The 48,355-nt window shown below is 54.4% G+C and carries 45 protein-coding genes and 1 pseudogene; 13 read left to right on the top strand and 33 right to left on the bottom strand.

Annotation, left to right across the window (positions count from 1 at the left end; all coding sequences use genetic code 11):
- Positions 1 to 14: 14 nt before the first annotated feature.
- Both INT19_RS03120 and INT19_RS03125 read right to left on the bottom strand, forming a co-directional pair.
- Positions 15 to 1,058 carry an AbgT family transporter gene (locus INT19_RS03120; protein ID WP_226924461.1) on the bottom strand — a complete coding sequence of 348 codons (1,044 nt, stop codon included), beginning with the start codon at positions 1,056 to 1,058 and terminating at the stop codon, positions 15 to 17.
- Between the two features lie 63 nt (positions 1,059 to 1,121).
- Entirely contained in the window at positions 1,122 to 2,276 is a 1,155-nt protein-coding gene (locus INT19_RS03125) for a M20 metallopeptidase family protein (protein ID WP_193059685.1), read from the bottom strand.
- 365 nt (positions 2,277 to 2,641) lie between these two features.
- On the opposite strand from INT19_RS03125, the gene INT19_RS03130 reads away from it, so the two are divergent.
- On the top strand, positions 2,642 to 3,958 hold the full coding sequence (locus tag INT19_RS03130) for an MFS transporter (protein WP_193059686.1): 1,317 nt from the start codon (positions 2,642 to 2,644) through the stop codon (positions 3,956 to 3,958).
- A 199-nt stretch (positions 3,959 to 4,157) separates the two neighbouring features.
- Here the strand turns inward: INT19_RS03130 and INT19_RS03135 are convergent, their stop codons facing one another.
- The 8 genes and pseudogenes from INT19_RS03135 to mapR form a co-directional block, all read right to left on the bottom strand.
- Positions 4,158 to 5,150 (bottom strand): sodium/glutamate symporter, encoded by a 993-nt coding sequence (locus INT19_RS03135; protein WP_264299075.1) that lies wholly within the window; start codon positions 5,148 to 5,150, stop codon positions 4,158 to 4,160.
- Between the two features lie 22 nt (positions 5,151 to 5,172).
- Positions 5,173 to 5,364 carry a sodium/glutamate symporter gene (locus tag INT19_RS19570; protein ID WP_264298801.1) on the bottom strand — a complete coding sequence of 64 codons (192 nt, stop codon included), beginning with the start codon at positions 5,362 to 5,364 and terminating at the stop codon, positions 5,173 to 5,175.
- 78 nt (positions 5,365 to 5,442) lie between these two features.
- Positions 5,443 to 6,393, bottom strand: a complete 951-nt coding sequence (gene hutG, locus INT19_RS03140; protein ID WP_319022010.1) for a formimidoylglutamase — start codon at positions 6,391 to 6,393, stop codon at positions 5,443 to 5,445.
- The gene (locus INT19_RS03145) at positions 6,390 to 7,100 is read right to left on the bottom strand and encodes an IclR family transcriptional regulator (protein WP_146944484.1); all 711 of its coding nucleotides are present in this window, start codon (positions 7,098 to 7,100) and stop codon (positions 6,390 to 6,392) included. Before INT19_RS03145 ends, hutG begins: the two co-directional genes overlap by 4 nt.
- Before the next feature lie 282 nt (positions 7,101 to 7,382).
- Complete coding sequence (locus INT19_RS03150) at positions 7,383 to 7,505, bottom strand: DUF2474 family protein (RefSeq protein ID WP_089040505.1); 123 nt, start codon at positions 7,503 to 7,505, stop codon at positions 7,383 to 7,385.
- A 54-nt stretch (positions 7,506 to 7,559) separates the two neighbouring features.
- Entirely contained in the window at positions 7,560 to 8,567 is a 1,008-nt protein-coding gene (gene cydB, locus INT19_RS03155; RefSeq protein ID WP_146944482.1) for a cytochrome d ubiquinol oxidase subunit II, read from the bottom strand.
- 17 nt (positions 8,568 to 8,584) lie between these two features.
- Entirely contained in the window at positions 8,585 to 9,994 is a 1,410-nt protein-coding gene (locus INT19_RS03160; protein ID WP_193059687.1) for a cytochrome ubiquinol oxidase subunit I, read from the bottom strand.
- 250 nt (positions 9,995 to 10,244) lie between these two features.
- Positions 10,245 to 11,641, bottom strand: a pseudogene (mapR, locus tag INT19_RS03165) (GntR family transcriptional regulator MpaR).
- Positions 11,642 to 11,950: 309 nt separating this feature from the next.
- Here mapR and ccoG point away from each other — a divergent pair.
- Entirely contained in the window at positions 11,951 to 13,414 is a 1,464-nt protein-coding gene (gene ccoG / locus INT19_RS03170) for a cytochrome c oxidase accessory protein CcoG (RefSeq protein WP_193059688.1), read from the top strand.
- A gap of 201 nt (positions 13,415 to 13,615) precedes the next feature.
- Here the strand turns inward: ccoG and INT19_RS03175 are convergent, their stop codons facing one another.
- Positions 13,616 to 14,539, bottom strand: coding sequence for a carbon-nitrogen hydrolase family protein (locus tag INT19_RS03175; protein WP_193059689.1), 924 nt, complete (start codon positions 14,537 to 14,539; stop codon positions 13,616 to 13,618).
- A 69-nt stretch (positions 14,540 to 14,608) separates the two neighbouring features.
- Here INT19_RS03175 and INT19_RS03180 point away from each other — a divergent pair, with 69 nt between their 5' ends.
- Complete coding sequence (locus INT19_RS03180; RefSeq protein ID WP_226912355.1) at positions 14,609 to 15,544, top strand: LysR family transcriptional regulator; 936 nt, start codon at positions 14,609 to 14,611, stop codon at positions 15,542 to 15,544.
- A 291-nt stretch (positions 15,545 to 15,835) separates the two neighbouring features.
- Here INT19_RS03180 and INT19_RS03185 read toward each other — a convergent pair whose 3' ends face one another.
- The 3 genes from INT19_RS03185 to INT19_RS03195 all read right to left on the bottom strand — a co-directional run bounded on the left by INT19_RS03185 (position 15,836) and on the right by INT19_RS03195 (position 18,216).
- Positions 15,836 to 16,630, bottom strand: coding sequence for an IclR family transcriptional regulator domain-containing protein (locus INT19_RS03185; RefSeq protein ID WP_193059690.1), 795 nt, complete (start codon positions 16,628 to 16,630; stop codon positions 15,836 to 15,838).
- A 269-nt stretch (positions 16,631 to 16,899) separates the two neighbouring features.
- Complete coding sequence (locus INT19_RS03190) at positions 16,900 to 17,076, bottom strand: hypothetical protein (RefSeq protein ID WP_193059691.1); 177 nt, start codon at positions 17,074 to 17,076, stop codon at positions 16,900 to 16,902.
- A gap of 378 nt (positions 17,077 to 17,454) precedes the next feature.
- Complete coding sequence (locus INT19_RS03195) at positions 17,455 to 18,216, bottom strand: M48 family metalloprotease (RefSeq protein WP_193059692.1); 762 nt, start codon at positions 18,214 to 18,216, stop codon at positions 17,455 to 17,457.
- Between the two features lie 246 nt (positions 18,217 to 18,462).
- On the opposite strand from INT19_RS03195, the gene INT19_RS03200 reads away from it, so the two are divergent.
- Positions 18,463 to 19,737: an O-acetylhomoserine aminocarboxypropyltransferase/cysteine synthase family protein gene (locus INT19_RS03200; RefSeq protein WP_193059693.1), complete on the top strand. Its 1,275-nt coding sequence runs from the start codon at positions 18,463 to 18,465 to the stop codon at positions 19,735 to 19,737.
- A gap of 66 nt (positions 19,738 to 19,803) precedes the next feature.
- Here the strand turns inward: INT19_RS03200 and INT19_RS03205 are convergent, their stop codons facing one another.
- From INT19_RS03205 to INT19_RS03225, 5 genes are read right to left on the bottom strand one after another with little or no spacing between them, the layout of a single operon-like run.
- Positions 19,804 to 20,544 carry an HIRAN domain-containing protein gene (locus INT19_RS03205; protein ID WP_193059694.1) on the bottom strand — a complete coding sequence of 247 codons (741 nt, stop codon included), beginning with the start codon at positions 20,542 to 20,544 and terminating at the stop codon, positions 19,804 to 19,806.
- Between the two features lies 1 nt (position 20,545).
- On the bottom strand, positions 20,546 to 21,538 hold the full coding sequence (locus INT19_RS03210) for a hypothetical protein (protein ID WP_193059695.1): 993 nt from the start codon (positions 21,536 to 21,538) through the stop codon (positions 20,546 to 20,548).
- A gap of 18 nt (positions 21,539 to 21,556) precedes the next feature.
- Positions 21,557 to 22,618: a response regulator gene (locus INT19_RS03215; protein ID WP_193059696.1), complete on the bottom strand. Its 1,062-nt coding sequence runs from the start codon at positions 22,616 to 22,618 to the stop codon at positions 21,557 to 21,559.
- Entirely contained in the window at positions 22,615 to 24,411 is a 1,797-nt protein-coding gene (locus INT19_RS03220) for a sensor histidine kinase (protein ID WP_193059697.1), read from the bottom strand. Before INT19_RS03220 ends, INT19_RS03215 begins: the two co-directional genes overlap by 4 nt.
- Complete coding sequence (locus INT19_RS03225; RefSeq protein ID WP_193059698.1) at positions 24,408 to 24,941, bottom strand: molybdopterin-dependent oxidoreductase; 534 nt, start codon at positions 24,939 to 24,941, stop codon at positions 24,408 to 24,410. Before INT19_RS03225 ends, INT19_RS03220 begins: the two co-directional genes overlap by 4 nt.
- Positions 24,942 to 25,141: 200 nt before the next feature.
- On the opposite strand from INT19_RS03225, the gene INT19_RS03230 reads away from it, so the two are divergent.
- The 4 genes from INT19_RS03230 (at position 25,142) to INT19_RS03245 (ending at position 28,499) form a co-directional block, all read left to right on the top strand.
- The gene (locus INT19_RS03230; protein ID WP_172422634.1) at positions 25,142 to 26,131 is read left to right on the top strand and encodes a hypothetical protein; all 990 of its coding nucleotides are present in this window, start codon (positions 25,142 to 25,144) and stop codon (positions 26,129 to 26,131) included.
- A 70-nt stretch (positions 26,132 to 26,201) separates the two neighbouring features.
- Complete coding sequence (locus INT19_RS03235) at positions 26,202 to 26,849, top strand: hypothetical protein (RefSeq protein ID WP_193059699.1); 648 nt, start codon at positions 26,202 to 26,204, stop codon at positions 26,847 to 26,849.
- 36 nt (positions 26,850 to 26,885) lie between these two features.
- Entirely contained in the window at positions 26,886 to 27,857 is a 972-nt protein-coding gene (locus INT19_RS03240; RefSeq protein ID WP_193059700.1) for a hypothetical protein, read from the top strand.
- 138 nt (positions 27,858 to 27,995) lie between these two features.
- Positions 27,996 to 28,499 carry a hypothetical protein gene (locus tag INT19_RS03245; protein WP_193059701.1) on the top strand — a complete coding sequence of 168 codons (504 nt, stop codon included), beginning with the start codon at positions 27,996 to 27,998 and terminating at the stop codon, positions 28,497 to 28,499.
- A 91-nt stretch (positions 28,500 to 28,590) separates the two neighbouring features.
- Here the strand turns inward: INT19_RS03245 and speB are convergent, their stop codons facing one another.
- Complete coding sequence (gene speB / locus INT19_RS03250) at positions 28,591 to 29,508, bottom strand: agmatinase (protein WP_193059715.1); 918 nt, start codon at positions 29,506 to 29,508, stop codon at positions 28,591 to 28,593.
- A 158-nt stretch (positions 29,509 to 29,666) separates the two neighbouring features.
- On the opposite strand from speB, the gene INT19_RS03255 reads away from it, so the two are divergent.
- Positions 29,667 to 30,605 (top strand): LysR family transcriptional regulator, encoded by a 939-nt coding sequence (locus INT19_RS03255; RefSeq protein WP_193059702.1) that lies wholly within the window; start codon positions 29,667 to 29,669, stop codon positions 30,603 to 30,605.
- A 153-nt stretch (positions 30,606 to 30,758) separates the two neighbouring features.
- Complete coding sequence (locus tag INT19_RS03260) at positions 30,759 to 31,430, top strand: response regulator (protein WP_089040527.1); 672 nt, start codon at positions 30,759 to 30,761, stop codon at positions 31,428 to 31,430.
- Here INT19_RS03260 and INT19_RS03265 read toward each other — a convergent pair.
- From INT19_RS03265 to pedF, 7 genes are read right to left on the bottom strand one after another with little or no spacing between them, the layout of a single operon-like run.
- Positions 31,420 to 33,606, bottom strand: coding sequence for an insulinase family protein (locus tag INT19_RS03265; protein ID WP_193059703.1), 2,187 nt, complete (start codon positions 33,604 to 33,606; stop codon positions 31,420 to 31,422). The genes INT19_RS03260 and INT19_RS03265 overlap by 11 nt on opposite strands.
- Complete coding sequence (locus tag INT19_RS03270; RefSeq protein WP_193059704.1) at positions 33,599 to 35,296, bottom strand: PAS domain-containing hybrid sensor histidine kinase/response regulator; 1,698 nt, start codon at positions 35,294 to 35,296, stop codon at positions 33,599 to 33,601. The genes INT19_RS03265 and INT19_RS03270 overlap by 8 nt, the downstream gene beginning before the upstream one ends.
- Positions 35,293 to 36,456, bottom strand: a complete 1,164-nt coding sequence (gene ercA, locus INT19_RS03275) for an alcohol dehydrogenase-like regulatory protein ErcA (RefSeq protein ID WP_125752196.1) — start codon at positions 36,454 to 36,456, stop codon at positions 35,293 to 35,295. Before ercA ends, INT19_RS03270 begins: the two co-directional genes overlap by 4 nt.
- 59 nt (positions 36,457 to 36,515) lie before the next feature.
- Positions 36,516 to 38,336: an alpha/beta hydrolase family protein gene (locus INT19_RS03280; RefSeq protein WP_193059705.1), complete on the bottom strand. Its 1,821-nt coding sequence runs from the start codon at positions 38,334 to 38,336 to the stop codon at positions 36,516 to 36,518.
- An 11-nt stretch (positions 38,337 to 38,347) separates the two neighbouring features.
- A complete protein-coding gene (locus INT19_RS03285; protein WP_193059706.1) occupies positions 38,348 to 39,292 on the bottom strand; it encodes a quinoprotein relay system zinc metallohydrolase 1 in 945 nt (314 codons plus the stop codon).
- Complete coding sequence (locus tag INT19_RS03290) at positions 39,289 to 40,128, bottom strand: quinoprotein dehydrogenase-associated SoxYZ-like carrier (RefSeq protein WP_193059707.1); 840 nt, start codon at positions 40,126 to 40,128, stop codon at positions 39,289 to 39,291. Before INT19_RS03290 ends, INT19_RS03285 begins: the two co-directional genes overlap by 4 nt.
- A gap of 20 nt (positions 40,129 to 40,148) precedes the next feature.
- Complete coding sequence (pedF, locus tag INT19_RS03295; protein ID WP_051626379.1) at positions 40,149 to 40,640, bottom strand: cytochrome c-550 PedF; 492 nt, start codon at positions 40,638 to 40,640, stop codon at positions 40,149 to 40,151.
- A 261-nt stretch (positions 40,641 to 40,901) separates the two neighbouring features.
- On the opposite strand from pedF, the gene INT19_RS03300 reads away from it, so the two are divergent.
- The 3 genes from INT19_RS03300 (at position 40,902) to INT19_RS03310 (ending at position 44,166) form a co-directional block, all read left to right on the top strand.
- Positions 40,902 to 42,803 (top strand): methanol/ethanol family PQQ-dependent dehydrogenase, encoded by a 1,902-nt coding sequence (locus INT19_RS03300; protein WP_226912491.1) that lies wholly within the window; start codon positions 40,902 to 40,904, stop codon positions 42,801 to 42,803.
- 72 nt (positions 42,804 to 42,875) lie between these two features.
- Entirely contained in the window at positions 42,876 to 43,562 is a 687-nt protein-coding gene (locus INT19_RS03305; RefSeq protein ID WP_193059708.1) for a pentapeptide repeat-containing protein, read from the top strand.
- A gap of 7 nt (positions 43,563 to 43,569) precedes the next feature.
- On the top strand, positions 43,570 to 44,166 hold the full coding sequence (locus INT19_RS03310) for a rhodanese-like domain-containing protein (protein ID WP_193059709.1): 597 nt from the start codon (positions 43,570 to 43,572) through the stop codon (positions 44,164 to 44,166).
- 62 nt (positions 44,167 to 44,228) lie between these two features.
- On the opposite strand, the gene pqqE is transcribed toward INT19_RS03310, so the two are convergent.
- The 6 genes from pqqE to INT19_RS19340 all read right to left on the bottom strand — a co-directional run.
- Positions 44,229 to 45,437: a pyrroloquinoline quinone biosynthesis protein PqqE gene (gene pqqE / locus INT19_RS03315; RefSeq protein WP_193059710.1), complete on the bottom strand. Its 1,209-nt coding sequence runs from the start codon at positions 45,435 to 45,437 to the stop codon at positions 44,229 to 44,231.
- Positions 45,430 to 45,732, bottom strand: a complete 303-nt coding sequence (pqqD, locus tag INT19_RS03320; protein ID WP_038478876.1) for a pyrroloquinoline quinone biosynthesis peptide chaperone PqqD — start codon at positions 45,730 to 45,732, stop codon at positions 45,430 to 45,432. The genes pqqE and pqqD overlap by 8 nt, the downstream gene beginning before the upstream one ends.
- Positions 45,733 to 45,763: 31 nt before the next feature.
- Positions 45,764 to 46,552 carry a pyrroloquinoline-quinone synthase PqqC gene (gene pqqC / locus INT19_RS03325; protein WP_193059711.1) on the bottom strand — a complete coding sequence of 263 codons (789 nt, stop codon included), beginning with the start codon at positions 46,550 to 46,552 and terminating at the stop codon, positions 45,764 to 45,766.
- Positions 46,553 to 46,881: 329 nt separating this feature from the next.
- Positions 46,882 to 47,805 carry a pyrroloquinoline quinone biosynthesis protein PqqB gene (gene pqqB, locus INT19_RS03330; RefSeq protein WP_193059712.1) on the bottom strand — a complete coding sequence of 308 codons (924 nt, stop codon included), beginning with the start codon at positions 47,803 to 47,805 and terminating at the stop codon, positions 46,882 to 46,884.
- Positions 47,806 to 47,916: 111 nt separating this feature from the next.
- Entirely contained in the window at positions 47,917 to 47,988 is a 72-nt protein-coding gene (gene pqqA, locus INT19_RS03335) for a pyrroloquinoline quinone precursor peptide PqqA (RefSeq protein WP_009722990.1), read from the bottom strand.
- Between the two features lie 133 nt (positions 47,989 to 48,121).
- The coding region (locus tag INT19_RS19340; protein WP_226924462.1) for a hypothetical protein at positions 48,122 to 48,355 on the bottom strand (234 nt) is incomplete at its 5' end.

Consider the following 48,355-nt stretch of genomic DNA (forward strand, 5'->3'; position numbering starts at 1 on the left):
TCAGCCGCTTTCTTTTATACCCTGTGAGAAATCCGGGCTAGGGTAGGTGCTAAGTCACTGGCAGACTCCGCCATGCGTTGTGGTACATCACGGCTGCTGGTGATCTTGTCGGTGGTGATGCCGTATACCAAGCCAATAGTGACGAAGTAGCCAAACATCAGTGGCACGAGTGAGCGCAAAAAGGGCGAGGGGATCAAGCCGCCCTCTTCATTGCGCAGTGGTGATGCCTCGGGCACCACGGCGATTAAGATCAGCGCTAGGTAAATCAGTGTGGCAATACCTACCCGCTTTAGGCCGCGCTTTTCTGCGTCGGTTAATGCCGGTTTTATAATGTCAGTTTTAAAGTCTTTGCTTATCGGTAGGGTGCGTTGCAGCCTCGGCTCTACGATCTTATCGATGACTAACGTGCCAACAATTGCCAGCACAAACACTGAGCAGGCCACAAAGTAGTAGTTATCAACAGGTGAGACGTAGGCGTCTGGGTCTACCAAGCGTGCGGCCTCCGTGGTTATGCCAGCAAACAGCGCATCCCCGACGGTAATGAACAGGCTGGCATCAAACCCGGCGCCTGCCGCTGCGTAGGCGGCAGCTGCACCGGCGATTGGGTGACGGCCCACCGAGTAGTACACCATGGCGGCTAGCGGGATCAGGATCAGGTAGTTGGCATCGGAGGCAATACTGCCGCAAATACCCGCCATAAAAACGCAGAAAGTGAGCAGAGCGGGTGGTGCTTTCGCCACGCTCACCTGCATCAAGGTCGACATTAAGCCCACTTTATCGGCCAAACCAATGCCAAACATCACCACCAAAATAAGGCCGAGGGGAGGGAAGTTAACGAAGTTACTGACCACGCTGGTCAGCATAAACTCAATGCCATCAGCCGAGAGTAGACTGCGTACCTGCACCACTGCGTCGGTTTGCGGGTTAACCGCTGAAACGCCGAGTGCGGCAAGCAGGGCTGAGACGACCACAACTACGCCAGCCAAAATGACAAAGAGAATAAACGGGTGTGGGAGCTTATTACCCACACGCTCAATAGATGAAAGAACACCTTGCATCGTATTAATCCTTTTTACTTAACGTTATTTTTTTAATCGTAATAATGAGAGGCCTGCAGAGAATTACGCTCGTGCTAACAGCTCTTTTGCCAGCGCCACAAACATCCCGCCTGCGACCGGCAGAACAGCATCGTTAAAGTCGTAGTGCTCGTTGTGCAGATAGGCGCTATCGCCATTACCGACAAAGAAGAAACACCCCGGTACTTCCTGCAGGTAGAACGCGAAATCTTCGGCACCCATAGTGGGCATATAGTCCAGCTGCTGAATGTCGTGGCTTATTCCGTGCTTGTTGGCAACCGCTAACACACGTTCTGACCACGCAGGGTCGTTAACCAGGGGGGGCACCTGGTGTAGGTGTTCCAGATGAAACTGCGCACTGTGGGCTGCGCATACGCCAGCGGTTACCTGCTTAAGCTTGCCTGCAAGCGCTTCGCGTGAAGAGGGGCGGTCGCTGCGGATATTCACTAGCAGCTCGGCTTGGCCAGGAATCACATTTGCGGCATCGCCCGCATGGAAAGCAGCTACAGTGATCACGCCTGCTTCCAGCGGCGATTTGTGGCGGCCCACTAACCCTTGCAACTGCTGTACCAGCGATGCCCCGACATAAATAGGATCTACCGCCAAGTGCGGCATGGCGGCATGGCCGGAAATACCTTCGATAGTGATTTTATAAGTGTCGTTACCGCCCATAGCCGGCCCGGGTTTAACAAACAGTTGGCCTGTTGGGAAACCAGGGCGGTTGTGGTAGCCAAATATCGCGTCCACCTTGGGGTTTTCCAATACCCCTGCCTTGACCATGATGTCGGCACCATTGCCACCTTCCTCGCCAGGCTGAAATAGCAGTTTAATGTGTCCACACAGCTCGTCACGCAGCGCCATGATGGCCTCGGCAGCCAACAAAAGCGTGGCGGTATGCCCATCGTGACCACAGGCATGCATCAAACCTTGCCGTTGGGAGCGATGCTCAAATGTGTTGGCTTCCTTGATGGGTAACGCATCCATATCGGCGCGAAAGGCAATCACTGGGCCTTCGTGACCGGTCGCTAGCTCAGCCATAACGCCTGTAGTGGCAATACCTTCGGTAACGCGATAGCCAAGCGCTCTTAGCCGCTCCGCGACCAGCGCGGCGGTGTTATTTTCCTGGAATTTAAGCTCGGGCTGCTGGTGTAGCCGATGCCGCAAAGCAGTGGCTTCACTAACTTGTTTATCTGAAAACATTTCCTATCCCTACTGTTGTCGGTGCCTTTATTCGGCTTTTTGTAAGCTAAGCGACTTGGCGGGTAGAAAAGAGTCGTTTTAATGACAAATTTGTTGCTTTCAAAGCAACGGTGATGGGTTGATACAACCGAAGTGACTTCTTAGCGATGTTATCAACGCCCTTGGCAGCTAGCGGTGAAACTTTCAGTGTCACCTTCTTTTAATGCTTATTTTTAACTTAAGCATTCTGCGTATCGACTAAATCATACCTCTTTGCGGCAGCCACACAGCCGGAGATTGCAATCACCCAGCGAAGTAAGCTATTGGTGGCGCAGTTGATAGATCAGCTTGATGCACAAGACACACACGGCCGTGGAGTGCTCGGTATGAAAACCTTGTCGAACATGGGGTTCGCCCTATTTGGTGCAGCGCTGGTAGCGATTAGCTATGGACTTGCGCGCTTTGCGTTTGGTTTATTTGTGCCTTCCATTAGCGCCGAGCTAGAACTGACAGCGTACTTGATTGGCATTATTGGGGCGCTGCCGTTTATTAGTTTTGTCTTGGCGACGTTGTTCGCACCGCTTGCAGCCGATCGGCTCGGTGCGCGTAATTTAGCGGTGTTGTCAGGTGGATTTGGTGTGGCTGGCCTTGTCTTTATCAGCCAGTCTTCTGGCGCCTTATCGCTCGGCGTAGGTGTTTTTGTCTGCGGCATTTGTACCGGCTTGATGATGCCCGCTCTGACGGCTGCTATGCAGGCGCTGGTGATCCGAACAATGCATGGCCGCGTTAGCTCTATCATGAATGCTGGCACCAGTATTGGCATTATCGTAGCAGTGCCGACGGTCGTTTTCCTGGCCGATGCGTGGCGCTTTACCTACACTAGCTTTGCTGTTTTGGCAGGCTTAGGGGTCATTGCTGCCTGGTACTTTATTCCTTCGGTCTCTCGGGTTGTGCCAGCGAATGCGGCGCCGCCACCGCCAATCACGCGGCTACAGTGGTCGCGCCTTACCCGGCTATCACTCTTTGCTTTCGCTATGGGGTTTGTGTCTTCGCCGTTCTGGCTTTTTGCGCCTGATTTGGCCGTTACCCTTGGTGGGTTGCCTCCTAATCAAACTGGTTGGCTTTGGTTTGCCGTAGGACTTGCTGGGCTTGGAGGTGCCGTAGTGAGTGATTTGGCTGACCGTAATAACCCTCCTATTACGCAGGCATTAATGTTAATGATGTTGTCTTCAAGCTTGGTGTTGCTTGCTGCCAGTCCAGGCCAGTTAGCATTGGCGATATTTTCCGCCATGGTGTTTGGACTTGCTTACATGAGCTTAACGGGACTGTATCTGATGACGGGGATTCGGCTATTGCCGGGGCGGCTTTCCATGGGGCCAGTCTTGCCTTTTATGGCCTGTGCGCTTGGGCAGGCAGTAGGATCGCCGGTTGTTGGTATGCTGGTGGACGGCTTTGGTTATGCCTACGCATTTTCGCTATTTTCTGTCGTTGGTATTGTGGTGGCGATTATATCGCCAGCTTATCCTGGCCACATTGATTACTGGGCAGACTTGGTGGAAGAATCAGTTGAAGAAGAACCACTGCAAGAGGAGCAGTCCGCTGCTGAAGAGACGGGGCTTCAAGCAGCATATGATCACCAATTGCTGGATGAGAATGGCGAGCCCATCGAAGAGCCCGTTACTAAAGAGGATAACGTGTCCTAATGCGTTTCTGATTGGCGTTATACGGTCGAAAGCCATGGAGGAGTTGGAGCAGGTGCCTGGGGAGCGCAATTTGCCGCGAGGGTTTGCCTTCACCGGTAGCAGAGGTGTGGCTAGAGGTAATGAGTACCTTCGCGGCATCGGCGACAAAAACGACAACGCCAGCTGAATCCAGAGGCTAGCGTTGTCGGACGAACATTGATCAGGCGAAGGCGTTCAGACACCAGGTAATGGCGGGGATGGCGACAATATCGATCAGCACGGCGCCGCACAGCGGGACGATAATGAAGGCCTTATGCGACACCACACGATAGTGCTCGCACACCGCGCTCATATTCGCCACCGCATTGGGAGTAGCGCCTAGACCGTGGCCAATAAAGCCCGCGGTAAGCACTGCGGCGTCGTAGTTGCGGCCCAGCAGACGGAACAGCACCACCACGGCCAGGAAGACGATGGCCAAGGTCTGCACCAGCAGGATTAACAGCAGTGAGCCGCCCATCTCCTGGAGCTGCCAGATCTTAAGATTCATCATTGCCATGGTCAGGAAGACGCCCAAGGCTACGTCGCCCAGGGTGGCGAGGGCGTTGTCTGGCATGCTGACCCAGTGGAAGCGATCATTAAGATTGCGTAGCAGGATGGCGACAAACATGGCGCCCACATAACTCGGCAGGATGACCCCTAGGTGAGTTGACAGGGCCTCTTTGAACCACACTCCCAGTACCATGATCGGTACTACAACGGCCAGCACGCGCAGCAGGGTACGGCTGTCGATGGGCGCTTGGGTGGGGCGCTCCTCGGCTTGCAGTTTCTCCAGATCATGCACGTCCTCGGCGACAACCGGAATCTGCCGACGATCGATGATCCAGCGGGCGATGGGCGCGCCGATCACACCGCCGACAATCATGCCGAAGGTGGCAGAGGCAATGGCGGCAGTAGTGGCACCCTGGGCACCCAGGGCTTCCGCCTCAGGGCCAAAGGCCGCTGCTGCGCCAAAGCCGCCCTCTAAGGAGGTGGCTCCGGCCATCAGGCCGATCAGCGGGTCGAGGCCAAGCAGGCTGGCCATGCCAATGCCCACGCCGTTCTGCATCAGCGCCAGCAGCCAGCAGGCCACTAGATAGATGCCCAGCGCCTTACCGCCCTTCTTGAGCAGCGCCAGGCTTCCACCCAGGCCCACGGTGGTGAAGAAGGCGATCATCAATGGACTCTGCATCGCCGTGTCAAGGCTCGAAGGTAACCAAGCCAAGATCGCGCAGCAGCCAGGCCAGCAGGGCGAAGCCGAAACCGCCGATCACTGGGGTAGGGACGCAGAAGTGTTCCAGCCAGTTGAGCCGGCGCTTAAGCCCGGCGCCAAATGCAAGCAATATCAGCGCCAGTGCCGTGGTGGACACGGCATCCAGAGTAAAGTGCATGTTGATGCTCCATGAGTTGTTGTGTGCCGCTCAGGGCGGTCGGGTAGGGGTGGCCGTTGACGACCGGTTAATCGTTGGTTAGCGCGCCAGGCGCTCGACCAGACGGGCCGCCACACGGGCCGTTCGCGCGTCTATATCTAGGCTTGGATTGAACTCGGCTACGTCCACTACTGGCAGCGCAACGCGTGCGGCTAGATGATCAATGACATCCTCAACCAGGGACAGCTCGATGCCCCGGGCGGAAGGGGCGCTGACGCCCGGGGCAATCCAGGCTGGTAAGGCGTCTAAGCAGATGGTGAGGTAGAGCCAGTCGACCTGTGTCAGCAGCCGCTCCAGAGCGGCTTTCATCGCGGGGCTGTCCAGCGAGCGACACTGCTCGTCGAGCACCCACTCCACTCCCAGCGACTCGGCGCGGGCGAAAAGCGCTGGTGTATTGCCGCCACGACTCACGCCAAGGCAGGTGTAGTGGAAGTCGATGCCCGCCTCTTGGCACAGCTCGGCGCACTGCCGAAAGGGCGTGCCGGAGCTGGCGCGCTCGGCCTGGCGTAGGTCAAGATGAGCATCCAGGTTGAGAATGCCTAGGCGCGGCATCGTCGCCTGACGTTGGGCGTGAGCTAGCAGCCCCGAAAAGCTAGCGAAGGCGATCTCGTGGCCGCCGCCTAAGCCGATAACCCGATGCCCCTGTTCGAGCAGTTCGGACACCTGCCCGGCGAAGGCTTGCTGGGCGCTCTCTAGGTTGTCGCCTTGGCAGACCACATCGCCGGCATCATACAGCGGTGCCGTTAGGTGATAAGCCTGGTTAGCTAGCTGGCGACGCAGCGCCAGGGGGCCTTCACTGGCCCCCGTCCGTCCTTGGTTGCGGGCGACGCCAGCATCAGAGCAAAAACCTAACAAAGCGCGCCCCGGCGCCTTGGCCTGAGAAACCGGACGCATCACCTGATGCCAGCGCCGTGCGTCACCTGTCTCCGTGTTATCGACCCGGCCTTGCCAGGGCGCCATCAGCGCCGCCTCATTATCTGCTTGTGTCACTGCAGGAGTTCTCCTAATCGTTGTGCACTGAGGCGCGTGGCCTCGCTCAGGGCCTCGGCTCGGTCTTGAGCCCGGGCGCTGGGGGCCATCACACTGATCACAGCCTTAAGGCGACTGCGGCCGTTGAACACTGGCGCGCTGGCGCCCCACACCCCTTGATCTATTTCGCCCAGACTGATCGCTACGCCCTGCTGGCGAATAGCCTCAAGGCCGATCAGGGCATCGTCCCGCTCCGCCGCCGAGCGAAGCATCAGTGCCATTTGACGCTCTTCTTCGCTCATCCAGGCCAACAGCGCCCGAGCGCTGGCACCCTTGAGTAACGGTTGCACTTGGCCCCGGTGGTAGCAGCAGCGCAGCGGCTGTGGGCTATCGATCATCTCTACGCAGAGGGCGTGGTCACGTACTGCTATCAGCAGCGCTGAGCTCTCCTGGGTGGTCTCAGTCAACTCGATCAGCACCGGGCGAGCCCAGCGAAGCAGTTCGTTGTGGTGTTCGAAACCTTGGTGCAGACGCACCGCCTGAGGGCCTGGCGCATAGGTGCCACCCTCGCGCTCGCTGACTAGGCCCCAGGCCAAAAGTTGGCGCAGGTGGCGGTATGCAGTCGAGACTGGCTGAGCGGTTAGCTCGGCCAGCGACTTCACCGTCATTGCTTCTCCTTGATTGGCTAGGCAGCACAGCAGCGCCAGCATGCGGTCGGATGGCCCCATCGAAATTACCTCAAATTTTGATAAACGATACGCAGTAAAATAAGCAAAGGAAAAAAAAGTTATCAATTTTTGATAATTGTAATTCTTATACTTTGGTCTTGATGAAGGCGAGTGGGGAGTTGGAGGCGTGAAAGAGTAAGGGAGCTGCGCGATTTTTCGGCGGCATCAACAACGTCGGATTTTGTACAGCGGTGAATATTGTTCAGTGGCAGGCACGTTGCCATAGAGCATTCATAACCTATGACCCCATGCCTAATACGTTGACCAGACAAAGTCAGTCGTTTAGCTGGTTAAGCCCACTAGCCCCATCATGAGCTTAATTCCCAGTGAAAGCAGTAACAGAACACCAACACTCGACAACCAAAGGGTCATTAACCAGCCTAAACGCTTAGCGAGTGATTTCATTGCATTGCTCCTGTACGTTCCTTAATACCAGTACGTTGATCAACATCAGCTTGTTCAATGGTAGGCATCACCCGGCTTCACCTTGCCGCGGAAGACGTAGTAGCTCCATGCGGTGTACATCAAAATAATTGGTAAAATAAACAGTGTTCCCACTAAGGCAAAGCCTTGACTTTGGGGCGGAGCGGCAACCTGCCAGATAGATGCATTCGGCGGAATAATGGTTGGCCACAAGCTAATGCCCAAACCGCTATAGCCTAGAAAAACCAGCCCCAGTACCAAAATAAAGGGAAGCGCGTTGCGCTGATAAGTAATGGCACGCCACAGCCACCAGCCGGTGATAGCTACTAATAGCGGCACCGGTAAGAACCACAGTAGGTTGGGTAACGAAAACCAGCGTGACGCAATGTTTGGATAGGCCAGCGGTGTCCATACGCTTATCAGGGCGATCATAATGAGTAGCCCGATGATTAACGGTTTGGTGATCTGGTACATCCGTTGTTGCAAGAGCCCTTCAGTTTTCATAATCAGCCAAGTGCTGCCAAGCAGAGCATAAGCAAACAGCAAGCCGATACCGCAAAATAGCGAGAATGGCGTTAGCCAATCCAGCGCTCCTCCGCTGTAGTGAGTGCCGTCGAAAGCGATACCTTGAATATAAGCACCCAATGCAATGCCCTGGGCTGCCGTTGCCAGCAGCGAGCCGCCAATGAAAGCTTTATCCCATACATGCCGTCGCTCGGGGGAGGCCTTGAAGCGAAACTCAAAGGCGACGCCGCGAAAAATCAGCCCTAGCAGCATCACGATCAGCGGAATAGCCAGCGCTTCCAACACGACTGCGTAGGCGAGGGGGAACGCAGCAAACAACCCTGCTCCGCCTAGCACCAACCACGTTTCGTTACCGTCCCACACCGGCGCAACGGTGTTCATCATAATGTCTCGGTCTTGCTCGTTATGAACATGCAGAAAGAGCAAGCCAATGCCCAAGTCAAACCCATCCATGACTACATACATCATCAACCCAAACAGAATGATAATGGCCCAGGCGAGTGATAGATCAATTCCCATAGTGCACCCCGTTCTAATTAGTGAGTTGTGCTCAGCGTTTCATTGGCCGCCGAGAGAGGGCGAGCTGGCGTGCGATGATGGCCCGGGCCGCCTAGCGTAGGTGTGGAGGGCTCGCTTGGGCCTTTGTTTACCAAGTGCATCATGTACACAACGCCGGTGCCAAAAACCGCCAGATACACCACCACAAAAATAGTTAAGCTAATGCTGAGGTGAACAGCACTGTGCGCTGATGCTGCATCGGTGGTTCTTAATAACCCGTAAACTACCCAGGGTTGTCGGCCTACTTCTGTGGTAAACCAGCCCGCTAGCAGTGCCACCAGACCTGCTGGCCCCATGCATAGGGTGCAGATAAGAAATTTATGGGAGCCATAAAGTTGACCTTTGAGGCGCAGGATGTTGCCCACGATGGCAAGCAAAATCATTAATACGCCCAACCCCACCATCAAGCGAAAGCTCCAAAACACGATGGTCGAATTGGGTCTGTCTTGTGGGGCGAACTCTTTAAGGGCGGGCACCTGCTCGGTCAAACTATGTTTTAACAGCAGGCTTCCCAGCACAGGGATCTCCAGTTTGAAACGGGTTTCTTCGCGCGCCATATCGGGCCAGCCGAATAGAATGAGTGGGGTGGGCTCGCCGCTGCTGTTATCCCAATGCCCTTCGATAGCGGCGATTTTGGCAGGCTGATGTTTAAGCGTATTGAGGCCATGAAAGTCTCCCACCACAGCCTGTAGCGGAGCGGTGATTGCCAGCATAATGAGTGCCATGGAAAGCATCGTCCGTACCTCGGCAGACTGCTTACCCCGTAGCAGCAGCCAAGCGCTGGAGGCAGCGACGAATAAGGCTGTACTCAAAAAGGCGGCTAGGGCCATATGGGCAAGTCGATAGGGGAACGAGGGGTTAAAGACAATCTTCATCCAGTCAACTGGAATCACCGCGCCATTAACAATTTCGTGCCCTTGAGGTGTCTGCATCCAACTATTGGAGGAGAGAATCCAAAACATCGACACGATGGTGCCGAGTGCAACCATACAGGTAGCGAAAAAGTGTAAGCCTCGGCCGACACGTTCCCAGCCAAATAGCATTACGCCTAAAAACCCGGCTTCAAGGAAGAAGGCGGTAAGCACTTCATAGGTGAGCAAGGGCCCTGTGATGCTGCCTGAAAAGGCGGAAAATCCGCTCCAGTGGGTCCCAAACTGGTACGCCATCACAATGCCGGATACCACCCCCATCGCAAAATTAACGGCGAATATTTTTGACCAGAAATGGTAAAGAAGGCGATAGGTATCCCGTTGGGTTTTAAGCCAGAGACCCTCTAATACCGCTAAGTAGCTGGCTAGCCCGATGGTGATGGCAGGAAAGATAATGTGAAAGGAAATCGTAAAGGCAAACTGAATTCTGGCCAGGTCAACGGCCTCAATTCCGAACATGGTGCTTCCTCCGGTGACAGCCACCCTCTTTAACTCAATAGCGGGCCGGTATAGCCGCTGTGTGGCTTCATCGGAGTAGTCTATTGTCTGCTGTATTTCATAACAGACTCAGATTTTTATTAAACAACCATATCAGTTGATTGAGAGCGCCACGAGGTAAGCAACATGGCGGCAATAAGTTGTGACCGGTCTACTAGAATCGAGTTGTTAAAACAGGGCTGTTAAAATAGGGAGGATTAAAACAAGGGGGTTAAAAAAGAGTTAATAACTGCCCCAGGGTCATGCCCCGCTCGCTGCGTGCTGTCCACGGGTGGCCATAGCTTAAGCGTACACAGTGTCGGAACTGCTGGGTTGCAGAAAAAATGGGGCCTGGCGCTAAGCTAACACCGTGGTCGAGCGCCATGTTAAATAAGCGTAGTGAGTCAACTTTTTCAGGAAACTCTACCCATAAAAAGTAGCCGCCATCAGGGCGGGTAATACGCGTTTGGGTGGGAAAGTAGCGGTCTGCAGACGCCAGCATACTACCTTGTTGGGCTTCCAGAGCGTGGCGGAGCTTACGTAAGTGACGGTCATAGCCGCCGTGCTGTAAATAGTCGGCAATGGCTGCCTGCGCGGGAATGGAGGGCGAAATAGTCGTCATTAACTTCAGTCTTGAAATAGCTTCGGCGTAGCGCCCCCCGGCTACCCAGCCAACGCGATAGCCAGGCGCCAAACATTTCGAGAAAGAGCTGCAGTGAATCACTAACCCCTCATCATCAAACGCCTTCACTGGGGCAGGTGGCGTGCTGCCAAAGTAAAGCTCGGCATACACGTCATCCTCTAGCATAGGGACTTGGTGCTGCTTTAATAGTTGATAAAGGGTCTGCTTACGCTCATTGCTTAGGCTGGCGCCGAGCGGGTTTTGCAGATGACTCATAAACCAGCAGGCTTTGATAGGTAACGATGCTAGCCGCTCCGCTAACACATCAAGGTCGATACCCTCGCGCGGATGCACTGTGCACGCAGTTTTAGCCGCTCCAATACTTGCAGGCTGGCATAAAACGCCGGGGACTCAACCGCCACCAAATCGCCAGGTTGGGTCACGCACTGCAGGGCTAAGTTGAGCGCTTCCATCGCGCCATTGGTAATCACCAGCTCTTCCATTGGAAGCTGAATTCCCCCCAGCATGTAGCGCAGGGCGATTTGTCGGCACAGGTCGACATGCCCGGTGGTCATGTCGGCCACTACCTGCTGAGGAGAAAGCTCGCGCAGACCACGTGTCATGCTGGTGCTCAGCCGAGAAAGCGGGAAAAGCTCAGGGCTTGGGAAAGCTGACCCAAAAGGCACCGTTCGATCATCCTGCAGTGAGTCGAGCACCGAGAACACTAGCTCACTGACTTCTACTTCCGCGGGGTCAGTGGGCTGCAACGTCACACGTGGCTCGCCCAGCAAGCGCCGAGCATGTTCACGAACAAAATAGCCTGAGCGTGCTCGTGCCGTGATGAGACCGCGGTTTTCGAGTAAGTAGTACGCCTGAAACACCGTGGATGGGCTGATCCCATGGTGACGACTGGCCTAGCGAACCGAGGGAATTCGCTCCCCAGGGCCAAGCACGCCCTGACGAATCAACGTGGCGATCTCATCGGCAAATTGTTCGTAACGTTTCATGGGATAAACCGTCGGTGCGTTGAGGATAGCCCCAGGATACTCCATCACAGTTTTAAGTGGCACAAGTGAAACTCTCTGCTAGAGGGAAATGCCACTGTGACGCATGTGGGAAATTTAAAACAGGCTCAAATTCATTAATAAAAAGCATATCAGAAGGTGAATTTATAAGCTGTTTCGACGCAACTGATACGCAATATTTATCTAAAACTGCGCCTGTTTGTTAGTCAGCGTAGTGGGGATAGTGGTGGTTAATAATCGGCGACGCCCCTCGACCGTATGACCTCCACTCCCTCTATTCTGGATATCGGTATGACGCAACGCATTCCATTGCAAAACCTAACCACTGAGGCAGCGGTTGAATACCACTCGCCTTCTGCTAATGATTCCCGTCATCAGCCTGCTAGTAACAAGCCACCCAGTAATAAGCCATCCAAGCTTGGGCATATTTATGTGCGAGAAATTGGCGGCTTCTTTCAACGCATCCGGCGTTACTCAAACTGGTTGTTAATGGCGCTGTATTTTGGCTTGCCATGGGTTAATTGGGGGGACCGGCCTCTGGTATGGTTTGACCTTGCTGCCCAAGAGTTCCATATTTTTGCGGCGACGTTTTATCCACAAGACTTTATCTTGCTCACCTGGATCTTGGTGCTGTGCGCCTTTGGCTTGTTTTTGATCACGGTAGCGGCGGGGCGCGTGTGGTGTGGCTATAGCTGTCCGCAAAGCGTTTGGACCTTTCTGTTTATCTGGTTTGAGCATCGCTTGGAAGGGCCACGGCACCGTCGCATACGTCGTGATAACGCATCACGTACCTTTGACACGCTGTGGCGCAAAACCGCTAAACATGCGGCTTGGTTGCTGATCGCGCTGGCAACGGGGATCGCCTTTGTCGGTTACTTCACGCCGATTAGAGCGTTGGTGGTGGACTTTGTCAGCTTGAATGCGCACCCCTGGGCGCTATTTTGGATCGGCTTCTTCACGGTTTTTACATACCTGAATGCGGGTTGGCTACGCCACCAAGTCTGCCTCCATATGTGTCCTTACGCGCGTTTTCAGTCGGCAATGTTCGACGCTAATACACTGATTGTTTCTTATGATGCTGCGCGTGGTGAGCCTCGCCGTAATCATCATCAAAAAGCTGCTAAGACATCCAGTGTTGGTGACTGCATCGATTGTGAGCTGTGTGTTCAGGTATGCCCAACAGGGATCGATATTCGTGATGGGCTGCAGTACGAATGCATTGGCTGCGCCGCGTGTATTGATGCCTGTGACAGCGTCATGGCACGGCTTAATAAACCGCTTGGCCTCGTACGCTATACCACGGAGCGCGCGTTGGAGGGAAAAGGCACCCGTTTCTGGCGCCCTCAACTGATCGCTTATGCTGTGGCGTTGCTCTCTATGGTGGCGCTACTCGTTGGCTTCTTGAATACCCGAGTACCCATTGATGTTGATATTGCGCGAGATCGCCAAGCGTTGTTTGAAGGCACCGAAAGTGGACGCATCGTCAACTACTACAACGTAACGCTGCGCAATCAAGATACCGATCCTCACCGCTATGTGTTAACGGCATCCGGCTTGCCAGGGCTGCGCTTACAAGGCATGGAAACCATTGACGTAGAGGCTAACGAGACTCGCCGCTTACGGGTTGCTCTCAGCGCCGATGAGGGTGTTTTGACTCAACCCAGCCACCCCATTGAGCTGCGCTTTACATCGCTGGAAGAACCATCGGTAACGCGTGTTAGTGAAACGCGTTTCCTGGGGCCGTCGAGCAAATAGTAACAAAGCATAGAGTTCTGAGTGACTACTTACTCAGAACTCTATAAAACTTACTCTGCGAACTATTTGTTAAGTATCACTAGGCAGTCAGTTGCTGAGCGTCACTACGCATATGTCCTGGCGGTGCGTTTAATGGCTAACGCTACCTGGGATAGGTGCAGTTCATCTTACCCACGTAACGTCTGCCAGTGGCACAGACCGTTAGCAATTAAAGACGACCCCCTGCTTTGGCCGCTCATCGACGGTTAGCTCGAATACATCAGGGCGGGAGTAATGCCCAACAACATCAAAGTCATAGCGTGCCTGAATGAGTTGGGCGGTATCTACCTGCGCTGTTAGCAAGCCTGCCTGTTCGCGCATCGGTCCTGCAAGCACGTCTCCTAACGGGCCAACGATCAGACTGCCGCCGCGAATCAGCGGGCGATTGCTGTCCCAATCTGCTACTTCAATGCCAAGCTCGGCGGGAGAGGGTTGGATCTGACAGGCGCTAACGACGAAACAGCGCCCTTCGTGGGCGATATGGCGCATGGATGCTTGCCAGACATCGCGTTCATCCACTGTGGGGGCGCACCATATTTCAACCCCCTTGGCGTACATAGCGGTGCGCAGCAACGGCATATGATTTTCCCAGCAGATAGCGGCACCTGCAGTCCCTGCTTGGGTATTCACAGTGGTTAGGGTGGAGCCATCACCTTGAGCCCAAATCAATCGTTCTGTGCCTGTTGGCATCAGCTTGCGATGCTTGCCGATAAGCCCCTGTTCAGGGTCGAAGAATAGCGCTGAGCAGTAGAGCGAGCTGCCATCACGCTCAATAATGCCTACCACGAGGGTTGCCCCGGTACGCGCCGAGAGATCAGCAAGAGCTTCTGTTTCAGGGCCAGGAACATCAATTGCGTTAGCAAAGTAAGCGGCGAAAGCGTCACGGCCCTCGGGCAGCCGGTAGCCAAGCCGAGTGCCGAAAATCTCCCCTTTGGGATAGCCACCGAGTACGGCTTCGGGCAACACCACTAAGGTGGCACCCGCTTCAATAATGGCAGACTCATAGGAGAGGATGAGATCGAGTGTAGCGGCTTTGCCTGAGGGGAGTGAGCCGATTTGGAGAGCGGCAACGGTCGTTTGCGTCATGCTGGGTACCTTTGGGAAAAACGCGTCAAAAGTTGATAACAAAAAATGCTATAAGCTATAGCGATATTAATGAAGATAGGCTTGTTTCTGTTTGTTATGAATAAAGTTGATATCGCAAAAACGGACCTGAACTTACTCAAGGTATTTGAAGCTCTCTATGAAGAGGGCGGTGCGAGTCGCGCAGCAACGCGGCTAGGGTTGACCCAATCGGCGGTGAGTGCGGCATTAAAGCGCTTGAGAGACGTTTATGGTGATCCGTTGTTTCTGCGCACCGGGCGCGGGCTGGCGCCGACCCTGCTTGCTCAACAGTTGAAGCTCGTTGTTTCAGAGGCGCTGCAAAAAATCCGCCAAAGCCTTGCCATGGTGTCGCCATTAGGACGCAGTTTCGAGGGGCGGTCTGTGACAGTTGGTCTTTCCGATGACTTTGAAATCGCCATTGGATCACGTCTGATCGAGCGTGCGGCGCACGCAATGCCCGGCTTACGCCTGGTTTTCCGGCAAGCTCACAGCCAAGTGGTCGCTGATGCCCTGGCAGGACGAAACTTGGACTTGGCGATTAGCTCAGGAGGATTGGCAAGAAGTGGCTTGAGCCGATGTCTACTCGGTGAGGCGAGTTACGCCTGTGTAGTGGATCCTGAACACTGGGCGACAGCAGTGCTAGATATCGAAGGCTTCGTTTCCGCTGAGCATATCCTGGTGTCATCGGGTGGTTTTGTGGGTATCGTCGACGAAGTATTGGCAGAACGGGGACTGTCGCGCCGCGTCGTCGCTGCCACAACGCATTTTGCTGCCTTGCCCTACTTACTGAAAGGGACGTCGGCGATTGCCACCATACCGGCGCATGCTGCCACTTCAATTGCTGCCATGACAGGGCTGAAGGTGCTGCCCTGTCCGCTACCGTTGGGCCATTTTTCGGTTGAGCTAGGGTGGAGAACGGCTGATGGGAATGATGTGTTACTAAAGGCAATACGCCCGTTGGTAGAGGAGTGTTTTCATTCTATTTAGTCAATGTGGCGAGATGGAGAGGGAGACCGGTTAGCTGTGCCGGCTTCCAAGGTGGCGTTGGCGTCACTCATGCGTGGATATTGGTGGTTCAGGAGAGGCGCCGGCTAAGTAGTGGGGACTACTTGATCGAGTCACAATTGAGAGCGTGTAGCGACGTTTAGCATATTGATGTCGTGGTCTCTTCTGCAACCGTCTTGATGTCAACAGGCAATAGACAAGCCCTCCCAGACATCCAAAGACGAGGACTTGCCGTTTGACCATAGCCTGAACCATCTTAAGCATTCATTTTGGCTACACACTCACCGATTGGCGAATGAGCTGTGCTTTTTCCATCAATAACGGCCGGTAAGTTTCTAGCAGCGTAGGCATATCCACGCGGGCGGCATTGGTACTGATATTCATCGCGCCGACCAGTTTCCCATGGGTATCAAATACGGGTACAGCAATCGAGCGCAGACCGGAATCCAACTCTTGATCGGTAATCGCATAACCCTGTTCCCGCGCTTGCTGAATCGCCGCTTTTAGTGATGCGCTATCGGTAATAGTTTTGTCGGTATAGCGCGTTAAGGTGAGCTGGCTCAGGTAGTTATCCAGCTCGCTATCCGGCAACTGGGCAAGGAGCACTCTACCCATGGATGTGTATGCCGCTGGTAGGCGGGTGCCGACGGAAAGCGTGATTGCCATTAAGCGGTGTGGAGCAGCTGAGCGGGCCAGATAGATAACGTCGTCACCATCGAGCACTCCAAGCGATGAAGACTCACCACACTGGCGGGTAATATCCTCCAGGTACTGCTGAATGACGCCTCGGTAATTATTAGACGCTAAATAGGAGTAGCCCAGCTGTAGCACTTTGGGGGTTAGCTCGAAGTAGCGTTGCTGTTTGCGTACATAGCCAAGGGCGTGGAGCGTCAGTAAAAATCGCCGTGCTTTCGCGCGGTTCATTCCTGTGCGCTCGGCGACTTCGCTGAGCGTCATCCGCGTGTGCGTCTCATCAAACGCCATCACGACTTCCAGCCCGCTAGCCAGAGCGGCAACAAAATCACGATCCGTCGGCTTTAAAGCATCTTCTGGTAGGGTATTACTCATGAGTGTCTCGGCTGCGTCGATGTGGATACGAGGCGAGAAAATAACATTTTGTTCGAATGGCGAACAACAAGAGACGTTTCTTCGTGGTGAATTGGAGTTAACTTACGGGGGCTTAATAAAGACCTAACAGCAAGTCTCTAGAGATTACTAGCGAGCATTTGCATCTATGCGGGGGGCATCGGTGCTCATATACCGCTCTTTCCATCGATGAAAAAGGTGGACCAAAAGGCCCACCCATTAGCAAATTCCTGATTTAGGAAGGTTGCTGATTACTTCGAATTTCTAATTGGTAACTCAGCAGCACTGAACGTGCTCGCGTCGGTTTGGTGTTGCGCTGATGAATCAGGGTAGGAGATCTTATTGGCTTCACCAGAGCCGCGCTCGGCAAGTGCTGCACCAGAGAATAAAATTAGAGCGGCGGCGGCTACTGTATTGATTAACTTCATAACTTTTAACCTCACGTTAAATAAAACGTCGCTACATTTGCGATGACTGTTCATCGCTATAGGACGACGAGAGATATTGTAAGCAGGCTAACATAATTATAAAATTGATTAAAAATACTCGAACCATTCTATTATTTAGAATGTTTTTTGAGAGGGCTAGGATTGGCCACTAACGCACAAAAACGAGGTGCGACGGGTGAAACGTCACGCGGCTCCCGTGAGGGCAAACGGCTGCTTTGTGTTGGGTAGTGGGTGGTAGGGGGCAAATGGTCGCGAACAGGCTAATGCCGTTGCCAAGCAAGACCGAGAGGCGCTTACTTGGCAAGGCAATGGAGTAGCGAGCGTTGAAGTAATACGTGGTGAAGCAGTAGGCTGCGCTTAGTTTAGCGTAGCTTCAAGGCGCTCGGCCCGTTCACCCGGGGCGGGGTGGCTGGAGAAAAAGCTGCTGTTGTTGCCGTATGCTGCTTCCAATTTGCGTAGCGCAGTCAGGGAGGCTTCTGTATTCAGGTTGTACTGCTGCATCAGCTCAACAGCGTAGTCATCAGCTTCATTTTCCTGACGTTGAGAGAACTGGGCATTCACCAGTTTTTCGCCCAGCTCACCAAGTTGAGAGCTTGACAGTGCCGCTGCAGTAGCACTTCCGCTGGCAGCGGCGGCTTCACGCGCAGCCGATGCTGCGTAAGCAACTTGGAAAGCACGCTTGGAGTGTCCTAGCGCCACGTGGCCAATTTCATGAGCGATAACGTAACGCACTTCGTCGTCTGTCATTGCGTCCATTAGGCCGGTATGTAACCGGATAGAGCCGTTGGGTACCGCAAAAGCGTTGATGTCATCCAACTGATAGACATTGTACTCAAGATCGTTTCCGTCGATATTTTCCCAACCCTGGGTCAGGCTTGCCAGCCGCTCGGCATATTGACTGTCACTGGCGACAAGCTGGTTTTCGGCATCAAGCTGGGCAATCGTTTGATCGCCTAGTTGTTGCATCTGTTCGTCACTCATGGTGACAGCGCCTGCTAGGCCGGTGCCAGCGGAGAGCATACCGCCCATGTCTGCACCTGATTGACAGCCGCTGAGAGTGAGTACGGCAGCTAAACCTAAGGTGCAGGACGTTTTGCGTACTAGAGGCGTTGTTTGCATCGCCAGTTCCTTTGTCGATAGGTATGAATAAATGATGGAAGTCGTGAGTCTAACATGAGGCTTATTTTAACAGGCTAATTATACTGTACATCAATAGGTGGCTCTATACTTCTAGCAATATATGGGGAGAGATAAGTGCAATATCTGACATATCAGGATTATTACCTCGACTAAACGACGTTGGCCTTCAGAGTGGCGCTTGTTTAGGATCAAGGGTGACTCTTCATCAACTAGCGAGCCGTTCTTATGAAGCCTGAAACCATTGCCCTCCACCATGGCTATGCGCCTGATTCACAAAACGCTGTTGCTGTGCCGATCCACCAGACCACGTCGTTTTCATTTGATAGCGCCCAGCACGCGGCGGATCTGTTTGATCTGAAAGTGGAAGGAAATATTTACTCGCGCATTATGAACCCAACCTGCGCCGTGCTGGAGCAGCGGGTGGCCGCGCTAGAAGGTGGCATTGCAGGGTTGGCAGTGGCGTCTGGTATGGCGGCGATTACCTATGCGATCCAAACCATCGCTGAAGCGGGCGATAATATCGTCTCGATTAGTGAGCTGTATGGCGGCACTTACAACTTGTTTGCCCACACTTTGCCACGCCAAGGCATCCAAGTACGGTTTGCCGATAAAGATGATATCGACGGCATCGAAGCGTTAATTGATGAGCGTACCAAAGCGGTGTTTTGCGAGAGCATCGGTAACCCATCCGGTGGCGTGGTGGACCTGAAAAAGCTAGCTGACGCGGCACATCGCCATGGGGTGCCGGTGATTGTTGATAACACCACCGCTACGCCGTTTTTATGTCGTCCCATTGAGCACGGAGCGGATATTGTCGTTCACTCGGCCACGAAATATATCGGTGGCCACGGCACCACGGTGGGTGGTGTGATTGTCGATTCAGGCACATTCCCCTGGGCGGAAAATGCCAGCCGTTTCCCGCTACTAAACGAGCCAGACATCTCCTATCACGGTGTTAGCTATACCCGCGATGTAGGCGATGCTGCCTTTATTGCCCGTGCCCGCGTGGTGCCGCTGCGCAACATGGGCGCGGCGCTTTCTGCCCAGGCGGCCTGGAACCTGCTTCAGGGGCTGGAAACGCTGTCACTGCGTATTGAACGCATTTGTGCCAATGCGTTAGCCGTTGCCAAGCATTTGGAAAACCATCCGCTGGTGAAATGGGTGCACTACGCGGGCTTGGAAAATCACCCTGACCATGCGCTGGCCAAGCATTATATGAACGGCCATGCCTCGGGAATTCTTAGCTTTGGTATTGAGGGGGGCCAGGCAGCCGGTGAGCGTTTCTACGATGCCCTGGCGCTGATTCTGCGTTTGGTTAATATCGGTGATGCTAAAAGCTGCTCTTCGATTCCAGCATCTACCACGCACCGCCAGTTAAATGAGCAGGAGTTAAAGGCCGCAGGCGTTACGCCGGATATGGTGCGCTTGTCGATTGGCATTGAGCATATCGACGACCTGTTAGCAGATATTGATCAAGCACTGGCGGCTTCTCAAGGGTAGTTCTGTTTGCCCCCACCGCTTCATAAGCCAAGAGGTGGGGGCCTTAGGTAGAACAGATGAGTTGAACTAAGCCTGCATTTTTAGTGCTTGGATAGGTAGGTCGCCCTTTAAAATACGCGTCAAAACATAGACAAGCGGGCGTTCTGATGTTCCGTTGGTACGGAATACTTCCCCTTCAAGGATTGCGCCCTCTGCTAACATACGGTGAAGCATGTCGAGGTGTCCTCTGGGCACATAGCCCAGCTTGTGCCCGGCGCTTGCGATGCAAATGGCACCAGTGTCTACAGGGTTTTCAGGTTCGGGAAGAAATTGGATACTGCCACCTACCTGTAAATCAGTTATCTCAAGCTGTGACTCATGACGGAACCCAGCGATTTCGATTAATACCTCGAAGGCCTCAGGTGGGTTGTCGAAAGGGTGAACAACTTCAAAACCGTCATTGGGTAGTTTTGCGCCACTGTAGCCCAGCAAGGCGAAGTCGCTAATAGTAGCATTCGCTGGAATGGCGCGTAGCTCGAGATAGCGCCCAAAGTCACGGCGACTGCGTGGCGGCAAGCGGCGAGTGAATGCTTCCAGCACTTGGTTGCTGTACTCAGTTTTCTTTAGAGGAAATGCCGGGTAGCCTCTAAAGCCCATACGTTTTGCTTCGACCATCTCAGAACTATTTAGGTCGTACAGGAGAACCACTTTACCGTCCCGCTTGATCAGTTCCCCCACTAAATAGCGAGAGCGGCTTGTGCTCTCACGCGCCTGCCAATAAAGCAGCAGCCGGTGTGGTTCCACTAGATGTTCGATTAAGCGGGTCATACTATTTCTCCAGGGCCTGCAGCAGGCGCTCTCTCCTTGTCAGAGTCAAAAACGCTACGAAGTCAGCACGCTGTTGGGTAAAGGGGTGTGGGAGGTCAAAGCAAGTTAGGTAATTCAGAATTTTTCTAAGGTCATCATCGCACCAACGCTGCAATCGTTCTATCAGTATTGGACGCGCGATAGGGAACTGTTGGCAATATTGTGCAACACCCTGGATTAGCGGTAGACGGTTTTGGTCTTCTTTAGCCCATCGCATGTGGTGTCGGCCTCTTCTAAGGTAAGCATTTAGCTGGTGGGAATCATGCATCATGCTTTGCATTTTACGCGACTGTAATTCATGTCCCAAGCTAGTGCCATTATCAAAGTAAGGCGTATAGCGTGCGGATGGGCCATTTTCTCCCCAAATGACTCCCCAGTTCTCCTGATGGCGATCAGTATTGCCAATTAACGCATCGAAACATAGGCAAAGTCCCCAGTACTCTCTCCAGTCATCAGCCAGCCACCCGCCTCTCTCTAACAAGCGACTTAACTCAATAATAGTGGTTAAGTTGTGCTGTCTACCTTTATCTCTATCGAACCCTGATATGCGACGTTGCAAGTAATCTCCGCCTGGAAAGTAGCGAGCCTCCTTACTATCTGCATAGCCAATAAACCACTCGTTAACGGTGCCTGGTTCGTTTCGAACAGAGTCAATTGCAATAAAAACGGGTGGCAGTGTAAGACCCATTAATCGACCGATATGAAAAGCGATCACTTCAGCCCAGTATTGATTTGGATAACGGGGCTTGTCTGAATTTTTCGCACTTTTTATAGCTTCTTTGAATAAATATCGATGCCCAGGCAGGCAGAAATCATATGGGGGGGAGGCAGGGCAGACGCGGAGCGATTTATCACGAGCGCCGACTGGGAAAACTTCATAATCTCTGTGAACATCCCAACCCGTGATGTCGATCACTTGGTCTGGTCTTTGGAAAATGCCTTCACGATTAATCATGGTTTCAATACGCTGACCTTAACGTTGAATAGATAGACTCATTGAGCCGGCCAGAATCACCGCGATCAATTCCGCCTGCCGCCGAGTGTCGGTTTTTTGGAACAGGTTGCGTAAGTGGAAGGCCACCGTTGTCGAGGAAACGCCCAACAGCTCGGCAATATCTTCCTTGCGTTGCCCCTCGGCTAAGTGTGTGGCGATAGTCGCTTCGGTGGGGGTGAACCCGAATAGCTCGGCAAGCAGTGGCTCCGGTAGTTGGACGCGCTGATTCGGGTCAATCAGCATGACAGCTACCGCGGGGCTATCAGCGTTTGCCGCACCGTTGGCGAGTGAGCAGATAAACAGCATCAGGTCGCTGTGCCCGCCCAAGCGGGAAAGGCGTAGGCAATCAGTGCTTTCAGCACTAAGCCGATTGGCGGCTAGGCTTCTGCGCACGGCTTGATGTAGTTGTTGGCTGGACGTGTCGCTAATGCCTTCCAGGCTAGGAATGCCGCTTAATGGCGGCTTGTCGAGGTTTAGCCTTAAGGCCGCTCGGTTGGTCAACAGTGGCTGGCCGCGGTTATCCAACAGCACCACACCGGCGGCCATCAGGTCGAGTGCACTCTTGGCTGCAGCAAAGGCGTGCTCACTGATTTCACTGCGTAAGTGGTGGATACCTTGGCGCAAATGGTCGAGCTCTCGCGTGCTTTTGGCGCGCATACGGCTTACCTGTCGCAGTCGCGCTTCTAGCGTGGCCAGCAGCAGATCGTAGTCAATCGGTTTAACCAGATAATCGTCGGCACCCAGGCGTTTGCCTTCGATAATGTCAAAACGGTCTGAAAGCGCGGTCAAAAAGATAAACGGTGTATCCGCAAGTTCTGGGAATTCATTTCGCACCTGCTGTAGCAGGTTATAGCCGTTCAGGCGCGGCATGGTGATATCGCACAGAATTACATCGGGCATCGCCTTCAAATGTGCCAGCGCTTCCTCTCCGTCGCTAGCTTCCACAACGCGGTAGCCCGCCTCGCGCAGCTCGTCGCATAAATCGCGGCGCAGCTCTTCATGATCTTCAGCACATAGCACCAACGGCGCACGTTCATTCATCGTGCTAACTCCTTATCAACTTGAGTACCGCATTGATCTGCCTGTGTCTGTACTTGGGGCAGGGTGAGTTGGAAGGTAGTCGTCTCAGATGTTGAACGGAGCAATGTCAGCTCGCCCTGTTGAATATGTGCCAGCGTGCGGGCAATGTTGAGTCCTAGCCCAAGCCCTTGCTGGCCGGTGCTATTGGCACCACGATAGAAACGTTCAAAGATATGCGACTGCTCGGCATCAGGAATGGCATCTCCCTGATTACTGACACGACAGTAAGCCCCGTTTGCATCACGTGATAGTTCGACATTGATGGGGCTTCCCAGGCGTGAATATTTGCAGGCGTTGGTCAGCAAGTTATCAATAATGTGTTCGGTTAGCGCTTTGTCACAGCTTACCTGCAACGTTTTTAATCCCGGCGGAATCTCCACGTTAATGAGTAGCCGAGTAGTGCCGAGCGCTTCCTGATGTAAGTGGCATGCCTTTCTGACCAGCTTAATCAGGTCGTGGGGCTGTTGATGGCTACTTACCTGCCCCGCGTCTAGCTGTGCAGTCAGCAGCGAGGCATCAACCAATTCAGTCATATGGGCGACGGTATCACGCAAGCGTTGATAGCGGGCAGCCCGCTCTTCTGCCGAGTAGCCCGAGTGGTGGCGCATCAAGCGCTGCAGGCCTGAATCAATCACTGCCAGTGAGGTGCGAAACTGATGGGACACCATGGCAGCGAAGCTACGGTAGAAATCACTTATGCCTCGCTCACGCTCCAGGGCGTTTTCCAAGGCAATCGCTGTTGCTTTATAAGAGGTAATGTCAGCAAGGCGCATGACGTGTCCACCGGATTGCGTTCTGCGCAACGTCAACTGTCGCCACTCGCCGCCAGCAAGTTCGATATCGCATTGTGCGCTGGCTTGGTGAAGAGGCAGTACTGCCGACGTGCTAACGCAGGTTTGGCAGAGCTTCGTTACAACATCATGTAAGGGAGAGCCAGGAGAGAAGATGCATTCTGTCTCAGGGAGTAACTGCGCTAAACGCGCGTTGATTAACTGTAACTGCCCGGTGGCATCAAAGGCCGCAAAGCCATCAGGCGCTGTGTTTATTGAATCTGCCAGCCTGCGACGCTGATCTTCCAGATCCTGAGTGCGAGCGCTGACGACGTCTTCCAAGTGATCAAGGTGCTGGGTAAGCGCTTCTTGTGCCTGCCGGCGTTTGCTAAGCGCCCATAGCAATAACAGGGCTAACAGTAGGCCAGTGACCAGTATGCCCACGGCTGAGTAAATCACCTGCATTAGGCTATCGCGATAGTCGTCCAGCCGCTCACCGGTAGCTTCCCACTCTTCCATCATGACCGCATTGGCCATGCGGTTTAATGTGGTAAGCAGCGGCTGAATATTGCGGTACATATCGTCAGAGGGTAGTTCGTCCAGCAAGAATAGCGGTAGCAGGCTGTCAATGTGCGCTAACTGCTCAAGGGTGTCATCCAGTAGCGGTTCAAAGCCTAAGGCTTGAATATAACGACGCTGGGGGCCTTGATCCATAAGGATTAGGCGGCTGTAGAGCACATCTAGGCGTTGTTCTGGCTGAGCATCAGTATGCCCCATGGCATGGCGATGTACCGCTTCCTGCAGGCGATGGCTTGCTAACTGGGACTGAGTGATCACCCACAGCATGTTCTCATCAACGTTGCTGCGCATATCTTTCTCGACCCCAGACAGGCGTAGCAGAGAGAAAAATAAAAGAGTGATGAACAGGCCAATGGCCACCAGCGGCAACCAGTAAATACGTGCCCGAGCCGGAAAACGGATCATTCCACGGTCAGCCCGTTAAGTTGCCACACCCAGCGGTAGTCGTAGCGGATATCTTGCAGCTCTGGATGATCGTTGCGCGGATAGACAATCCATAGCGGTCCCTTATCGCGAGGGGTTAGTGCTTCGCCATTCATATGGGTGGCAGCCAGCACATCATATTGATAGAAGTCGTTCAGTGGAATTTCAACAATATAGTCATTCAGCGCGGTAGCAATGACCTGTTCACCGTCGGCGCCTACCCATTCCAGCAGGTCGCGCAATAGAAAGCCCTCAAAGTAGCTAACGCCGTCGGAGACCGACGTCTCTGTGGCGAGCGTATAGGAATTTAGCGAGCTAAGCATTAGTGCGTCGAACTGGGCGCTATTGTCGATATTGGTGTGGCTGATTGCTCCGTCAATGGTCAGCAGCACTGGCCCAGAGGGGGGAGGCAGCAGGCGTTCTATCGCCGCTGAATGATGGCTATCGGCGTACAGCATTGAAGGAGCGAGTATGGCAGCCAGCAAACTTGATAAAAAATAGAGTAGGGGCATGGGAGCACTCGCCATCGCTTGGTTAATGTTTCTTATTAGAGAGCTGCTTTATTCATTCACCTTAGCAAAGTGTTGACGCAATAACATGCCGTCACCACGTTAACCCTCTTCAAACGAAGGGGGCGCCACTGCTGTGCATGTTTTAACGTTATTGATGACGACACGTTATTTAACGTCTTCACTAATAGAGATACATGCTTATGTGGGATTTTCGGCTTGGTCAGGCCATTGGCCTGATGCTCAGAACGTTACCTTTTATTATCTTTCGCTTAGTGGTCTATTTTGGCGTTGCGCTGGCCTATGTACTGATGACGGGCGTTGGCGCTGGTGTCGGCTGGGGCGTTGGCGGCTTTGGTGACGAAGGTTTTCGCGCGGCTTCAACTTTTTGGGGTGGTGCCATTGGTTTTGGGATTGTTGGTGCGGTGATGTATGTGCTGCGTGAGTACCTCTTGTATGTCGTTAAAGCAGGGCATATTGCGGTATTGGTCGAGTTGTTGGCGGGGCAGTCGCTACCCGAAGGACGTGGACAAATTCAGCATGCCAGCCAGGTGGTTAAGCAGCGGTTCGGCCAGGCTAGTGCCCTGTTTGTGGTGGATCAATTGATCAAGGGAGTACTCAGGTCACTGGTTGGCATCGTCAGGACAGTGTTTCGGATTCTGCCAATTCCAGGGGCGCAGCAGTTTTTACGCATTGTGCAAGCCTTTTTACGTGTTGCCATAGGCTTTATCGATGAAGTGATTCTGGCGTATTGCATCCGGACGCGGTCAACCAATACATGGGCAAGCTCGCGAGATGCGTTAGTACTTTATGGGCAGAACCTAAAGCCAATGATGAAGAATGCCGCCTGGCTAACATTAATCATCTATCTGCTGTCGTTCTTGGTCTTTCTGGTAATGCTGGCACCGGCTGCGCTGGTAGCGTATCTGATTCCTGGAGGCTGGTCAGCGACGGGCCTATTGATTGCTCTGTTGTTTGCCTGGAGCGTTAAAGCGGCGGTATTCGAGCCGCTGGCTGTGACCTGCATGATGCAGGTCTACTTCAACGTCATCGAAGGCCAAACCCCAGACCCTGAATGGGAAGCTAAACTGGATGGTATGTCAAAAAAATTCCGTGAGTTAAAACAGAAAGTTGCCTCTGAGCAAACAACACAAACAAATGAAGCGAGCGCATTCGATAGGGGGCAGGCATAAGAAAGTAGCGTCAGATAAATCGTAAAACGGCTTCGAAATAACCAACAATATCTACTAAGAGGGAAGAGGCATGAAATCTAATATTATCTTGTCGACACATCGTCTCAAGGCTGTTGCACTGGCTAGCGTCCTAATGCTTCCAGCCGCACAAAGCGTATTAGCGGATGAGGTCGTTGAACAGATCGAGCTAGGTCTTGAGCTCTATCAAGAGCAAGAGTACGGCGCGGCAATTACCGAGTTGGAATTTGCTATTGAAGACATGCGCAAGATGATGTCAGGCCTGATTGCCCAAACGTTCCCTGATGCACCAGATGGTTGGACGGCACATGAAGCGTCCTCCGGTAGCGCAGGAGGGGGAGCCGCTGCCATGTTTGGCGCTGGTGGTACGTCGCTTGAGCGCACTTATCAACAAGATGACGGCGATGGTCAGATAACCGCGAGCATGATGCTTGATAGCCCGCTGATACAAAGCATGGGGGCAATGTTTAATAATCCGGCAATGATCGCCGCGCAGCCTAATATGGAGCGTGTTCGTTTAGGGCGTGAAGCGGCAGTGGTGAAGTGGGAGCCTGAACGCTCCCGTGCAGAAGTGACGCTATTACTCGATGGTCGAATTATGATGCAGGTGAAGGGTGAAAACCTGGAATCCCAGGATGTCGCCGTCGACTTAATGCGTGACTGGGATCTTGCCGCTGTGCGTGAGCAAAGTGCTCGTTAACGTCGCCGCTCTGAGCGATTGAGTGAGGAGAGCTGAATGTTGAGTCTGCGTCCTTTGGCTTTTTGTGCTGCATTTGGTGCCTGTGGTGTTGTCTATGGCGGTGAAATGGCGGCAGATCAACGGCTGGAAAAAGCCGCCTCGCTGGAGGATGTCGCGGCGGTTTTTATTCCAGAAGACACATGGCAGCGCCAGAAGGCGGCGGCGTTAGAGGAGCAACTGCGTGAGGCGCTAACCGATAATGGCGGCAGCGACAGTGTGTTCTTGGCCGACGCTGATATTGGCCCATTGGGTAAGGCGCTGCTGGTAGTGCTCAACGAAGAGCCTGTGCTTCCACACGTCCGCTATCGGCTACGCTATGCTCAGGCCAATGTGACCCCTGAGTTGAGTTCGCCACTGATAGCTGAACTGGTCGAGATTTCGCGTTTTAACCTTGGGCCGTCGCGTCGCGCCGAGCTTATCGAGATATATGGCGAGAAGCAGGTGGCTCCTGCTGCAGAATTTGGTCAGACGCCGGACGTTGCTTGGCGGCTGGTTACTCGACCTATTATGGGGCAGGTTGCAGGTCTCGTTCATGTGGCCCGACGCGAGCTGTCACAACAGCACGATGCTGACTGCTTCGAGTTTTCTTGTCGTGACGTCGACTCGCTCAACGAAGCAGTGCGTGATTGGCCAGAATTCGAGCCGATCGAGCCTCTGTTCGACCAGGGGCCGCTGGAGCTATCGGTGCTACAGGTAGGCCTAGAGAAGCTGAGCCTACGCGATGAGCAGGGTCACGCTGGCTGGCGTATCCCAGAGTGGCCGGAAAGTGTTGCAGCAGGGGAACCCTTTATTGAGGTTTATATAGAAAGGGGGCTGGGGCAGGACGACGCATTAGACCTCGTCATTCACCACGACCAGTTGATGGATGATCATACCCGTGCGCTCTGGGAGCGGCTGATTGTCCTCGGTGCAGGCGATACTGCGCTAATGTTCTCTACCAGTGATCAACAGCCCTGGCCGAGACAGTAATCTGCTGAATTTTATAATAAAAGAAGCAGTGCGCTAGCTGTGCACTAAGGCGAACTCACCCCGTTTCAGCCAGCATAATAACCAGCAATAAAATCAGTGGCGCCGAATTAGACAAGTGATTAAACAGGAGAAAAATAAATGATAAATCCACAGCGATACGTGAGCGGTGCACTGTTACTGGGTGGGCTTATGTGGGTGGGCGGGCACGCCGTTGCCGATGAGATCAGCGGCACGCTAGATGGAGAGTCTAAGGAGTGGCATGTCGTTACGCACTCGGAAGGTTCTACGGCTAATTTTTCTGAGCTGATGCCGGGCATGATGAATGTCACTGTCCAAGGGCATCGAGAACCGCGATTTGAAACCCAGGGCACGCTTAGCATTAGCTTTATAGTGATGAATGGCAACGCGGGTGCTGCCTCAGTGAGCTATTTTCCTGAAAGTGGAATGTTGCCCCATTACGGCACAGAACAAGATGTGCCCATTGATATAGAGCTGCTGGATGTCGATGGTGACACTGGCCGAGTAAAAGGGCGTGTTGCAACGTCGCTTGCCTATTTGGCGTCTATGTCAGACGACTATGATCACAGCAATACCATGGATATTGATGTGTCTTTTGATGCGACGTTGGTGCGTGAAGAGTAATGATCAGCAGGAGCCGTCTACTGCTCAACTACTTCTCAACCTTGTTCCGCCTCAACACTGTGAGTGAAGAGGCGGCAACGTGAAGCGAGATTTACACGCTTAACCTTTCAACACGCTTAGACGCGGCCAGCGTATATAAAAACTCTAGCCCTAACGTGGCTGCGGCGAGTGATGTGATATCGCCATGGTCGTAAGCGGGGTTTACTTCAACAACATCCATGCCTATTAACGGCATGCCGACCATGCCACGGATCACTTTTAGCATCAGGTCGGTAGACATACCGCCACATACCGGTGTCCCGGTGCCTGGCGCGTAGGCAGGGTCTAAGCCATCAATGTCCAGGCTGATATAAGCTGGATGATGGCCAACACGGGCACGAATGCGTTCCAGTACGGCGGCAGGGCCGTGATCATTTACCCAGTCTGCATCCAGCACTTCATAAGGGTGGTTATGACGATCATAGCTGGTGCGAATACCAATTTGCAGCGAGTGCTCAGGCACTACCAAGCCCTCTTTTAGGGCATGGTGGAAAATAGTGCCATGGTCAAAGCGCGTGCCTTGCTCGTAGGTGTCGGTGTGGGCATCAAAATGAATCAGTGCCAGTGGGCCATGCACCCGAGCATGAGCGCGTAGCAGGGGCAGGCTGATATAGTGGTCGCCGCCCAGTGTCAGCATTTTTTTATCGGCTTTTAGCCACCGCAATGCGTGGGTCTCAAGGTTATCGACTAGGCTTTCCGGCTCACCGTAGGCGTAGTCCAGATTGCCCGCGTCACATACCCGCAGCCGCTCTTCCAGGGCGAAGTCCCAAGGCCAGCGTTTGCCTTCCCAGATCAGGTTAGCAGTGCTTTGACGAATGGCGTTTGGCCCCATGCGGGTGCCTGATCGTCCTGAACACGCTAGATCAAAGGGCACACCGCTGACCACGACCTCAGCATCGGTCGTTTTAGGATCCGTGGCCTTCGGCACGCCCATAAAGGTAGAGATAACATCACCAAACAGGCTTGGCATGATCTGAGATGGGGTCACCGAGCGTGTACTCCTATGGCGTGCAGTAGAAATAAAACAGGGGGATAGGGCTTGAAGTAGCGCGACGATAAGGAATTTTTAGCGATGAATGAAATGAATGTTTAGAATGAAACCATTCGTTGGATAAATAGTGAGGCGCTATGCGTTCGCTTCGTCATTTTGATTTGAATCTTCTGCTGGTATTTGAAGCGCTAATGCGTGAGCGTCACGTGACACGAGCAGCGGAAAAGCTACATTTAAGCCAGCCCGCCCTTAGTCATGCCTTAAAACGGCTGCGGGACGCGTTGGATGACCCATTATTAATACGTACCAACAATGGTCTACAGCCAACGCCTCGTGCGCTGGCGCTGTTGCCAGTCGTGCAGCAGGCACTGGCCATGTTGCAGGAAGGCCTCGCCCCGCCGATCAACTTCTTACCCTCCACCAGCGAGCGGCATTTCACCCTGGCCACCACGGATTATTTTGAAGAGGTGATGTATCCGGCGTTTCTTAGCCAATTGCTGGCTTACGCGCCGGATATCAGCTTTTCCATTGAGCTGATCACCCCCAACGTACTGAGTGAAGGGCTGGAACAGCGCCAAGTGGATATGGTGGTCGGGCTGGATAGCCAAAGTGTGCTGCCCAGTGGTGTCATACAGCATCTTTGGATGGATGAGGAGTTGGTTTGCTTGGCTGCGACTGACAATGAGCGCGTAGGTGATGCACTGAATATTCAGCAGTTTGCCTGTGAGTCCCATGTGGCACTGTCTGATATCAGCGGTTTAAGACCCAGTAATATCGATAATTGTTTAGTGCAGCACGACTTAAACCGCCGAGTGATTTCAAAGAACTTAAATTATATTGCGGCAGCGCGGGTCGTTGCGCTCACTGATGCGATCATGACGTTGCCACGCCAAATGGCCGAGCGATTTATCACCATGCTGCCGGTGCGGATCGTCGCGCCGCCTAAAGAGTTACCTGCCCTTAATATGACGCTGATTCAGCATGGGCTGCATGCCAACGATCCTGCCCTCATTTGGTTGACGCAATCGCTGATCGAATTCGCTAGCACCTTTAAGCAGAAAGCCGCTGAGCAGTAGCCGGGCTCCGCTTGGTGGTGGGAAGTTGCTTCACTAAAGGCGGATGACTCCGTAGTGGTGATTTAGTCGAGGTGACTTAGTCGAGATGACTTAGTAGAGTGTTATAAAAGACACAGTAAGCGGGATTTAGCTAAACTACAGGCAACCATAATAATGACAGCGACATATAAACTCCTGATTGCCGACGATCATCCCCTGGTGCGCGATGCCATGGCGCGAGTGATCCGTGAAGCTTACGCAGATGCTGAGGTTATCGAAGTAGAAGACTTTGATTCGGCCCTCGCCCATGCCCAGCAAGATCCTGATCTTGATTTGATATTGCTAGATTTAAATATGCCCGGCATGAACGGGTTAACAGGGCTTTTGCAGTTGCGTAATGAGCAGCCTACGATTCCGGTGGTGATCGTGTCTGCGGAAGAGGATAAGCAGATTATTCTGCAGGCAGTCTCTTGTGGTGCGGCGGGGTTTATCACCAAGTCACTGCCCCGTGATCAAATGCGCCACGCCATTGCCCAGGTGTTGGAAGGCAATATCTTTCTACCTGCCGATGCCATGCGCGCACCGGACAGTATCCGCAAGCGTCGCCATCAGGACCAAGGGTTTACCGCGGAACAACTGCGCCTGCTGACCCGCAAGCAGCTACAAGTGTTGGAGCATATGACGCGCGGTGAATCTAACAAGATGATTGCCTATCACCTTAATATTGCAGAAACCACGGTGAAAGCCCACGTGTCAGCGATCTTGCGCAAGCTGGGTGTGACTAGCCGAGTACAGGCGATTTTATCAGCCAACGATATCGATTTTTCCCAGTTCCTCAATCGCTGACAAAATAGTGGCCAGCGCTATCCAGCCAGTGGGTTTGCCAGTGGCCCAAGGTGTTTATCTGAGAAAGTAAATTGGTAAGTGCCTGTGAATCGATGCGTTGTTGTCCAAGGCGATGCAGTGGCTGATGGGTACCTGCCAAGAGACTTTGCCACTGAAGAGTCAGCGCTGCGAGTGGCGTTTCAGGCGGTGTTAGCGTTGGCAGTTGCGCCTGCAGAACGCTATCAGACTCTTGCCAGAGGGCGTCGGTGATCGACCGTAGTTTTTCCTCTATCGGCTTCCTCCCTGCCGAGCCCGCGTCTTTGCTGACTTGCCCTGCATTGCTCGCTTGCACGACATAGCCAAGTGAGCAGGGCGCGCCGTCGCCCCTGCGAACCGCTGCTACATACCCCAAGTGATGGTCATAGCGTGCCTGCTGAAAAAAAGCCGCGCTGTGATGCTGCTCCGCAAGTGCTAAGAGTAATCGTTGGCTGGGGGTGCCCGGTAGGCTTAGTGTCCGCATGATGGCGGTACTGGTCGGTAGGCTAGCAGGGGGAGGCTGCTCCGCGCGTATTGCGACGTGGCTCGCCAGGTTTGCTAGCGCGTGGCAAACGGCAGCGGCGCCTGTGCTATGGGAAACCCACACCGCAGGCGTGGCAGGCAATGGTGTTAAGCGCTGTATCAACTGCTGAGCCTGCAGCCCTTGTTGAGCCTTAGAAACAGCCAGTACGGCATCTTCCAACAGCGCTACCATGGCGTGGTTGGCTTGACTACCCACCGTTATCACCCAACTGCCGTGGGGCGAGTTCTCTTGCTTGAAGACAATAGCCTGAAGCGCCAGCCGCTGAGCTGTGAGCGGACTGGATACGATGATCGCCTCGGGCACAAAGCAGGCCGCCCAGGCAGTGGTGACAAGTGCCGCAAAATCATCGTTAACACCGTACAGCCCGCACCAGTGCTGCACGGCGGGGTAAGCCGCTGGTTGTCTATCAAAAGCGGGTGGTGAGGGCGATGGAGACGCGTTATCTAATAGCCAACGGGCATTGTTAGCGGCAAACGGGCTTGCGTCTGGCTGATGTTCAGAGGGCTGCGCAGTAAAGCGACGAGCTAGCGCTTGGTGGCGGGCGTGTGCAAACCAAGCCGGGGCCAACTGCACCGTATCAGCGGGTGGCTGCCAACGGTTGTTATGATCGTTAGGTATTGTGCCGAGCAGGGCTGCTAAGCGCTCACTTAGGGCTGCCGCAAGGGCTTTCACCTGCTCCTGTGTCGCAGTGCCGCTTAGCGTCAAGCTAAAGGCGTCTGTCGTCCCACTAGGGGCCAGCGTTGCGCGGTAGTCGGTAATCGAGCCAGGTAACTGCTCCACTAGGAAGCCTTGATTTAACCGATCAGCAGTGTCGCCAAGGGCGGTAAGTTGATGACGAGCGACGGCCGAAGGCAGCGGCCACAGTAGCTCAATGGCGTTGCCCGTCCTGGCTATCTTCGCGTGTGGCAGGCGGCTCCAACGGGACGTAATGGCAAGCGAAGGAGCGCTGGGTGTGGGTGGGCTAAACAGCGTTGCCATGCGTTTTACCAGGCGGGTCATCGTTTCCGTGGCCCAAGGGCTAATAATGGCGATGCTAACGCGGCCGTCGTGGTAGTGATCGCGGTGAAACGCGGTGAGCGCATCAAGTAATAGTGCCGTGTCGCTGCCTAGGGTTTGCGCGTTACCGTGACGGCAGTCTGCACCAATATGCTGTGAATCGCTGAGCGTGGCGATGGCCGACAGCCGTTGCATTGCCGAACTGTGCTGGCGGGCCTGCCACTCGGCGTCGATGGCGGCGACTTCGGCACAAATGACGGATGGCGAAAACGCAGGCCTGGCGAGCTGGCTGGCAACAGTGAGCGCCGCTGCTTCTAGGGTCTCTGCTGGTATCGAGAAATGTACATCGGTGACGTAGTCATCGGTATGGGCGTTCAGGCTGCCTTGGTGTTGGGAAAACCAAGTAAGTAGGCTGATGTTAGAAAACGCTTCCAACGGCGCGGTAGTGAGCACGTGCTCGAGCAGATGAGCCAGCCCTGGCAGGGTGCGCGGCTCATCCAAATAGCCCGCCGCAATGGCGATACTAACGTGAGCGCGGGTTAAGTGGGGCGCCTGGGCCAGCACTCCCTGCGCCCCGTTAGGCAGGGAGATACAGGTTTGTTGGAAACTTAGGCTAGCCATTGAGCAGGCTACGCAGCAACGCGCGCAGTTTGCCGGGGCGAACGGGTTTGTTTAACTGCGGCACGCTGGCATGACGCAGGCGGCGCTGCCAGTGGTCAGAGCGGTCGGCGCTGAGAATAGCGGCTGGCAGATGCGGGTCGTGCCAGTGCTGGCGAAGTTGGCGAATAGCCTCCAGGCCAGTCATATTGTCATCTAAGTGCAGGTCGACCAGTAGCATATCCGGTGCTTCCTGGCAGGCTTTAGCGGTATCGATATCCAGGGCAGTATCGCAACTGATCTGCCATTCAGTTAACAGCAGCGCCATGCCTTGCAAAATTGTTGGCTCATTATCCAGGATCAGCACGCGAAGACCTTCAAACTCATCGTCAGCGGAGGGCGGCGCGCTGGGAGCGGGGGCTTGGCTAAAGGAAATACCGCCGGCACGCGGCACCGTAACAGCAAAACAGGAGCCTTGGCCGGGTGCAGAACGCACAGTGAGCGGATGCTCAAGGCGCTGGCTAATCCGTTCTACAATGGCAAGCCCCAGGCCAACGCCCTGGCGGTCCCGCGCACGGGTAGCGTTAAGTTGGTGAAACTCGCGAAAAATAAGCTGGTAGTCACTTTCGGGAATACCAATACCGCTATCGACAACCTGCACGGCTAGGCTGTCGTCGCCATGACGGCGGACACCCAGGCAGATACCGCCACGCTGGGTATAGCGGCAGGCGTTAGCAAGAAAGTTGCGCACAATGCGGCTGAGTAGATAAGGGTCGCTGGTCACCGCTTGATGAGAAGGCACGTAGCGCAGCGTTAGTCCTTTACGTTGCGCCACCGGGGAAAATTCATCAACCAGATTGCTGAGGATATCGTCGAGTTTAAAGTGGCGTAGTTGTGGCTGTACCTGGCCGTGATCCAGCCGTGAAATATCCAACAGATCGGAAAGAATCGCTTCGGCGCCTTCCAATGAGTTTTGCACACTCTCAATCAAAGCCAGGTTCTCGCTGTCGGTCAGTCGCTCCTGTAGCGAGGCCACCAATAAGCGTGCAGCGTTCATGGGTTGTAGCAGGTCATGGCTAGCGGCGGCTAGGTAGCGGTCTTTACTTTGGTTAGCAAACTCTGCGGCATCGCGAGCGCTTCTAAGCTCCTCGTTGAGCCGTTCAAGCGCTTGGGTGCGGTCAACTACCCGTGCTTCCAAGTGGGTGTTGAGGGTTTCTAAATGCTGGCGAGCGCGCTCACGCTCGGTAATATCCGCCACAAAGCCTTCGATCAGGTCTTCGTCCCCGGCAAGCTCGGCGGGCTTACGTATTAGTGTAATTGCCACGGGTACCTGATGCCCGGATGCACCTTGCAACCAGGTGGTTTGGCCCGTTACGTGGCCTTGCGCGAGCAGCAGGTCGCGCAGTTGTTGCCCTGTAGATGCATTAACAAACAGTGCGTCAAAGCGCGCGCAGCGCTCGAGTGTATGCACCACGCTACTATCATCAAGCATGGCGGCAAGCGCCGGGTTAGCGGCGCGCAGTTTGCCGGACAGCGATGCTTGAAAAATACCGTGCAGCGCGTTTTCGAACAGCCATTTGTAGCGGTTGCGCTCCACCTCAAGCTCTTCTAAGCGTACGGAAAGCTCGCGATAGTAGCTTTTACGCGCCGACTGCTGGCCAAGCCCGAGTAGGTCGCTGACCGAAAAGCCCGAGGGATCGCTGGCTTTTTTCATAGTGCCTCTTCGTAAACCACCGCCACGTCTCTTGAGCTGGAACGGCGTGGATTGGTCAGGATGCAGGGATCACCTAACGCATGGTTAGTGAGAAAAGGCACGTCGCTGCGTGAGACGCCCATCACGCCAAGGGTTCCGCCCAGGCCAACGGCATGTTTTAAGTCGACTAAGTACTGAAACAGCGCTTTTTTGATCTGCTGCTGTGACAACCCCCGACAGTCGATACCCACGGCCTCGGCAACCCGCTTAAAGCGGTCTGGGGCGGCTTCGTAGTTATAAGCCACCACGTGCTCTAGCAGCATGGCATTGCATAAGCCGTGGGGTAAATCCAGGAAGCCGCCTAAACTATGCGACATTGCGTGTACCGCGCCCAAAATGGCGTTTGAAAACGCCAGCCCCGCTTGCATACTGCCCAACATTACTTGGGCACGCAGCTCGCCGTCGGCTGGGTTCGCCACCAGTGCCTCAAGATGGCTACTGATTAAGCGCATGGCTTCTAAGGCATGAGCATCGGTAAGCGGGCCACTACCGGTTGAAACAAACGCTTCGATGGCATGCACCAGCGCGTCGACCCCGGTACACGCGGTGAGATAGGGCGACATGGTCATAGTGACTTCAGGGTCGATCAGCGACACATCAGGCACTACGGCTTTGCTGATGATTGAGAATTTCATGCGTCGCTGCTGGTCGGAAATAATCGCAAACTGGGAAATATCCGCCGAAGTACCCGCTGTTGAGGGAATAAAAATTAGCGGCGGAATGGGCACGCGAATCGTATCCACACCTTCGAAATCAAGAATGTGGCCACCGTGGGCGGTGACAATGCCAATCCCTTTGGCGCAGTCCATGGGGCTGCCGCCGCCCACTGCCACAATTGCTTTGCAGCCGGTTTCACGGTAGACCTCGGCACCGGCCATAATCTCATCGACCCGCGGGTTAGGTGATACGGCGGTAAAGCGCTCAACGGCAATATTGGCTTCCAACAGCTTGGCTTCAATATCGGCGACCCAGCCTGCTAACAGCACGCCGGGATCGGAGACCAGGAGTACCTTTTCTGCCCCGAATGTCGTGGCGTAGTTGCCCGCTGCGTGGCGTGCCCCGTCGCCAAAAATAATTTCAGGAGCGACAAACTTACGAAGTTGTGTGAGCGGCGAAGTCATGGGGCGGTCTCGTTTATCGTTGTTAACCATTATCTTAAGCACCTTCAGGGATTGTTGCGCTACGACCTTGGTGCTGTCGTTAGGTGGCTAGATTGATAAAAGGCTAGCTCGCGGGCCAGCATGGTTTGGCGAGCTTTGGGGTGGCGAATGCCGTGGTATTCGTTATCAAACAGCAGTGTTTGTGCCTCGCCACCGTGGAGTTCGATATGCCGCGCCATGGCATGAGTTTGCTCTGGCACCACGATGGCGTCTTTGCCACCCTGAATAAACAGTGCCCGTAATGGTCGCTGGCAACGGGTGACGTGGTAGCTAGGGCTGCGCTGGGCGAGCAGGGTCTCGTCTCCGATTAGCCAGCCCAGGTAGCCGGATTCAAAGCGGTGTGTTTTTGCCGCTAGCGTTAATGCATCGGTTACCCCGTACAGGCTAGTGGCCGCAGCAAACAGCGGCGTGGCCGCCAAGGCATTAAGGGCGGTAAACCCGCCAGCGCTTTGGCCACGAATAAAGCAGCGCGCTGTATCGATCGCAAAGCGTGCGCAGGCGGCGTTGACCAAGGCGATGACATCGTCAGTATCGCTGATGCCCCACCGGCCGGCTAAACATTCGCGGTAGCGGCGGCCAAAGTTGCCGCTGCCCCGTGGGTTGATATCCAATACGTGAAAGCCCTGCTGTTGCCAATAGGCTACTAGCGGGTCATAAATAGGGTAGGCGGCGGCGGTGGGCCCGCCATGAACGCGCACAATCAGCGGCGCAGCACGGTTGGCTAAGGCTGAGTAGAAAAAGCCGTGAACCGTTTCGCCTTCGTTGCCAACAGGGGTTTCCAGCCATTGTGCGGTGGCGGAATTTTCAGTCACTAGGTTTTGCGTTACGTTACCCTCGACCTTACCTACTAGACAGTTACGCGAGCCATTTTTGTTGAAGCGTATAAGCTGGGCGCCGCTGGTAGCGCTTTGCACAATGGCGTAGTCACCGTGCCTTGCTAGTGTGATGCTTGCCACGCGGCCGGGGTCTGGTAGCAGTACTTCAACCTGCTCGCCGCAACGGCGATAAAGCTGAGCTGCCCCCTGGTACAGTTGGCAGTAAACCTGCCGATTGTCTCGCCATAGGTGCTGGCGCTCACCCAACTGCCACGGTGTGGTGATGTGGTCCACCGGGGCATTGCTCAGGCACACAGGGGTAGCCAGGTTTACCTGCCAGGGTTGCCACCAGCCAGCGTGATCGCTCATGCAGACCAGCGCGTTGTGGGGGCCAAACTGTGGCTGGCTAATCGCTGCGCCGAAATCCCAATGCTCCAGTATTTCAAGCTGACCTGTGCTGGTCACCCGCGCGAGATGTAGCTGGCTGCGTTGCCAAGGCATGTGCGGCAGCGACCAACTGACCCAGGCGAGGTAGTTGCCATCATCGCTTAATACCGCTGCGCCATAGAAGTCAGCGCCTTCAACCAACACTTGCCTGTTATCGCCCATTCTGCTGCTGTTAGTAATGGCGACCAGCCGTTGACCTTGTTGATCCTCTTCTACCGCAATCATTCGCTGACGTTTAGAGTCGGCGCACAGCCCACCGTAGGCTGTTTGTGGGCGCTGTTGCCAGCAGTAGCTTGCACCGTGGCGGTCGAGCTGCATGATGGCTTGATCGTGCTGGCGCACCCATACGACGCCCCCTAGCAGGGGCGTGTAGCTGCCGCCGCCGTACTGGTTCACGCGGCTACCCAGCGCCTCTTCTATTACACAGCGCGGCGTCTCGTTGCTGTCGGCGCGCCACTGCCAAAGTTGCATGCCGCCCGTTTGCGGGCAACGAGCGAGCCAATAAATAGATTGGGCGTCGCTGTGTAACTCGGCCAAGGTGTCAGTAGGTTCGGCAGCATCTGCCAGGGTAAGCAGCATAGATGTGCTCCTTAGTGTGGGGCGCCCCACAGCAACCGTGCTTCGTAGTGTGGGTAAAGCTGCATTACGCTGCGGGTGAACTCATATTCGCTGAGTGCCATGGTGCTAAACATGCTGGGAATTTCAACGGCCAAGGCATGATTGGCACCTAGCCCTTCGCTAGCCACATCACTGAGACGTTGGTCCAGCCATTCCAGGTAATGCGTGGTTTGGCCAATGATCGTTTCGGGCGGCGCACTGGGGCCATGACCCGGTACTGCGATACTGGCGTTGAGCGCGCGCAGATCATTCAGTTCTTCCAGCCACTGTTGCAGTCTTGGGCTGTGAGCAGTGGCAGCAGCACGTCGGTAGAACCCCATGTCGCCCAAAAACAGCACGTCGGTGGCATGATCCATAATCACTAGGTCTCCACCGCTATGGCCGCTCATGGCGAAAAGCGTGAGCGGGTAGTTGCCAAGGGTTATCTCGCCGGCCTCGATCACGTTGGGTAGGGCAATAGGCAAGCGCTCCAAGCTGCGTCCGGTTAGTCGCTCTACGTTATCGATCAGTGCGTCCCGGTCGCGGGCCATCAACGTACGAGTGCTGGCTAAGGTGAGGTGCTGTGCCTCGTCGAAGGCGGCATTACCAAAAAAGTGGTCAGGGTGGTGATGGGTATTCAACACCCAGCGAACGGGTTGAGCGGTGTGCTGAGCAATGAGTGTTTTGAGTGCTTCGCCAAAGTGTGGGCTGCTGCCGCTGTCGATAAGGATGACACCACTGGGCGTAGCAATAAACGCTTGGTTGCCTATATGGCCGCAGTTGCTGGTGGAGAGCTCCTCTTTTACACCTTCCACCATCCAGGTGTTTTCCGCGATCGATTGGGCGGTTAGCGGACGTTCGCAGAACATCACCGGTTCGCTGGCTGCCAGCGGCGTGATCAGCAGTGTACTGAAGGTGGCCAGAAAACCAGCTTTCATGGCTGCAGACCAATAGAAAAGCGGTTGCCGTTGTTATCCCGCGCGCCAATCACATAACCGCCTGGAGAGGGGCGCATATGCAGCCCTAAGGTGGGGTTGGCGCTCACTGATGCATCGATATCCAGGGCGGCCACTTGCTGGCCCTGCTGATCCAACAGTTCAAACGACTGCACATAAAAGGCGGGCTGGCTGGGGATTAAGCCGCTGTCCATGGGGTGAGAAAGGCGCACCCGCAGGCGCTGTTCGTCCTCATTGGCAAACAGCCGACCCTGGAGCTCGCCGAAGGTGGTTTCCCAGTCGGTGTCAGCGCTGGCAATACCGGGGGTGGTGCAGCCACCGCCTTCCGCTTCAATGTAGGTGCCACCCACATGCCAGGTATCCCCCTGTTTCACTGCTACACGCACCGCGGAGGCTTGTTCCAAGCGAATATTTAACGATAGCTTGGCTATGCCATGGCTCATAGGTGAGTAGTGGAACAGGCGGGGAATCGGGTTGAGGTCCACCCAGGCAATAATGTCAGTGATTGGCTCGCCGCTGGCTTCTAAGGCGCTGGCATCTAGCGCAATGGGTACTTGTCCTGAGTCTTCGGCGAACCCCGGCGCTCTAACGGTGACGCGCTCATCAAACACCACGGGGGCATCGCCCAGAAAGCGCTCGCGGTACACAGGCCACATAAAGGAGTTAAGCGGATCCTGTTCAGCCGTGCTCGCTGTGGCCAATGCGGTGGTCGGCAGCGCGAGCAGTAGCCAGCAAAGCACGGCGAGTGCGGGGGTAAGGGGTGCGGCGAACGTCGCGGCGAGCCGTTGTAACGTGATGATGGAGGTTAGGGTTGCCATGGTGCCTCCCAGCGTTGGGATTATTGTCCAGTCGTTTCCATACTTACCGTTTCTAACCATGTGCGAATGGCCCACAGCCCTTCTTGGCTAACGTAATCGGACATGCGCGGCATTAGCACACGGCCGTTGCGCTCGGCGCCATTGGTGACTAGCTCTTTGAACCACTCATCGCCCCATGCGCCGTTTTCCAACTCGCGCAGGTCGGGAGCGATGCCGCCGGATTTCGCTTCTAGTCCGTGGCAAGCGGCACAGTTGCTGTTGTAAGCGCGGGCACCAATATCGATGGCGAGCTCTTGCTGGGGATGATCCCGGTAGGGGTTCTCTTCCCGCCATTCGTCGCCTAAGCGCTCGAGGTCTTTAATATCAACGGCTTGAGGGGTCACGCTGCCGTGAGACCAGGCCAGCGGCGAAGCCAGCAACGCGGCAAGGGCGATAGCACCCACTTGGCTGCTGAGGCGTAAGGGCAGTTTTGCGGAGGTTGTTTTTGTCAGTACGGTTTTTGTAATAGTCATGGGAAATGCTCCTCAAAGGATCAATGTATCGTCACTTGAGTGAGCTTAGGCAGGCAGGCCTTCCGAACCTATAGCACCTTAGGCATCGCTAGGCTCCTCCTTTGGAAGTAGTGCTAAATCAGGATGAGAACGCGACTGGAGGGGTAGATTGGTTTGTTATCTGAGCTTCTAAGCTGGACTTAGTCTTGCTGGCACCACGCAAGCAGCAGCTTGGCCGCTTTGCAGCCATTGCATTGTGATCATTACTCGGATGGAAAACCCATGACAGACGCTATCAATAACAACACGTCAGCCCGCAAAATTTCGTGGCCCTTTCGCCTGCGTACACTCACCGCCGCCGTTGCTTACGCTTCTGCCTTAGGCGTCGGGGGCATTGCGCTGACAGCCCACGCCAGCGAGGTGACCTGGGACGATATTCTCAATGACCATAACAACACTGAAACGGTGTTGATGTACGGCATGGGCGTGAAAGCACAGCGCTATAGCCCGCTTAATCAAATTAACGCAGATAACGTCGAGATGCTGACCCCAGCGTGGTCTCACTCGTTTGGCGATGAAATGCAGCGTGGCCAGGAGTCTCAGGCGCTGATTCATGAAGGCGTTATTTATGTCACTGGCTCCTATTCACGTATTTTTGCTATTGATGCGCGCACTGGCCAGCGGCTGTGGTCATACAACCATCGCCTGCCCAGCGATATTCGCCCCTGCTGTGACGTAGTGAACCGCGGTGCGGCCATTTACGGCGATAAGGTATTCTTCGGCACGCTGGATGCTGGCATCGTGGCGCTGAACAAAGACACCGGTGAGGTGGTGTGGCGCGAGCGCTTTGGTGACCACCGCGCGGGCTACACCATGACCGGTGCGCCAACGATTGTAGAAGATAGCGAAACAGGTCGCGTGTTGCTGATTCATGGCTCTTCGGGAGATGAGTTCGGCATTGTGGGTAAGCTGTATGCCCGTGACCCTGATACCGGTGAAGAGATTTGGATGCGGCCCTTTGTTGAAGGCCATATGGGGCGTCTGAACGGTGAAGAGAGTACCCCAACGGGTGATGCTAGCGCGCCCTCCTGGCCCGATGACCCAGACAGCGAAACCGGCAAAGTACAAGCCTGGAGCCAAGGTGGCGGTGCGCCGTGGCAGAGCGCCAGTTTCGACCCTGATACCAATACCATCATCATTGGTGCCGGTAATCCTGCTCCCTGGAATGGCTGGGCACGCACCTCGGAAGACGGCGACCCGTCTGACTACGACAGCCTTTACACCTCTGGCCAGCTAGGGATCGACCCTTCGACTGGCGAAGTGAAGTGGTTCTATCAGCACACGCCCAACGACACCTGGGACTTCTCAGGCAATAACGAAATCGTCTTGTTTGAGTACGAAGATGAGAATGGCCGAACGGTGAATGCAGGAGCCCACGCTGACCGTAATGGCTTCTTCTATGTCACTGACCGCACCAACGGCGAGCTCATCAACGCCTTCCCGTTTGTCGATAACATTACCTGGGCTACCCATATTGACCTGGAAACTGGTCGCCCGGTTGAGGCTGAAGGCCAGCGCCCACCGCGCTTGGAAGAGGGACAAACCCGTTCTGAGCCTGTTGAAGTTTCACCACCTTTCCTTGGTGGTAAAAACTGGAACCCAATGGCTTACAGCGAAGACACAGGCCTGTTCTACGTACCGGGTAACCACTGGAAAGAAGATTACTGGACCGAGGAAGTTGAGTACGTGGAAGGCGCAGCTTACCTGGGTATGGGCTTCCGCATTAAGCGTATGTACGACGACCACGTCGGTATTCTACGCGCTGTTGATCCGGTCACCGGTGAGTACGCTTGGGAGCATAAAGAGCCTATGCCGCTGTGGGCAGGCGTGCTAGCTACCCACGGTGATCTGGTGTTTACCGGTACTGGCGATGGTTACTTAAAAGCATTCCATGCAGAAACCGGTGAAGAGCTTTGGAAGTTCCAGGTAGGTACCGGCATCATTTCACCACCGGTTACTTGGGAGATGGACGGTGAACAGTACATTGGTGTTACCGCAGGTTATGGCGGCGCGGTTCCGCTATGGGGCGGTGATATGGCTGAACTGACGCGGCCGATTGCTCAGGGCGGTTCGTTCTGGGTCTTTAAGCTGCCGTCTTTCGTTCAAGATTTGGCTAACCGTTAAGTTATCGACCCCTCTTGGGCGGCTTTTGCCGCCCTTTTTTGAATAACGTTAACGGTAATGGAGAGAATAACAATGATAACTCGCAATGCTCTGCCTTTATGGAGCCGTCAAGCAACGGCGGTTTTTCTCTGCCTTAGCGCGATAGGCAGCGTTGTAGCCGACGATTATGTTGAAGCGTATCAACCGCCAGTGCATAACGGCTGTGAGTTGGTGCCAGGTACTCAGTGCGCCAATATGGATTTATCCGGCGGCGACTTTTCCAATCTTGACCTACAGGGTGCTAACTTTGCGGGCAGTAACCTAGAAGGCTCGGATTTCCGCCACAGCAACCTACGCAGCGTTGATTTTGAAGGGGCATCGCTGAGACATGCCAACCTCAATCGTGCACGCATGCCCAACACGCATTTACGCGGCGCCGATCTTTCCCATGCCAGTTTGGTTGGATTGGATAGCTGGAGTATTTATGCCCAGGGCGCGACATTTGATTATGCCGATTTGACCGGCGCTAACCTTGAGTTTGCCCGGCTTTCCGGGGCCAGCATGCAAGGAGCAACGTTGATGGGCAGTAATCTGGAAATGGCCTGGATGAATAAGGTCAACCTGATCGGTGCGGACCTGCGCGATGCTAATCTGCAAGAAGCAAAAATGAACATCACGCGGCTCAATGATGCTGATATGACCGGTGCACGCATCCACTACGGCAACTTCCAAATGGCCCAAATGGAGGGTTGTACCGCCTGCCCGTTTGATTGGGAGTAATGTCACCATGTCGACACAACCTTCGGCGTACTCTGTGCGCCGCTATATGCTCTGTGTGGTGTGGGCAGCGGGTGTATTCAGTGGAGCGGTACACGCTGAAGCGCCCACCGCGACATTTAACCAAGAAGGCTATCGTTTGCCGCCTTTTAAAGCGCCTGTTACCGCACCGCTTCCAGGGGTGACCACGTTAGATGACCATGCTTTTCAAGCGCTGCTGGCGTCACCGCCAGTGATTCTGGTGGATGTCTACGCGCTGCCCTGGCATAACGGTCTTTTTCTTCAGGACAGTGCGCACTTAACGATTCCAGGCAGTATTTGGCTGCCTAATGTGGGCGCAGCTAGTTTGGAAGAGGAGTGGATTGATTATTTCACCACAGCACTGGATGCGCAGCGTAAGCACGCTGAAGCCGCGCCGCTAGTGTTCTTCTGCCGTGCTGACTGCTGGCTTTCCTGGAACGCTGCACGGCGCGCTGAGGCAATGGGCTATGAAGAGCTCTATTGGTACCCAAATGGGGTGGATGGCTGGCAAGCGAGTGGACATTCGTTAGCAGCCGTTTGCCCGCAGCTGCCCGCTCATGCTGAGCGAGCTACCTGCGAGCCTTAATCGGTTTGTTGCTGATAGCCAGGTTGATTACTAATCAATAGATTTATTACGGATAAACAGGCTTATTGCCGGTAAATCAGCTCAAGTGGTTGGCGGGGCGAAGGCGCTGCCAAGCCATTCTGTCTCAAGCCGCTTTGAATTTCAGCCTGACCCTGCAACTGCTTTGACTGGCGGGCATTGCGGGGAATCAGCGTCGCTTGATCGGGTGTGTTATGGCTGTTTTCTGCGATTAGGCTCTCTAACAACCCATGCTGGGGAGAGTGCTGGCACACCGGGTCGGTGGCGTTCATATCACCGGTTAATAAATAGGCTTGGCAGCGGCAGCCGCCATGGTCTTTGTCGCGGTCGTCGCACTGTTGGCAGAGCGTAGGCATCCACTGGGTGCCGCGAAAACGGTTGAACGCATCGCTTTGGTACCAAATGTCCTGCAGCGACGTCTCTTTGACGTTCGGAAATGCCATCGGTAGCTCCCTGGCGCTGTGACAGGGCAACACGGCGCCATCTGGGGCAACGGTCATAAAGATACTGCCCCAACCACCCATGCACGCTTTAGGCGCTTGCTCAAAGTAGTCCGGCACCACAAATAGTAATGACATATCGCGGCCACGTGCCGCGAGTGTTTCACGCCAGCGATTGGTTTCCGCCTCGGCGCGTACCAGCTGTTCACGGGTAGGCATCAACGCCTGGCGGTTCAAAAACGCCCAGCCGTAATACTGGCAGTTGGCCAGTTCAACCGCATCCGCGCCTAGCTCATCGCAGAGGGCAATCAGGTCGCCAATTTGATCGATATTGTGCCGATGCAAGACCACGTTTAATACCATGGGGTAGCCAGCGGCCTTGACCGCTTTGGCCATGGCTAGCTTGTTGGCGTGGGCCTTGGTAGAGCCTGCCAGCGCTTGAGCAAGTTCGGGGTCGGCGGCTTGCAGGCTAATCTGGATATGATCCAGGCCCGCTTCTGCCAGGGCGTCTACCCGCTGGGCAGTGAGGCCCACGCCGGAGGTCAGCAGGTTGGTGTAAAAGCCTAGCTGGCGTGCTTCGCTTACCAGCGCTTCCAGGTCTTGACGAATCAGCGGTTCGCCGCCGGAAAAGCCAAGCTGTGCCGCCCCCATCGCCCTGGCTTGGCGCAGCACGCTAAACCACGCGTCGGTATCCAGCTCGTTTTGGTAACGGGTAAATTCCAACGGGTTAGAGCAGTAAGCGCACTGCAGTGGGCAGCGGTAGGTGAGTTCCGCCAGCAGCCATAAGGGCGGTGAGGTCGTTTTATTAACCACAATGAACCTCCTTCACGGCTAGCCAGCCGTTACCGCGGGCTTCCTCGATAAACTGCACGACATCGTCTGCTAAGGACTCCGCGCCTGGGTAGCGCTGCTGTAGGGTGGCGATAATATCGGCGATGGAGTGATGGCCATCAACCTGCTCAAGAATCGCACCGGCAGTCGCGCTGAGCTTGACCATGCCTTCGGGATAAAGAATGACGTGGCAGCCCTGAATGGCTTCCCACTGTAAGCGCCAACCGCGTCGCAGCTGGTAAATATCTTGATGTGATATGACGAGTTGCTGTGACATGGTGAATTCCCCAACGCTAGTCGATCATTGCCTAGTAAAGTGACTGCTCAAGCCCACGGTGATACACCGCTTCGCGGGTGACGGTGTGGTAAGGCGGGCGGTCTAACTGATAGGCCATGGTCATGGCATCCAACATGCTCCATAGCACATCGAGCTTAAATTGCAGAATATCCAGCGCGCGCTGCTGCAGCGCCACCGTGGTACATACGCCTAAAGCGATTTCCAGGCCGTGCTCGACGTCTCGGCGGGCTTCGCTGAGCCGCTTCCGAAAATAGCGATAGCCTTGCTCGTTAATCCACGGGTAGTGCTGAGGCCAGGTGACCAGGCGGTTTTGGTGGGCAAGCGGCGCAAATAGCTCGGTAAGCGATGAGATCGCCGCTTCCTGCCAGGGGGCTCGGGCGACAAAGTGGCGGTAGGCATCCACCGCAAAGCGCACCCCGGGTAGCACACGCTCCTGGGAAAGCAGTGTATGACGGTGTAGCCCTACGGCTTCACCTAGGGCTAACCAGGCCTCAATCCCGCCTTCATCTCCGGCGTGGCCATCATGGTCAAGCAGGCGCTGCACCCATCGCCTGCGGGTAGCAGCATCTGGGCAGTTGGCCAGCAGCGCGGCGTCTTTTTGGGGAATCATCAACTGGTAGTAAAAGCGATTAGCCACCCAGCCTTGCAGTTGTTCCTGGGTAAGCTCGCCGTTGGCCATCGCCTGTTGAAAGGGGTGATTAAGATGGTAGTACTGCCCTTTACCCATTAGCGTTTCACGAAACGCCTCCCGACTGAGCGGGGTGGCAGAAGCACTGGGCGTTATCGCTGTCATCGCCATAGTCGATTTCCTGGTTATTTTTGTAATATCTAATGTATATATTGCTGATTTAAATGGCTTTTATTTTTAGCCATTTTTTATGCATAGAATTTATTTAATGAAACAGGTTATTTGGTTATAGCTCGCTCTGTTTGAATTATTTTATAAAGTTATATGCTTATTTTGGTTTAATTTTGTCAGGACCTGTTTTTGCACCTTTTATCGACCTACTATCTTTTAAATTCTACTAACCTAGTGCTTTTTTAATCTAAGATTTAGGTCTGGATGTTAATAGATTAATACTCAATAATTCTAAGATAAGAGAGTGTTTAAGGTCTGTGAACGTCGACCTAAAACGTCAGTTTCATTCCGTCGTAAGCTGTTTCGATGCCTGCGGCCTGCAATGTTTTCGCTGCATCGCTAGCGCCGTCCAAAATCGGGTTGGTGTTGTTGATATGAATCAAAATACGCTGCGTGCTGCTGGGTAGCTCGTTCAATAGCGCACACATACCGCTGCTGCCATTGAGCGCGAGGTGACCCATCTGTTGGCCTGTGGAGGTGCCCACGCCAAGTGCCTGCATTTCGTCGTCTTCCCACAGGGTGCCATCCACCATCACTACATCTGCGGCGTTTAAGAAACGCATGGCCAGCGGTGTCGGGTTGCCAAGCCCAGGGGCGTAGCACAGCGATTTGCCACTGCGACGGTCAACAATATATAGCCCTAAATTATCGCCACAGGAGGGCGCGCCGCGCCGTGGTGAGTAGGGCGGGGCATTGCTGTGTAGTGCAAAGGCGGTGAGCGCGATATCTGGCAGAAAGGGAATCGAAAACTCGACAACTTCCTGATGATCTTCCAACTCAATCGGCTGCCAGCGTAGTCCGCCCCAGTGTTCCAGCATCGGGAATAGCGGAAAACCAGTCGATAAATCGCGATGCACATTAGGCGTGCACCACACCTCTAACGGGCAGCCTTCTCTTAGGGAGAGTAGCCCGGTGACGTGGTCGATTTGGGCATCTACCAGTAGCACGCCACGAATACCGCTACCACGCAGATCACTTGGCCATAATTCCGGGTTGGTATTGAGCTGAGCGCGAATATCTGGGGACGCATTGCATAGCAACCACTGCTTGCCATCCACGCTTAACGCAATCGATGATTGAGTGCGAGGTTGATGATTGGCACTGCCCAGGCGAGCGTGGTAGCAGTTAGGGCAGTTGCAATTCCATTGGGGAAAGCCGCCGCCTGCGGCAGCCCCAAGAACTAAAATCTGCATAGACTGACCTCCTACGTGAGTGCTGTGGATGTGCTATGAATCCCGGGTGAAAGCCCCTACCTGATATAAACCCAATAAGGCAGGTAGGGGCCGCGGTTCAGTCGCTAGCGATTAGCGGGTAGAGATATACAGCGTTACTTCAAAGCCAAGGCGCATGTCCTGATACGTCGGTTTAGTCCACATAAGTGACTCTCCTGCGTTGTTAAGCATGTTGTTGTGAGTGTCGTTACAAACGTCGTGACAAATGTCGTTATAAGTACTGTTGTGGGCGTTTTTGGAGGTTAATCATTATTGCCATACCCACTACTTCAGTTAATCATGGGTAGGACGAATTGAATGCGGTACTTTGGAAGTAGTTTTCTCTAACTTTTGGTGGGGAATCGTTGTTAAAAAGGGTAGTGTTGTAGTTAAACAACCCAATTGAATCGAAGGTTGAATAGTAACTGGCGGTCGCCGCGTTAGATCCTAAACTGCTATCTGGCGCGACGACGCATGTCAGTAATAATCCTGAATCCGTGAGACCGGCCCCCGGAAGCACTTCTAACCCACT

It is taken from the genome of Halomonas sp. 3A7M, assembly GCF_014897875.1.
In the GTDB taxonomy this organism is placed as follows: Bacteria; Pseudomonadota; Gammaproteobacteria; order Pseudomonadales; family Halomonadaceae; genus Vreelandella.

Excerpts from the sequence above, each read along its gene's own strand:
- INT19_RS03120 (WP_226924461.1), bottom strand. The coding sequence starts at position 1,058 with ATGCAAGGTGTTCTTTCATCTATTGAGCGTGTGGGTAATAAGCTCCCA.
- INT19_RS03125 (WP_193059685.1), bottom strand. The coding sequence starts at position 2,276 with ATGTTTTCAGATAAACAAGTTAGTGAAGCCACTGCTTTGCGGCATCGG.
- INT19_RS03130 (WP_193059686.1), top strand. The coding sequence starts at position 2,642 with ATGAAAACCTTGTCGAACATGGGGTTCGCCCTATTTGGTGCAGCGCTG.
- INT19_RS03135 (WP_264299075.1), bottom strand. The coding sequence starts at position 5,150 with ATGATCGCCTTCTTCACCACCGTGGGCCTGGGTGGAAGCCTGGCGCTG.
- INT19_RS19570 (WP_264298801.1), bottom strand. The coding sequence starts at position 5,364 with ATGCACTTTACTCTGGATGCCGTGTCCACCACGGCACTGGCGCTGATA.
- INT19_RS03145 (WP_146944484.1), bottom strand. The coding sequence starts at position 7,100 with ATGGGGCCATCCGACCGCATGCTGGCGCTGCTGTGCTGCCTAGCCAAT.
- INT19_RS03150 (WP_089040505.1), bottom strand. The coding sequence starts at position 7,505 with ATGAAATCACTCGCTAAGCGTTTAGGCTGGTTAATGACCCTTTGGTTG.
- cydB (WP_146944482.1), bottom strand. The coding sequence starts at position 8,567 with ATGGGAATTGATCTATCACTCGCCTGGGCCATTATCATTCTGTTTGGG.
- INT19_RS03160 (WP_193059687.1), bottom strand. The coding sequence starts at position 9,994 with ATGTTCGGAATTGAGGCCGTTGACCTGGCCAGAATTCAGTTTGCCTTT.
- ccoG (WP_193059688.1), top strand. The coding sequence starts at position 11,951 with ATGACGCAACGCATTCCATTGCAAAACCTAACCACTGAGGCAGCGGTT.
- INT19_RS03175 (WP_193059689.1), bottom strand. The coding sequence starts at position 14,539 with ATGACGCAAACGACCGTTGCCGCTCTCCAAATCGGCTCACTCCCCTCA.
- INT19_RS03180 (WP_226912355.1), top strand. The coding sequence starts at position 14,609 with ATGAAGATAGGCTTGTTTCTGTTTGTTATGAATAAAGTTGATATCGCA.
- INT19_RS03185 (WP_193059690.1), bottom strand. The coding sequence starts at position 16,630 with ATGAGTAATACCCTACCAGAAGATGCTTTAAAGCCGACGGATCGTGAT.
- INT19_RS03190 (WP_193059691.1), bottom strand. The coding sequence starts at position 17,076 with ATGAAGTTAATCAATACAGTAGCCGCCGCCGCTCTAATTTTATTCTCT.
- INT19_RS03195 (WP_193059692.1), bottom strand. The coding sequence starts at position 18,216 with ATGCAAACAACGCCTCTAGTACGCAAAACGTCCTGCACCTTAGGTTTA.
- INT19_RS03200 (WP_193059693.1), top strand. The coding sequence starts at position 18,463 with ATGAAGCCTGAAACCATTGCCCTCCACCATGGCTATGCGCCTGATTCA.
- INT19_RS03205 (WP_193059694.1), bottom strand. The coding sequence starts at position 20,544 with ATGACCCGCTTAATCGAACATCTAGTGGAACCACACCGGCTGCTGCTT.
- INT19_RS03210 (WP_193059695.1), bottom strand. The coding sequence starts at position 21,538 with ATGATTAATCGTGAAGGCATTTTCCAAAGACCAGACCAAGTGATCGAC.
- INT19_RS03215 (WP_193059696.1), bottom strand. The coding sequence starts at position 22,618 with ATGAATGAACGTGCGCCGTTGGTGCTATGTGCTGAAGATCATGAAGAG.
- INT19_RS03220 (WP_193059697.1), bottom strand. The coding sequence starts at position 24,411 with ATGATCCGTTTTCCGGCTCGGGCACGTATTTACTGGTTGCCGCTGGTG.
- INT19_RS03225 (WP_193059698.1), bottom strand. The coding sequence starts at position 24,941 with ATGCCCCTACTCTATTTTTTATCAAGTTTGCTGGCTGCCATACTCGCT.
- INT19_RS03230 (WP_172422634.1), top strand. The coding sequence starts at position 25,142 with ATGTGGGATTTTCGGCTTGGTCAGGCCATTGGCCTGATGCTCAGAACG.
- INT19_RS03235 (WP_193059699.1), top strand. The coding sequence starts at position 26,202 with ATGAAATCTAATATTATCTTGTCGACACATCGTCTCAAGGCTGTTGCA.
- INT19_RS03240 (WP_193059700.1), top strand. The coding sequence starts at position 26,886 with ATGTTGAGTCTGCGTCCTTTGGCTTTTTGTGCTGCATTTGGTGCCTGT.
- INT19_RS03245 (WP_193059701.1), top strand. The coding sequence starts at position 27,996 with ATGATAAATCCACAGCGATACGTGAGCGGTGCACTGTTACTGGGTGGG.
- speB (WP_193059715.1), bottom strand. The coding sequence starts at position 29,508 with ATGCCAAGCCTGTTTGGTGATGTTATCTCTACCTTTATGGGCGTGCCG.
- INT19_RS03255 (WP_193059702.1), top strand. The coding sequence starts at position 29,667 with ATGCGTTCGCTTCGTCATTTTGATTTGAATCTTCTGCTGGTATTTGAA.
- INT19_RS03260 (WP_089040527.1), top strand. The coding sequence starts at position 30,759 with ATGACAGCGACATATAAACTCCTGATTGCCGACGATCATCCCCTGGTG.
- INT19_RS03265 (WP_193059703.1), bottom strand. The coding sequence starts at position 33,606 with ATGGCTAGCCTAAGTTTCCAACAAACCTGTATCTCCCTGCCTAACGGG.
- INT19_RS03270 (WP_193059704.1), bottom strand. The coding sequence starts at position 35,296 with ATGAAAAAAGCCAGCGATCCCTCGGGCTTTTCGGTCAGCGACCTACTC.
- ercA (WP_125752196.1), bottom strand. The coding sequence starts at position 36,456 with ATGACTTCGCCGCTCACACAACTTCGTAAGTTTGTCGCTCCTGAAATT.
- INT19_RS03280 (WP_193059705.1), bottom strand. The coding sequence starts at position 38,336 with ATGCTGCTTACCCTGGCAGATGCTGCCGAACCTACTGACACCTTGGCC.
- INT19_RS03285 (WP_193059706.1), bottom strand. The coding sequence starts at position 39,292 with ATGAAAGCTGGTTTTCTGGCCACCTTCAGTACACTGCTGATCACGCCG.
- INT19_RS03290 (WP_193059707.1), bottom strand. The coding sequence starts at position 40,128 with ATGGCAACCCTAACCTCCATCATCACGTTACAACGGCTCGCCGCGACG.
- pedF (WP_051626379.1), bottom strand. The coding sequence starts at position 40,640 with ATGACTATTACAAAAACCGTACTGACAAAAACAACCTCCGCAAAACTG.
- INT19_RS03300 (WP_226912491.1), top strand. The coding sequence starts at position 40,902 with ATGACAGACGCTATCAATAACAACACGTCAGCCCGCAAAATTTCGTGG.
- INT19_RS03305 (WP_193059708.1), top strand. The coding sequence starts at position 42,876 with ATGATAACTCGCAATGCTCTGCCTTTATGGAGCCGTCAAGCAACGGCG.
- INT19_RS03310 (WP_193059709.1), top strand. The coding sequence starts at position 43,570 with ATGTCGACACAACCTTCGGCGTACTCTGTGCGCCGCTATATGCTCTGT.
- pqqD (WP_038478876.1), bottom strand. The coding sequence starts at position 45,732 with ATGTCACAGCAACTCGTCATATCACATCAAGATATTTACCAGCTGCGA.
- pqqC (WP_193059711.1), bottom strand. The coding sequence starts at position 46,552 with ATGGCGATGACAGCGATAACGCCCAGTGCTTCTGCCACCCCGCTCAGT.
- pqqB (WP_193059712.1), bottom strand. The coding sequence starts at position 47,805 with ATGCAGATTTTAGTTCTTGGGGCTGCCGCAGGCGGCGGCTTTCCCCAA.